Below are 57,671 nucleotides of genomic sequence, written 5' to 3'. Positions count from 1 at the left end.
CCCATGCGGCGAATGACTCAGCTGGCGCTCAATCGATTTCCAGTCATCATTGACGTTGATGCCGACGATCTCATTGCGCGGCACCATGATGTCATCCACGCTGACTTTCTCCAGATCGAGCACTGACAGCAGCATGTCCTGATTACGCCGCGACATCAGCGAGCGCGACTCATGCACAATGGTGCGCAACTCTTCTTTGCTTAACGCCGAACTGATGGAACCGTCGGTTTTAATGCCCACCATGCGCATCAGAATGCGGGTTATGGTATTCAGCAGCCACACCAGCGGCAGCATCACATACTGCAGCGGAGCCAGTAACACGCTGCTGGGATAGGCCACTTTTTCTGGATAGAGCGCCGCGACCGTTTTCGGCAGCACCTCGGCAAAAACCAGCACGACAAAAGTCAGAATGCCGGTAGCAATCGCTACGCCAGCATCGCCATACAGGCGCATACCGACAATGGTGCCGAGTGCGGAGGCGAGAATATTAACGAGGTTGTTGCCGATTAAAACCAGGCTGATCAGGCGGTCGGGACGACGCAGAAGTTTTTCTACCCGACGCGCGCCGCGATTGCCGCTTTTGGCTTTATGGCGCAGTTTGTAGCGATTAAGCGTCATCATGCCGGTCTCTGAACCGGAGAAATAGGCAGAGACCAGCACCATGATGACCAGCGTAATGATCAGCGTGGTGGTTGAAACGTGTTCCAACACAAAATCCTTAGTGAGAGGTGAGCAGGTGCTGAAGCACGCGGCTGCCGAAGTAGGCCATGGTTAGCAGCAATGCGCCGCCACAGTTAAACCACACGACGCGGCGTCCGCGCCAGCCTTCACGATAGTGTCCCCAAAGCAGAACGATGTAGACAAACCAGGCAATGATGGAGAGAACCGCTTTATCCACATTCTCAGCGCTAAACAGGTTATGCATGAAGAGCAAACCGGTGCACAGCACCAGCGTCAACAGCACAACGCCAATCTGCGTGATGTGGAACATTTTGCGCTCAATGCTGAGCAGCGGCGGCATATCCTGAGTGAAAGCCAGTTTCTTATTTTTCAACTGGTAATCGATCCACGCCAGCTGCAGCGCATACAGTGCCGCGATGATCAGCGTGGCATAGGCAAACAGCGACAGACCGATGTGAACCATCATGCCCGGCGTGGTTTCCAGATGCGTAATAAAGGCATTGGGCACAAAGGTGGCAAAGGCCAGATTAATCAATGCAAAGCTGTAAACAATCGGCAGCAGCAGCCAGCCACGATTGCGCGAGGCGACAATTGTCATGATGGCGCAGATCAGCAGGCTAACCAGCGAGCCGATATTAAGCAGGCTGAGGTTTTGCCCGTTATCAACAGCAAAAATGCGCTGCTGCAGAGCAACGGCGTGCGCAATCAGCGCCACGCAGGCAGAAAGCACAGCAAAACGACGCCAGCCACCGTTGCGTTTAAGCAGGCTGGGAATGATCAATGCAAGGCTGAGGGAGTAGGCGAACAGCGCCACGATCGCGAAAACGAACATAGATCCTTTCATGTATCGGTCAGATAAGGAAAAAAGCAGTATAGCGCCAGCAGCAGCAGGCTCCAAACGATCTGACGGTCAATTGCAGAGATCGCTTCGTCTTCGTGTTATAATCCGCCGCATTGTGTCGCCTATGGCGGCCTCGCTACGGTTCTAAGTGAGAGAGCATGTTTGATAATTTAACCGATCGTTTGTCGCAAACCCTGCGCAATATCAGCGGCCGCGGAAGGCTGACTGAAGACAACATCAAAGACACGCTGCGTGAAGTCCGCATGGCGCTGCTGGAAGCTGACGTTGCGCTGCCGGTAGTGCGTGAATTTATTAATCGCGTGAAAGAGGCCGCCGTTGGCCACGATGTGAACAAAAGCCTGACGCCAGGCCAGGAGTTCATCAAAATCGTGCGCAACGAACTGGTTGCGGCGATGGGCGCTGAAAATAATGCGCTCAATCTGAATGCTCAGCCGCCAGCCGTGGTGCTGATGGCAGGTTTGCAAGGTGCCGGTAAAACCACTAGCGTGGCGAAACTGGGTAAATTCTTGCGCGAGAAGCATAAGAAAAAAGTGCTGGTAGTTTCTGCTGACGTTTATCGCCCTGCGGCGATCAAACAGCTGGAAACCCTGGCTGGCCAGGTCGGCGTGGATTTCTGTCCGTCCGATCTGAGTCAAAAGCCGGTCGATATTGTTCAGAACGCGCTGAAACAAGCCAAAGTGCAATTCTACGATGTGCTGCTGGTGGATACCGCCGGTCGTTTACACGTCGATGAAGCGATGATGGACGAAATCAAACAGGTACACGCCGCGATAAATCCGGTGGAAACCCTGTTTGTGGTCGATGCCATGACCGGTCAGGATGCCGCCAACACTGCGAAAGCCTTCAACGAAGCGCTGCCGCTGACCGGTGTGATCCTGACTAAAGTCGATGGTGATGCGCGCGGTGGTGCGGCGCTGTCGATTCGTCATATTACCGGCAAGCCAATCAAATTTATGGGGATGGGCGAAAAGACCGAAGCGCTGGAAGCTTTCTATCCAGAGCGTATCGCGTCGCGCATTCTTGGCATGGGCGATGTTCTGTCGCTGATCGAAGATATCGAAAGCAAAGTTGACCGCGATCAGGCGGAGAAACTGGCGAAGAAACTGAAAACCGGCGACGGTTTTGATCTCAACGACTTCCTTGAGCAGTTGAAGCAGATGCGCAACATGGGCGGCATGGCGAGCCTGATGGGCAAACTGCCGGGCATGGGGCAACTGCCTGACAACGTGAAATCGCAGATGGATGATAAAGTGCTGGTCCGCATGGAAGCCATCATCAATTCGATGACGCGTAAAGAGCGTGAGAAGCCAGAAATTATCAAGGGGTCGCGCAAACGTCGTATTGCGTTGGGCTCAGGCATGCAGGTGCAAGATGTCAATCGACTGCTGAAACAGTTCGATGATATGCAGCGCATGATGAAGAAAATGAAGAAAGGCGGCATGGCCAAAATGATGCGTGGCATGAAAGGTATGATGCCGCCTGGATTCCCTGGTCGCTAAGGCGGCCGTCATAAAGCCGGAAATTTGGCACGCTTAGGTTGCTTTTTGCGCCAAAATGAGTAAAATTTTCGGGCTTTTTATATCGCGCTCGGGCCCCGTTCCTCGATGGGGCCCGAGCGCTTTATTAACTAATGAGGATGTTATGGTAACAATTCGTTTGGCACGTCACGGCGCTAAAAAGCGTCCGTTCTATCAGGTCGTCGTCACTGACAGCCGCAATGCTCGTAACGGTCGTTTCATCGAGCGCGTAGGTTTCTTCAACCCGATCGCTTCTGGTCAGGCTGAAGGTCTGCGTCTGGATCTGGACCGTATTGAGCACTGGGTTGGCCAGGGCGCAACGCTTTCTGATCGCGTTAACGCGCTGATCAAAGAAGCAAAGAAAGCAGCTTAATCTGTCACGGTGGTGAGCATGAGCATTAAACCTGCCGGGCAGCCTCCCGTTAACCCGATTGTATTGGGAAAAATGGGCGCGGCTTACGGAATTCGGGGTTGGCTCAAAGTGTTTTCCTCCACTGAAGACGCTGAAAGCATCTTCGACTACCAACCTTGGTTCATCCAGCGCGCCGGTAAATGGCAGCAGGTCGAACTCGAGGGCTGGAAGCACCACAATCAGGACCTGATCATCAAAGTCAAAGGCATTGACGATCGGGACGCTGCGGCACAGTTGACCAATTGCGAAATTACGGTCGACTCCACGCAGCTGCCAGCGCTGGAAGCAGGCGATTACTACTGGAAAGACCTTATGGGTATGAAAGTAGTGAACCTCGAAGGCTACGAAATGGGCAAAGTCATTGATTTGATGGAAACCGGATCGAACGACGTTCTCGTCGTTAAGGCAAACCTGAAGGATGCATTCGGTGCGCAAGAGCGGTTAATCCCGTTTCTTGATGAACAGGTTATCAAGAAAGTCGATCTCTCTACTGGCCTTATTGAAGTAGATTGGGATCCTGGTTTTTGATCTCCGGACAATCCGGTAACGTAACGGCGAACGCGATGTGGATTGGTGTTATTAGCCTGTTTCCAGAGATGTTTCGCGCTATTACCGAGTACGGGGTAACTGGCCGGGCAGTAAAAAATGGCCTGCTCGACATTCAAAGCTGGAGTCCTCGTGACTTCACGCATGACCGGCACCGTACCGTGGACGATCGTCCTTACGGCGGCGGACCGGGAATGTTGATGATGGTGCAACCCTTACGGGACGCCATCTCCGCAGCGAAAGCAGCGGCGGGAGAAGGTGCTAAGGTGATTTATCTTTCACCTCAGGGACGCAAACTGGACCAACAGGGCGTTTGCGAACTGGCGACCCATCAGAAGTTGATTCTGGTGTGTGGTCGCTATGAAGGGATAGATGAGCGCGTGATTCACACTGAGATTGATGAAGAGTGGTCAATCGGTGATTACGTGCTCAGTGGCGGTGAGCTGCCAGCCATGACGTTGATAGACTCGGTCGCGCGGTTTATTCCCGGCGTACTGGGAAAACAGGCGTCAGCCGATGAGGATTCGTTCTCGGATGGTTTGCTGGATTGCCCGCACTACACCCGACCTGAAGTGTTAGAAGGGATGGAAGTTCCGCCAGTTTTACTGTCGGGCAACCATGCCGATATTCGCCGCTGGCGCCTGAAACAGTCGTTAGGCCGTACCTGGCTAAGAAGACCTGAACTTCTGGAAAACCTGGCTCTGACTGAAGAGCAAGCACGGTTGCTAAATGAGTTCCAGCGTGAACATCAGCAGCAACAAAACGATGAGGCGGGAGAGTAATCTTCCCTCACTATCAGTTTACCCAGGATAAGAGATTTAATTATGAGCAATATTATCAAGCAACTTGAACAAGAGCAGATGAAGCAGGACGTACCTTCATTCCGTCCGGGTGATTCCGTGGAAGTGAAAGTATGGGTCGTAGAAGGTTCTAAGAAGCGTCTGCAGGCATTCGAGGGCGTGGTTATCGCTATTCGTAACCGCGGTCTGCATTCTGCATTCACTGTTCGTAAGATTTCTAACGGCGAAGGTGTTGAGCGTGTCTTCCAGACTCACTCTCCAGTAATTGACAGCATTGCTGTTAAACGTCGTGGTGCTGTGCGTAAAGCCAAACTGTATTACCTGCGTGAGCGTACCGGTAAGTCAGCTCGTATCAAAGAGCGTCTTGGCGCGTAAGCGACTTCTCAAAGTTAATAGCAAACAAGGGGTTGGCCATTTGGCCAGCCCCTTTTTTTATGGGCGTATAAGGGCGCAGGATCATCCCTAAGATGGAAAGTGTATGTTTCCTGAAAATAATGAAAATCAAAATGTTATACCAAACTTTTAGTTGAGAGCATCATCAGAACATAATTGTATGTAACCTTTAGTTTACACTTTCACTCTTCCGTCATTTCAATTATGTATATGATTTTAATGGTTTTTTTAATATTGCCTGTGTTTTTTATTTGATGTGGTAATAAATGTGTACATAGCTGGATTGCAACCTGTACAGGGTGTGATAAAGTAAGCGCCATCCTCAGAGAGGATCCCAAACCGCATAAACGAGTAAAAAGGATCGCAATCATGCAAAAAGACGCGCTGAACAATGTGCATATCGCCGACGAACAAATTTTGATTACCCCGCAAGAGCTGAAAGCCAAATTCCCGCTCACTGCGGCGCAGGAAGCGCAAATTGCGTCTTCTCGCCAAACCATTGCCGACATAATTGCGGGCCGCGATCCGCGTCTGTTGGTGGTTTGTGGTCCTTGTTCGATTCACGATACTGAAGCCGCACTTGCCTATGCCCGTCAGTTGCAATCTCTCTCTGCACAGTTGAAGGATCAGCTGTACATCGTTATGCGCGTTTATTTTGAAAAACCTCGAACCACCGTCGGCTGGAAGGGGTTAATCAACGATCCTTACATGAACAACTCGTTTGATATGGAAGCTGGCCTGCATATCGCGCGTCAACTGCTGGTTAATCTCGTTGAGATGGGTTTACCGCTGGCGACCGAAGCGCTGGATCCGAATAGCCCGCAATATCTTGGCGATCTGTTTAGCTGGTCAGCGATTGGTGCGCGTACCACTGAATCACAAACCCACCGTGAAATGGCTTCAGGCCTTTCCATGCCGGTTGGTTTTAAAAATGGTACGGATGGCAGCCTGGGCACCGCGATTAACGCCATGCGCGCCGCCGCAATGCCGCACCGTTTTGTTGGCATCAATCAGGCCGGCCAGGTTTGCTTGCTGCAAACGCAGGGCAACCCAGATGGGCATGTGATTCTGCGCGGCGGTAAAGCACCAAACTACGGTCCAGAAGATGTCGCTCAGTGTGAAAAAGAGATGCTGAAAGCGGGACTGCGTCCGGCCTTAATGATAGATTGCAGCCATGGTAATTCTAACAAAGACTATCGTCGCCAGCCTGGCGTAGCCGAATCGGCTATTGCGCAGATTAAAGATGGAAACCGTTCCATCATTGGCCTGATGTTGGAAAGCAACATTCATGAAGGCAACCAGTCTTCTGAACAGCCACGTAGCGAAATGAAATACGGTGTGTCCGTCACTGATGCCTGCATCAACTGGGAAACCACTGAAACGTTGCTGCGTGAAATCCATCAGGATCTGCAGGGAGTGCTGTCGGCGCGTCTGTCACACGAGGTGTAATGAGTCATGGTGGCTGAACTGACCGCGCTACGCGATCAAATCGATGAAGTAGATAAAGCACTGCTTGGGTTACTGGCAAAACGACTGGAGCTGGTAGCCGAAGTAGGGGAAGTTAAAAGCCGCTACGGTTTGCCGATCTATGTTCCTGAGCGTGAGGCCAGCATGCTGGCTTCACGCCGCCAGGAAGCTGAAGCGCTCGGCGTGTCGCCGGACTTAATTGAAGATGTATTGCGTCGTTTGATGCGTGAATCCTATGCGCATGAAAATGACAAAGGCTTCAAAACGCTGTGTCCGACATTGCGTCCGGTGGTGATTGTAGGTGGCCGCGGCCAGATGGGGCGTCTGTTTGAAAAGATGCTGACGCTTTCTGGCTATCAGGTCCGCATTCTGGATAAAGGCGATTGGGAACGCTCTGACGAGCTGCTGAAAGATGCGGGCATGGTGATCATCAGTGTGCCAATTCATCTGACCGAGCAAATCATCGGTGAGCTGCCGAAATTGCCAGAAGACTGCATTCTGGTCGATCTGGCTTCGGTGAAGAATCGCCCGCTGCAGGCGATGCTGGCCGCGCACACCGGACCGGTTCTGGGCTTGCATCCGATGTTTGGCCCGGACAGCGGCAGCCTGGCAAAGCAGGTTGTGGTTTGGTGTGATGGCCGTCAGCCGGAAGCTTATCAGTGGTTCCTTGAGCAGATTCAGGTGTGGGGCGCGCGGCTGCATCGTATTAGTGCCGTTGAGCACGACCAGAATATGGCGTTTATTCAGGCACTGCGTCACTTTGCGACTTTCGCTTACGGTCTGCATCTGGCGGAAGAGAACGTTAATCTGGATCAGCTGTTGGCGCTATCTTCACCGATATACCGCCTTGAACTGGCAATGGTTGGACGTCTGTTTGCGCAGGATCCGCAGCTTTACGCGGACATCATCATGTCCTCGGAGAGTAATCTGGCGCTGATTAAACGTTATTACCAGCGATTTGGCGATGCGATAAAACTGCTCGAGCAGGGCGATAAGCAAGCCTTTATCGATAGCTTTGAGCGCGTCGAACACTGGTTTGGTGATTACGCGAAACGCTTCCTGGTCGAAAGCAGAAGCATGCTGCGATCGGCGAACGATAGCCGGCAGTAAAAAACAAAAGGCATCCGTGAGGATGCCTTTTTGCTTAGAGGCGCGGCTCAACCGGCACCACATTCTCGCCGGGGTAGCAGCCAAGAACTTTTAATGAACGGGTTAAGCCGCTCAACTCGGTTAACGCCAGCTGCATATTTTCTGACTGCAGATTGCCCTGCACATCAATATAAAACATCTCTTCCCACGGATTGCCGTTGATGGGGCGGTTTTCCAGTTTGCTCATGATGAGGCCGTGGTTACGTAATACCATCAGCGCTTCAACCAATGCGCCTGCTTGTTGACCCGTCGCCATGATCAGCGTTGTTTTCGCCGGAACCTGACCAGACACTTCAATCGCTTTACGTGCCAGCACGATGAAGCGCGTGTGGTTCTGCTGTTGATTGGCCAGATTGCGCTCCAGCACCTGCAATCCATACAGCTCACCACCCGCTTCGCTACCCAATGCGGCAACCTTTGTTGAATTCATCGCTGCCACTTTCTCCATCGCTGCAGCGGTGCTTTCGGTGTATTCGATTTTCCACTGCGGGAAACGATTAATGAACTGGCTGCACTGCTGGAATGGCTGTGGATGGCTATATACCGTTTCGATCTGCTGCAAATCGGTGCTGCCGTTGACCAGCACACAATGCTCAATTGGAATGGTCAGTTCACCCACAATCGATAGCGTGGTTTGCTGAAGCAGATCGTAAACGTCGTTGATCGAACCAGAGCTGGTATTTTCAATCGGCATCACCGCGTAGTCCGCTTGTCCACTTTCCACCTGATGGATGATGTCATGGAATTTCAGGCAGCCAATCTCAACCATTGAATCAAAATGTCGGGTGGCGTATTTGCGCGCCGCAAGATGTGAGTAGGAACCTTTCGGACCGAGGAATGCAATGCGCGGTGCGTGAGCATGTGGATGGTTGAGATTCTTTTGCAACAAGGCTTGCTGAGTTAGAACCGAATCTTCAATCACCAACTGAAACAGGCGAGTGATGTAATGCGCATCAAGCTGATGCTTTTTACCCAGTGAAATTAAGTTTTCCAGCAGAGCGCGCTCACGCTCAACATCGCGGATAGGGCGATGCGTTGCCAGTTTAGCCTGCGCAACTTCAACGGCCAGTATGCGACGCTCTGACAAAAGCGCTAAGAGTTTTTCATCAACGGCGCTGATTTTATCGCGTAATGCCAGCAGCGGATTTTCGGGATTCATAGGGCTCACCTGTAAAATGTCCAATAAAAAAGCCTCCCATTTGGGAGGCTTTGTTGTTCGTCTTCGCATTCATTTTCACATGACGAATCGCCTCCCAATCAGGGGAAGGTAAAAAAGAATGCGAAGAAGAACGGCAGATGTTTCATGATTGTTTCCATAAATAAAGTGGCTTGAGAGTAACCGCAGTGATTTAAAGCTGTCAATAAAAAACGCGCCCGGAGGCGCGTTACTAAAGATGTTTGCTTATTCCGTAGGAAGAAAATCTTTCACACTGCTGTTGGCGCGACGGGCTTCGGGTTTGTGTTGCGCTTTATTGAGTTGTCGCTCCAGCTTGGCAATCAAGTCATTGATGGCCGTATACATATCATCATGTTTCGCGCTGGCAACCAGCGTACCGTTAGGCGTATTAATGGTGGCATCAGCCACAAACTCCTTCGGCTCTTTTGATAACACAATGTGAGGGTTTATCAGATGTGTTTGCCATTTTTCCAGCTTGGCGAGACGCTCTTCAACGTGGTTACGGATGGCCTCGGTGATTTCCATTTGTTTGCTGGTAATGTTCAGAATCATAGTTAAACCTCTCTGTCATTTCCGTGTGGGTAGGTCCAGCATACCGAGGAAATTAAGAAAATGTGTGATCTAAATCACATTGAAATGTCACTTTTTGTCAATGCCGCTTAATTGTGAGAAAGGCCGGGAAAGTGGCGGGAAATACTTGAAGACGACTGGGGAAGGGCGCATGATTGACTGGATAACTGCAGCGATAAATCTGTAAAACTGCTGGATTATCCACAAAGTGACATAAAAAAAGCAGCCTCATGGGCTGCTTTTTTGTGGATGTAATAATCAGGACTGATTATTTGCCGCAATGATTTTTGCCACTTTGTCGGCTTCAGCCGTCAACTGCAGTTGGCGGTAAGCATTCTCCATCAACGGTAACGCTTCATGAGTCGCCTCAGTATCCGGATAATCCTTCATCATTGTTTCCACGCGGTTAACAACAGCGACATAGGCACCGCGCTTGGTATAGAATTGCGCCACCGAGAGTTCATACTTCGCCAGGCGCTCTTTCAGGAATGCCAAACGTTTCTGCGCATCCGCAGCATATTGGCTGTTTGGATAACCGCGCAGTAATTGCGAGAAGTCACGGAAAGCATCACGAGCGTGCGTCGGATCACGATCGGAACGATCGATACCGAAGAAGCCCTGCAGTGCAGAATCATCCAGCGCCATATCCGTCAGACCTTTCATATAGATGACATAGTCGATATTCGGATGGGTTGGATTCAGACGCATAAAGCGAGAAATAGCGGCTTGCGCCAGTGGCAGATCGGCATTTTTGTAATACGCGTAGATCAAATCCAGCTGTACTTGCTGCGAGTAAGGACCAAACGGATAGCGGTTATCCAGTGCTTCCAGTTGCTTAATCGCCGCTTTAAAGTTACCGTCCTGCAGCTTTTGCTGGGCCGTGGCGTAAATTTCAGACGGCGGGCTGTCCGGGACTGGATCTGATGAGCCAGAACAACCCACAAGCGCCAGGCTCAGGCTCAGTGTGGCAGCAGCCACCAGATGTTTCATACGCGTCATGACGAAATGATTATCCTCAAAGTGTTGTAGCAGAAGCTGTCCGTATAGCTCCCAGTTATGACCAGGTACGATAGCACATTATATTAAACGGCATCGCCGTGAAAACCCAACGTTAACGAAGAAGCTGTATATGGCACAACAAGTTCAACTCACCGCAACGGTGTCCGAAGCACAGCTTGGACAACGCTTAGATCAGACTTTGGCAGAATTGTTCCCTGATTATTCACGTTCTCGCATAAAAGAATGGATTCTTGAGCGCCGAGTCAGCGTCAACGGCACTATCATCGATAAACCAAAAGAAAAAGTTTTTGGCGGTGAGCATGTCTCCATTGATGCTGAGATCGAAGAAGAGCAACGCTGGGAAGCGCAAAATATCCCACTGAATATCGTCTATGAAGATGACGACATTCTGGTCATCAACAAACCTCGCGGTTTGGTGGTACATCCCGGCGCCGGTAATCCTGATGGCACAGTGCTTAACGCACTGCTTTATCACTATCCACCGATCGTTGATGTGCCTCGTGCAGGTATTGTTCATCGTCTGGATAAAGATACCACCGGTTTGATGGTGGTCGCGAAAACCGTTCCTGCGCAAACGCACCTGGTTGAAACGCTGCAGCTGCGCGAAATCACGCGTGAGTATGAAGCGGTGGCTATTGGCACCATGACTGCGGGCGGTACGGTGGATCAGCCCATGGCGCGCCACTCAACCAAACGTACGCACATGGCGGTGCACCCGATGGGTAAACCGGCAACCACGCACTATCGCATCATGGAGCACTTCCGTGCCCATACGCGTTTGCGTTTGCGTCTCGAAACCGGTCGTACCCATCAGATCCGTGTGCATATGGCGCATATTAACCATCCGCTGGTGGGCGATCCGCTGTACGGTGGCCGTCCACGCCCGCCAAAAGGGGCATCTGAAGCTTTCATCACTACGCTACGGGGTTTTGATCGCCAGGCGCTGCATGCCACGATGTTACGTCTCTATCACCCAATCACCGGTATTGAGATGGAATGGCATGCGCCGTTGCCGCAGGATATGGTCGATTTAATTGATGCGCTGAAAGCCGATACCCTTGAATTCCGCGATCAGATGGATTGGCTATGAGTGAATGGATCATCCCGGATTGGCCTGCGCCGCAGCATGTTCGGGCATGTTCCACCACGCGTTACGGCGGCGTCAGCGCTGCTCCATGGGATTCGTTGAATCTTGGTGGGCATGTTGGCGACGCTGAGGCGCAGGTTGCTCAGAATCGTCAGCGCCTGGTTGAGCAACTGACGTTACCTGCAATGCCGCAATGGCTGGATCAGATCCATGGTCAATTGGTTGCGCGTTTACCCGCCAGCGATCCGCTGCCGCGTGCTGATGCCGCAATCACGCGTGAAAGCGGGGTTGTTTGCGCAGTGATGACGGCGGATTGTTTGCCGGTGCTGTTCTGCAGCAAGGATGGTAGTGAAGTCGCGGCAGCACATGCCGGTTGGCGTGGACTCTGTAATGGTGTGCTGGAACAGACGTTGTCGCAGTTTCACTGCGCGCCAAATGACATTCATGCATGGCTTGGTCCGGCAATTGGGCCGCTGGCATTTGAAGTTGGCTCGGAAGTCAGAACGGCATTTATGGCCCATGATTCACAAGCGGAAGAGGCTTTCCGCCCGGCGGGTAACAAATACTTTGCCGATATTTGGCTGCTGGCGCGTCATCGTCTACAGGCCGCTGGCGTGCATTCCATCAGCGGTTCAACGCGATGTACCTTCCATGAGCGCGATGATTTTTTCTCCTACCGACGCGACGGAATCACCGGGCGTATGGCAACTTTGATTTGGCTGAGATAACCTTACGCCACAAGACGGTCCAGTTAGCGTATTTTTTGCTCACAACTCAGGTCATTAACCTTGAAAAATTTGAGGGATGACCTCATTTAATCTCCAGTAGCATTTTGACCTGTAATGGGAGGAATTATGCGTCTGGATCGTCTTACTAATAAATTTCAACTGGCACTTGCCGATGCACAGTCCCTTGCTCTGGGACATGACAATCAATTCATTGAACCCCTTCATTTGATGAGCGCATTGCTCAACCAGGAAGGCGGATCGGTGCGTCCGTTGCTCAGCGCAGCGGGTGCCGACGTGGCTGGCCTGCGTACCAGCATTGAACAAGCGATTAATCGACTACCTCAGGTTGAAGGCACGGACGGCGATGTGCAGCCATCCGCCGATCTGATTCGGGTACTCAATCTGTGCGACAAGCTGGCGCAAAAGCGCGGCGACAACTTTATATCATCTGAATTATTTGTATTGGCGGCCCTCGATTCACGTGGTTCGCTGGCTGATCTTTTGAAATCAGCCGGCGCAACGTCGGAAAAACTCTCTGCGGCCATCGAGCAAATACGGGGAGGAGACAGCGTGAACGATCAAGGGGCTGAAGATCAGCGTCAGGCATTAAAAAAATACACCATCGACCTTACAGAGCGTGCCGAACTCGGCAAGCTTGATCCGGTTATCGGTCGTGATGAAGAAATTCGCCGCACCATTCAGGTGTTGCAGCGTCGTACCAAAAATAACCCGGTGCTGATTGGTGAACCCGGCGTCGGTAAAACGGCTATTGCCGAAGGTTTAGCGCAGCGCATCATCAATGGCGAAGTACCGGAAGGGCTGAAAGGCCGTCGCGTGCTGGCTCTGGATATGGGTTCGCTGGTGGCGGGCGCCAAATATCGCGGTGAATTTGAAGAGCGCCTCAAAGGCGTGCTTAGCGATTTGGCGAAGCAGGAAGGCAACGTCATTCTGTTTATCGACGAACTGCATACCATGGTGGGCGCAGGTAAAGCCGATGGCGCCATGGATGCCGGCAACATGTTGAAACCCGCATTGGCGCGTGGTGAGTTGCACTGTGTCGGCGCAACTACGTTGAATGAGTATCGTCAGTTCATTGAGAAAGATGCGGCGCTGGAACGTCGTTTCCAGAAAGTCTTCGTTGCTGAGCCGAGTGTCGAAGATACCATTGCCATTCTGCGCGGACTGAAAGAACGCTATGAGCTGCACCATCACGTGCAGATCACCGATCCGGCGATTGTGGCTGCGGCGACGTTGTCGCATCGTTACATCTCCGATCGTCAGCTGCCGGATAAGGCCATCGACCTGATAGACGAAGCGGCCTCAAGCATTCGTTTACAGATGGATTCGAAGCCTGAGTCCCTTGATCGCCTTGAGCGCCGCATCATCCAGTTGAAACTTGAGCAGCAAGCGCTGAAGAAAGAGTCTGATGACGCCAGCGTGAAGCGTCTGGAAATGCTGGAAAGTGAACTTGACCAGAAAGAGCGTGAATATGCTGAGCTGGAAGAGGAGTGGAAAGCGGAAAAAGCCTCATTAACCGGCACGCAGAACATTAAAGCAGAGCTGGAACAAGCGCGCCTGACGATGGAGCAAGCGCGTCGCGTTGGTGACCTGGGTCAGATGTCTGAGCTGCAGTACGGTAAAATTCCGGAGCTGGAGAAACAGTTAGCCATCGCTACGCAGTCTGAAGGTAAAACCATGAAGCTGTTACGTAATCGCGTAACGGATGTGGAGATTGCCGATGTACTGGCGCGTTGGACCGGAATTCCTGTCGCACGCATGATGGAAGGCGAGCGCGACAAGTTGCTGCGTATGGAGCAGGATTTGCATTCACGCGTCATCGGCCAGAACGAAGCGGTAGAAGCGGTTTCGAATGCGATTCGTCGTAGTCGTGCCGGCTTGTCCGATCCGAATCGTCCAATTGGTTCCTTCCTGTTCCTCGGACCAACGGGGGTAGGGAAAACCGAGTTGTGTAAAGCGCTGGCTAGCTTCCTGTTCGATAGCGATGACGCGATGGTGCGTATTGATATGTCCGAGTTTATGGAAAAACACTCGGTGTCGCGGCTGGTGGGTGCACCTCCGGGATATGTCGGCTATGAAGAGGGCGGTTATCTGACCGAAGCGGTACGTCGTCGGCCTTATTCGGTGATTCTGCTGGATGAAGTGGAGAAGGCGCATCCTGATGTGTTCAACATTCTGTTGCAGGTGCTGGATGATGGTCGCTTAACCGACGGACAGGGCCGTACGGTCGATTTCCGCAATACCGTGGTGATCATGACCTCGAACCTTGGCTCCGATCTTATTCAGGAACGTTTCGGTTCTCTGGATTATGCGGAGATGAAACAGGTGGTGATGACGGTTGTGGGGCAGCATTTCCGCCCAGAGTTTATCAACCGTATCGATGACATGGTGGTGTTCCACCCATTGGGCGAAAAACACATTGCTTCAATTGCGCAGATTCAGCTGCAACGTTTGTATAAACGTCTTGAGGAGCGTGGCTATCAGCTGCATATCTCCGATGAGGCGCTCAAACTGCTCGGCGAGAATGGCTACGATCCGGTTTATGGTGCGCGTCCATTGAAACGTGCTATTCAGCAGCAGATTGAAAACCCGCTGGCTCAGCAGATTCTTTCTGGTGCCTTGGTTCCGGGAAGAACCATCGAAATGGATGTAAAAGACGATGTGATTGTTGCTCATCAGTAATCACTTCTGATTAAAACGGGCCTGCAGGCCCGTTTTTTTTGGCCTTTTGCAAGAATTAGCTGCTTTTTGCAACGTATAGCCTGGAAAGTGAGCGGTCGCGCGAAAACTTCAAATTAGCACTTGTCAGCTGAAATGAACTCCCTATAATGCGCCACCACTGAGACGGCAAAGCGGCAACGCAGACGACTCGGCAGGGAGTGAAGAAATTCATCCCGCCGGATGAAAACGCTGAAAAAAGTGTTTGACTCCGAAGGAGAGTAGCGTAGTATACGCCACCTCGCGACAGACGGTTCAGCCGCTGTTCGCAACGCTCTTTAACAATTTATCAGACAATCTGTGTGGGCACTCGCAGGATTGATATCCGCGTCTCCGGACGCAAAAAAATATCAAAGCCTCACGAGTGAACACATAATGAAATTCATTATGACGTTTTACAGATGAGCATCGCTGAACTCGTTTCAGCAAATCAAACTTAAATTGAAGAGTTTGATCATGGCTCAGATTGAACGCTGGCGGCAGGCCTAACACATGCAAGTCGAACGGTAGCACAGAGAGCTTGCTCTCGGGTGACGAGTGGCGGACGGGTGAGTAATGTCTGGGAAACTGCCCGATGGAGGGGGATAACTACTGGAAACGGTAGCTAATACCGCATAACGTCGCAAGACCAAAGTGGGGGACCTTCGGGCCTCACACCATCGGATGTGCCCAGATGGGATTAGCTAGTAGGTGGGGTAATGGCTCACCTAGGCGACGATCCCTAGCTGGTCTGAGAGGATGACCAGCCACACTGGAACTGAGACACGGTCCAGACTCCTACGGGAGGCAGCAGTGGGGAATATTGCACAATGGGCGCAAGCCTGATGCAGCCATGCCGCGTGTATGAAGAAGGCCTTCGGGTTGTAAAGTACTTTCAGCGGGGAGGAAGGCGGTGAAGTTAATAGCTTCACCGATTGACGTTACCCGCAGAAGAAGCACCGGCTAACTCCGTGCCAGCAGCCGCGGTAATACGGAGGGTGCAAGCGTTAATCGGAATTACTGGGCGTAAAGCGCACGCAGGCGGTCTGTCAAGTCGGATGTGAAATCCCCGGGCTTAACCTGGGAACTGCATTCGAAACTGGCAGGCTGGAGTCTTGTAGAGGGGGGTAGAATTCCAGGTGTAGCGGTGAAATGCGTAGAGATCTGGAGGAATACCGGTGGCGAAGGCGGCCCCCTGGACAAAGACTGACGCTCAGGTGCGAAAGCGTGGGGAGCAAACAGGATTAGATACCCTGGTAGTCCACGCCGTAAACGATGTCGACTTGGAGGTTGTTCCCTTGAGGAGTGGCTTCCGGAGCTAACGCGTTAAGTCGACCGCCTGGGGAGTACGGCCGCAAGGTTAAAACTCAAATGAATTGACGGGGGCCCGCACAAGCGGTGGAGCATGTGGTTTAATTCGATGCAACGCGAAGAACCTTACCTACTCTTGACATCCAGAGAACTTAGCAGAGATGCTTTGGTGCCTTCGGGAACTCTGAGACAGGTGCTGCATGGCTGTCGTCAGCTCGTGTTGTGAAATGTTGGGTTAAGTCCCGCAACGAGCGCAACCCTTATCCTTTGTTGCCAGCGGTTCGGCCGGGAACTCAAAGGAGACTGCCAGTGATAAACTGGAGGAAGGTGGGGATGACGTCAAGTCATCATGGCCCTTACGAGTAGGGCTACACACGTGCTACAATGGCGCATACAAAGAGAAGCGACCTCGCGAGAGCAAGCGGACCTCATAAAGTGCGTCGTAGTCCGGATCGGAGTCTGCAACTCGACTCCGTGAAGTCGGAATCGCTAGTAATCGTAGATCAGAATGCTACGGTGAATACGTTCCCGGGCCTTGTACACACCGCCCGTCACACCATGGGAGTGGGTTGCAAAAGAAGTAGGTAGCTTAACCTTCGGGAGGGCGCTTACCACTTTGTGATTCATGACTGGGGTGAAGTCGTAACAAGGTAACCGTAGGGGAACCTGCGGTTGGATCACCTCCTTACCTGAAGATACCTTCCCGCGAAGTGCTCACACAGATTGTCTGATAGAAAGTAACGAGCAGAAAAAACCTCTACAGGCTTGTAGCTCAGGTGGTTAGAGCGCACCCCTGATAAGGGTGAGGTCGGTGGTTCAAGTCCACTCAGGCCTACCAAATTTCTTCTCATGCTGCGTTAAAGCGCCGCTCGTATAGTGAACTATACGTCGCGCCACTTTGCCTTGCCTGAAAAGAAATTACCGTTTGTCAAAAACGGAACTCCTGGTGAGTGGTAGTAGTGGTCTCTGCAGTAACTGTATGGGGCTATAGCTCAGCTGGGAGAGCGCCTGCCTTGCACGCAGGAGGTCAGCGGTTCGATCCCGCTTAGCTCCACCATTACAGTGACTCAAAACAATACTTCAGAGCAAACCGGAAACGGTGTGCTGCGAAGTATTATGCTCTTTAACAATCCGGAACAAGCTGAAAATTGAAACGACGCGTTGGTTCATTTCTCCGTAATAAGAAATGAATAACAGCGCGTTCGAGTCTCTCAAATGCTTGCAGTCTGCGCGCGTTGCAAAACGCCTGTGGGTTGTGAGGTTAAGCGACTAAGCGTACACGGTGGATGCCCTGGCAGTCAGAGGCGATGAAGGACGTGCTAATCTGCGTAAAGCGTCGGTAAGGTGATATGAACCGCTACAGCCGACGATGTCCGAATGGGGAAACCCGGTGCACCCAGTGCATCATCGCAACATGAATACATAGTGTTGCGAGGCGAACCCGGGGAACTGAAACATCTAAGTACCCGGAGGAAAAGAAATCAACCGAGATTCCCCCAGTAGCGGCGAGCGAACGGGGAACAGCCCAGAACCTGAATCAGTTTGTGCGTTAGTGGAAGCGTCTGGAAAGTCGCACGATACCGGGTGATAGTCCCGTACACGAAAGTGCACAGATTGTGAGTTCGAAGAGTAGGGCGGGACACGTGGTATCCTGTCTGAATATGGGGGGACCATCCTCCAAGGCTAAATACTCCTGACTGACCGATAGTGAACCAGTACCGTGAGGGAAAGGCGAAAAGAACCCCGGCGAGGGGAGTGAAACAGAACCTGAAACCGTGTACGTACAAGCAGTGGGAGCCTCTTTAATGGGGTGACTGCGTACCTTTTGTATAATGGGTCAGCGACTTATATTCTGTAGCAAGGTTAACCGTATAGGGGAGCCGCAGGGAAACCGAGTCTTAACTGGGCGTTAAGTTGCAGGGTATAGACCCGAAACCCGGTGATCTAGCCATGGGCAGGTTGAAGGTTGGGTAACACTAACTGGAGGACCGAACCGACTAATGTTGAAAAATTAGCGGATGACTTGTGGCTGGGGGTGAAAGGCCAATCAAACCGGGAGATAGCTGGTTCTCCCCGAAAGCTATTTAGGTAGCGCCTCGTGAACTCATCTCCGGGGGTAGAGCACTGTTTCGGCTAGGGGGCCATCCCGGCTTACCAACCCGATGCAAACTGCGAATACCGGAGAATGTTATCACGGGAGACACACGGCGGGTGCTAACGTCCGTCGTGAAGAGGGAAACAACCCAGACCGCCAGCTAAGGTCCCAAAGTCATGGTTAAGTGGGAAACGATGTGGGAAGGCACAGACAGCCAGGATGTTGGCTTAGAAGCAGCCATCATTTAAAGAAAGCGTAATAGCTCACTGGTCGAGTCGGCCTGCGCGGAAGATGTAACGGGGCTAAACCATGCACCGAAGCTGCGGCAGCGACACTATGTGTTGTTGGGTAGGGGAGCGTTCTGTAAGCCGTTGAAGGTGTGCTGTGAGGCATGCTGGAGGTATCAGAAGTGCGAATGCTGACATAAGTAACGATAAAGCGGGTGAAAAGCCCGCTCGCCGGAAGACCAAGGGTTCCTGTTCAACGTTAATCGGAGCAGGGTGAGTCGACCCCTAAGGCGAGGCTGAAAAGCGTAGTCGATGGGAAGCAGGTTAATATTCCTGCACTTGGTGTTACTGCGAAGGGGGGACGGAGAAGGCTAGGTTATCCGGGCGACGGTTGTCCCGGTTTAAGCGTGTAGGCTGATACCTTTGGTAAATCCGGGGTATCTTAAGGCTGAGGCGTGACGACGAGCCACCACGGTGGTGAAGTAACTGATGCCCTGCTTCCAGGAAAAGCCTCTAAGCTCCAGGTAACACGAAATCGTACCCCAAACCGACACAGGTGGTCAGGTAGAGAATACCAAGGCGCTTGAGAGAACTCGGGTGAAGGAACTAGGCAAAATGGTGCCGTAACTTCGGGAGAAGGCACGCTGTCGGTAGGTGAAGTCCCTCGCGGATGGAGCTGAAGGCAGTCGAAGATACCAGCTGGCTGCAACTGTTTATTAAAAACACAGCACTGTGCAAACACGAAAGTGGACGTATACGGTGTGACGCCTGCCCGGTGCCGGAAGGTTAATTGATGGGGTTATCCGCAAGGAGAAGCTCTTGATCGAAGCCCCGGTAAACGGCGGCCGTAACTATAACGGTCCTAAGGTAGCGAAATTCCTTGTCGGGTAAGTTCCGACCTGCACGAATGGCGTAATGATGGCCAGGCTGTCTCCACCCGAGACTCAGTGAAATTGAAATCGCTGTGAAGATGCAGTGTACCCGCGGCAAGACGGAAAGACCCCGTGAACCTTTACTATAGCTTGACACTGAACATTGAGCCTTGATGTGTAGGATAGGTGGGAGGCTTTGAAGCGTGGACGCCAGTCTGCGTGGAGCCAACCTTGAAATACCACCCTTTAATGTTTGATGTTCTAACGTAGGCCCGTAATCCGGGCTGCGGACAGTGTCTGGTGGGTAGTTTGACTGGGGCGGTCTCCTCCCAAAGAGTAACGGAGGAGCACGAAGGTTGGCTAATCCTGGTCGGACATCAGGAGGTTAGTGCAATGGCATAAGCCAGCTTGACTGCGAGAGTGACGGCTCGAGCAGGTGCGAAAGCAGGTCATAGTGATCCGGTGGTTCTGAATGGAAGGGCCATCGCTCAACGGATAAAAGGTACTCCGGGGATAACAGGCTGATACCGCCCAAGAGTTCATATCGACGGCGGTGTTTGGCACCTCGATGTCGGCTCATCACATCCTGGGGCTGAAGTAGGTCCCAAGGGTACGGCTGTTCGCCGTTTAAAGTGGTACGCGAGCTGGGTTTAGAACGTCGTGAGACAGTTCGGTCCCTATCTGCCGTGGGCGCTGGAGAATTGAGGGGGGTTGCTCCTAGTACGAGAGGACCGGAGTGAACGCACCACTGGTGTTCGGGTTGTCATGCCAATGGCACTGCCCGGTAGCTAAGTGCGGAAAAGATAAGTGCTGAAAGCATCTAAGCACGAAACTTGCCCCGAGATGAGTTCTCCCTGACCCCTTGAGGGTCCTGAAGGGACGTTGAAGACTACGACGTTGATAGGCCGGATGTGTAAGCGCAGCGATGCGTTGAGCTAACCGGTACTAATGACCCGTGAGGCTTAACCTTACAACGCCAGAGGCGTTTTGGTCTGAGAGACCGGATATTTTCAGCTTGTTTACGGACTGGTCTGCGGCGCCTGAGAGGGGGCAGCGGACGAAACAGAATTTGCCTGGCGGCTTTAGCGCGGTGGTCCCACCTGACCCCATGCCGAACTCAGAAGTGAAACGCCGTAGCGCCGATGGTAGTGTGGGGCCTCCCCATGCGAGAGTAGGGAACTGCCAGGCATCAAATAGTGAAGAAGCCCCGGACGAAAGTCCGGGGCTTTTTTACGTCTGCATATAGCGAATTAAAGCCGGCAGATGGCTGAATTTGCATGAAAATCAGCAATAAATTGCACTAAAAACTTCGCGGCAATCACATTTTGTAATCCAGGAACAGAGACAATTCCCGCAACCAGTTAATAGATGCTTTACTCAATCCTTTGGCGCTAATTATTCGCAAGGAAAAGAGGTAAGCATGACTGATTCACAACAACAAAAAGTGGCTCTAACTGCAACGGCAGCTGACAGTAAAAAGCGCATCTGGTCGATTGTCGGCGCATCGTCTGGCAATTTAGTCGAATGGTTCGATTTCTACGTCTACTCCTTCTTCTCACTCTATTTTGCCCATGTATTCTTTCCAAGCGGTGATACCACCACTCAGTTGCTGCAAACAGCAGGCGTCTTCGCAGCTGGTTTTCTGATGCGCCCGATCGGCGGATGGTTATTTGGCTATATTGCCGATCGCCACGGTCGCAAAGCCTCAATGCTGATCTCAGTGTGCATGATGTGTTTGGGATCATTAGTGATCGCCTGTCTACCGGGCTACGGAGAAATTGGCCTTGCCGCGCCTGTCATTCTTCTGCTGGCACGTATGTTTCAGGGATTATCGGTTGGTGGGGAATACGGTACCAGCGCCACTTATATGAGCGAAGTAGCACTGGAAGGACGAAAAGGATTTTATGCCTCTTTCCAATATGTGACGCTCATCGGCGGCCAACTGTTAGCGGTGCTTACCGTTGTAGTCTTACAGCAAATTCTCAGCGATGAAGAACTTCGCAGCTGGGGCTGGCGTATTCCGTTCTTCCTCGGGGCGGCGCTCGCGGTGGTGGCATTGTGGTTGCGTCGTTCTCTCAACGAAACTTCAGAGAAAAAACACCGTGAACATCGTGACGCCGGCAGCATTACGGGATTACTGCGCAATCACACCCGTGCATTTCTGATGGTGCTGGGCTTTACCGCAGGCGGTTCGCTAAGCTTCTATACCTTCACCACCTACATGCAAAAATATCTGGTAAATACTGCCGGGATGGATGCGCGCAGTGCCAGTGGATTAATGACCGGTTGCTTATTGGTATTCATGTTGATTCAGCCGATAGTTGGCGCGCTGTCAGACAAGATTGGTCGTCGTGCCTCAATGATGATTTTTGGTGCCGGGGCAGCTATCTGTACGGTACCTATTCTGCTATTGCTGCAAAATGTGCAAAGCAGTTGGCTGGCATTTGCCTTGATCATGCTGGCGCTAATCATCACCAGTTTCTACACCGCTATCAGTGGCATTTTGAAAGCAGAGATGTTCCCGCCGGAAGTCCGCGCGCTGGGCGTTGGGCTTTCCTATGCGGTGGCGAATGCTATTTTTGGTGGTTCAGCAGAGTACGTAGCCTTACTGCTGAAAAGGGAAGGTATTGAAACCAGCTTCTTCTGGTATGTTTCGGCAATGGGCGCTTTAGCATTCCTGGTATCGCTGATGCTGCATCGCAAAGGGAAGGGGATTGCACTGTAGTTACTGACTGAGATTCCACAGTGCGATACCGCTGGCGGCGCCGGCGACATCCCAGCTAAGATCTTTCCAACTCCAGCCGCTCCCCGCTGAGCGGCTGTCATATAACTCTTTCCCCACACCGAAACTCAACGAAAACAGAAAGCCGAAACGCAAATTCTGCCCGCGGCTGTGATTTTGATGCTGAGAAATCTCACTACCTGCGGCTGCCAGCACAGCAGAAGAGAAGTAGTGTTGCGCTTTGTCTTTGCCGGTCCAGTTATCCTGGGCGACATGCGCACATCCACTACACAGCAAAACCACGCAGAGGATAGGCGCACGCATCGGCTAAAGCAGACGGCTAATCAAGCGATCGATGCGAATACGGCGCAGGCGACGAATCAGCTTGCGCACCTTTGCCGGATAATCGGAGATACTTTCCAGCTCGCGATAATGCTGCACCACGGAAGTATGCTCACGAATCAGCGCCAGCTCTTTTTCACGCTGCTCGGCCAATTGATTGAGAGGATCGTGAATCAGCACCGCATTTTCCAGATCCAGTCGCCACGCGCGTGGATTGAGGTTATTACCGGTGATCATCATCCATTCGTCATCCACCCAAATGCCTTTCAGGTGATAACTGTTTTCGCCATCTTTCCACAAGCGTACCGTCAGCTGACCATTATTGACGTAATACTGCAAACGGCTCAGGAAGCGACGCAGGTTAATCTCATATAGATAAGGCAGCGCCCCGATAATCTTGAACGGCTGTTCTGGCGGGATGTAGAAGTCATTGGCCGTTTTGTCGCCAATGATGATTTCAACTTCTTTACCCTGACGCAGTAAATGAATCAGGTTACGCACCAGAATGGCCGGCAGGTTAAAATAGGGCGTACACAGCGTCAGCTTGCGCTCAGCGCAGGGCATCAAATGGAAAATGGTTTTGTTCAGCAGGCTACGTTTGCCCAAGCCAACCAACGGCGTGACGGCAAGGCAATCATTATCTGCATTGCCGGTAAACTGATAGTTAAAGCTGCGCAGCTCCTGACGGAACTGACGTGTTTCGTTTTTGATTTCCGGGCTGGAAGGGCGCTCAGTTTTATCGAGCCGGTTAACCGCATCGGAATCCTTGAGATTTTCGCAGATCCACGCATACATGGTATCGGTAAGCTGTGGATTGCGGATCAGCTGATAACGGTCATAACGGTATTTATCATGCTGATGCAAATAGACATCGTTCAAGCTCGCGCCGCTGTAGAGCAGCGTATCATCAATGATAAACCCTTTCAGATGCAGTACACCGAGCGCTTCGCGGGTGTTAACCGGAATGCCATAAACCGGAATAGCGATATCCGGGTGCTGAGTCGCCATTTCGCAATACCAGTCAGCGTTGGTCACGCCGCGAGCAGCGCCAATACGACCACGCTGCGCACGATGCCAGTCAACCAGAATACAGACATCCAGCTCCGGACGTGCCTGACGCGCTGCGTACAGCGCCTGCATTATTCCGCGACCGCCGTCATCATTCTCCAGATACAGCGCGGTGATACAGATACGCTTTTCTGCTGCGGCAATTTTCGTCAGCAGGGTTTCGCGAAACTCGGCAGGCGAGTAAAGCGTCGTCAGATCCGACACGGATTGTGACAGTTTAGGCAGCTGTGCGAGGTGTTGTTGGTGTTTATTACGTTTAAATTTAGACAACATCACAGTGCACTTCTTCTCTGTTCATTGCATGGCCTTTTGCCATCAAATCATGATCCTAACGGTAAATAATACCATCAACCGGCCTGTAGAGGAGGAATTTTACCTTTCTGTACAGGTTAGCTGATGACATCACCGAGCGGCAAATTCAGGCTGACAATGCCATCATCCAGTTGAATATTCACGCGAAAATTGAGCTTTCGCGCCAGCGTGATCATGCCGCTATTGTTTGGCATGGTGATACCGTTCAATTGTTGCAGGCCATGATCGCGCGTATAGCGAATCATCTTCTCCAGTAAGCGCCTGCCCATGCCCAAGCCTTTCAGGTCAGACCGCACCAGCACGGAGAATTCAGCATCGATATTATCGGCATCGGAGATCGCACGTGTTACGCCAATGATCTCGTCGACGCCGTTGTGCTGCCGTATAGCGACAATCGCCATTTCGCGGTCATAATCAATTTGCGTCATATTCGCCAAATCTTCATGGGTGAATTCATTGATTTCACTGAAGTAACGATAGTAGAGATCTTCTTTCGTTACCTGGGCGATAAAGGCGCGCAGCTGCGGTTCATCTTCCGGCAGGATCGGGCGGAACAGGCAATATTGCCCATTTTTCAGCTGCACCTGCTCTTCAAGATGATGCGGGTAAGGACGAATCGCCAGCCGTGTTTCGTTATCACCATTAAAAGGCGCCAGCTGCAGCGTGACATCCAGCAGCGTGAATTCGTCAGCTGATGCCAGCAGCGGATGAATATCCAGGCGCTGAATCTCCGGACAATCGACCACCAGGTTTGAAACCTGCACTAACAGCTGGCTAAGCCCGGTGATATCCAGTGGTCGCAACGCACTACGGCTGCGAACTTTGCCGCTTTTCATCGCCTGAATCACCAGATAGCGCGCCAGCGTCATATTCAGCGGCGGCAAAGCCACGGCGGCTTGCTTGTCGGGCTGCCACTCCACGCCGCCTTCGCCCAGCAGGATGATAGGACCAAACAGCGGATCCTGTTCGACCACCACACGCAACTCCTGCGCTCCGGCGCGATTCGCCATACTCTGCACCAGCAAACCATCAATATGCGCCTGTGGATGGGTTTCACGCACGCGATCAAAAATGGCTTCAGCCGCTTGTTCCACCTCTGCGGCGCTGCGCAGATACAGCATTACGCCTTGTACCTCCGACTTATGCGGAATATCCGGCGAACGCAGCTTGAGCGCGACCGGATAGCCAATCTGATCGGCGATGCTGGCAGCCGCGGCGCTGTCGCTGGCAATCCAGGTGGGCAGCGTCGCCAGGCCATAAGCTTGCAACACCGGCTGCACTTCGTGGGTGTCCAGCGTAGTGATGCCTTTATCCAGCGCTTGCTGAATCAGCTGATGCGCCTGCGAGCTGTTCTGCGTCAAACCAATCGGCAGCGCGGGCGTCTCACGCAGTTGCTTCTGGTTGCGGCGATATTCCACCTGATGCATGAAAGCGGTAACGGTACCTTCCGGTGTGCGCCAGGTGGGAATGCCAGCCTGAGTAAACGCGCGTCGTGCGCTCTGCGAAGAGTATTCGCCGCACCAGTTCGTCAGCAAAGTGACCTGCTTGCCTCGCGGATGTTTGGCAACCGCAGCGATAATCTGCTCGGCGGTTTCGCTCGAAGGTGAAACGGCGCTTGGCGCATGAATGATCATCAGTGCATCAAGTTCATGGCTATCAAGCAGCCGTTCAATGCAGGCGACATAGCGCGCTGGTGTCGCGTCATCTTTCAAATCCAGCGGATTGCCGCGGCCAACGCCTTCTGGCAGCAGGGTGGCCAGCGCCTGCAAGGTTTCGTCACTTAACGTCGCCAGCTTACCGTTGCGCGCATACAGTTCATCCAGGGCCAGCGCCGCCGGGGCCGCGCCGTTGCTGATGATCATCAGTCGATCGCCGCGTAATGGACGCATATGGCTCAGCGACTCAACCGCCGTAAACAGTTCATGCGTATCTTGTACGCGCAGTAAACCGGCGCGCTGAATCGCCGCATCCCAGGCAGCGTCCAGTCCGCTGTGGGTACCGATCATCGCCTGCGCTTGATGACTGCGACCACTTTTTATCACCAGAATCGGTTTATTACGCGAGGCGCTGCGCGAAGCGGAAACAAAGCGACGCGCATCGCTGAGGTGTTCGAGGTAGAGCAGAATGGCGCTGGTTTTACCGTCGCGAGCGAGGAAATCCAGCAGATCATCAACGTCGATATCCAGGCTATCACCCAAGGCGATAAACCAGGAGAAACCGAGGTTACGCTGCTGCGCCCAGTCGAGAATGGTGTTAGAGACCGCAGCAGATTGCGAAATAAAAGCAATGCGGCCTTTAGCAATCGGCACTGGCGAGAAGCTGGCATTCAACTCTTGCCACGGCGCCAGCAAACCTAAGCTGTTGGGCCCAAGCAGGCGAATTTGCCACTGACTGGCGCAGGCTTTCAGCTCTTCCAACTGGCTGGACGGCGCCGAGAGAATAATACAGGCCTTACAGCCTTTTTCGCCCAGTTGCTGCAGCAGTTCGAGATTACGTTTGGCGTGGGTACAGATGATGGCGAGATCGGGCGTGAAGGGCAGGCTGGCGATATCCGGCCATGCCAGCACGCCGCTCACCGCTTTATACTTCGGCGTCACCGGCAATACCGGACCGCTAAATCCACCGGCCAGCAGGTTACGCATCATAAAGTAGCCGGCGCGCCCCGGTGTAATTGACGCACCGATTACCGCGATTGATTTAGGTCGTAACAGCGCTTCCAGTCCGCGTTGGCTCATCATCCGCTCCTGCTATCAAGATTGGCATGATTGTAAACGCTTTTTAGCGCGCGTGCCGATTCACCGATCGCAGGCTGAGAGCCAGCTTCAGATTCCGCTACTCAATGCTTCTTCCAGAGCATGAATCGGATGATGCGGTTTCCCCGCCAGATAAGCATGACGGAAGCGGGCGAAATAGTGCTGCAATTCTGCGGCGGCGGCGAGATCCCCGGCCTGTTCCAGCAGCGCGGCAGCAACTTCGGCGGTGCAGTGCTGGCCTTCGCCGTGGGCCTCGCGCAGCGTGTAGCGCGAGGGCGCAGACACGTTGAGCGACATCACCGGCAACGCATCCAGCCACGGACTTTTGCGGAACATCTTGCGCGCTTCCGTCCAGGTGCCGTCGAGCATAATAAACAGCGGCGGTTTGCCGGTGAGCGGCGGGCTGGTGAGCACTTCGCGATCGGCATCTGCGTAAGACGCCGGGAAAACCACCAGCGGCTGATAATGCGCGTTCTTCACCACCGCCAGCAGCGCGGCATCCGGCTCGGTGCGTGACCAGCCAAACGCCTCGGTGTCCGGCAGCACATCGGCAATTAACCTTCCGGTATTGCTCGGCTTCATCGGCTCGGTATCGAACATCACCAGACAGAAGCGACTGCGCGCTTGCTGAGGCTGGATGGTGGCGCACAGACAGTTTTTCTGCGGCAGCAGGCAGCGTTGGCAACGAATGACACGATTACCGCGCGCAAGAAACGGGCGCGTGGCGCGCGCTAAACGTTGCGCACGTAAGCGCAGAACGGCATTTTCAAACATAAATTCGCAGGCAGGAGAAAAAACGCCAGTGTAATGGAATTAGCCGGGAAAGGTAATAAGGAAGGCCAGCACGCGGCTGGCCATCAGCGGTTTACAGCGATTCGTCGAGCCACTCGTTGAAGGGCGCTTTCGGCATTGCGCCGTTCAGCATGTCGACCATCTCGCCGTTCTTGAACAGCATAATAGTAGGAATGCTGCGAATGCGGAAACGCGAACTAAGCGCGGGTTCGGCTTCGGTATTCACTTTCACGAAGCGCACCTTGCCGCGCCGCTCGTCGGCGACATCTTTAAACACCGGTGCGAAGTTAACGCACGGGCCGCACCACGGCGCCCAGAAGTCGATCACCACCGGCAGATCGTCTTGCAGATACTTATCCAGCGTGGCTGCGGTCGCGTTGGCGACTTCACCGTTGAATAGCTCGCCGCCGCAACGACCACATTTTGCTCCATCAGCCATGCGCGACTCGGGCACGCGGTTGGTTGCCTGACAGGAGGCACAAACTGTATTCATATTTACCTCAACCCGGACCTGTAAATCTGATGATTGCCGGACATTATGAAAAGGTTGAGTGCTATGCTCAATCTGGATTGCCCAATAGGTTCAATAGTTGATAGCTAAGCACCGACACATCAGGTAATCTTCGCGCTCTCAATGGTGGAGGAACAGATGAACGACGAATTTAAAGGCAAAAGCGGCAAGGTAAAAGTGATGTACGTACGTGATGAGGAGAGTGGTCAAAAGCCGAATCCCCGTACCGGCAAAGGCGGCCGTCCTGCTGCGCGCCAGGAAGATAATCGTCGTTCTGGTCCTCGCAGCGGTGCACGTAATAATGAAGAAGGTGGCCGTAGCGGCGCACGCAGCCCGGCACCGCGCGGTGCGAGTAATACCGAACGCGGTCGCAGCTTTGGTCGTCGTGACGATCGTGGTGACGACAACCGCAGCTTCGGTGATTCGCCGTGGCGCACCGTTTCTCGTCCGCCGGTCGCGGATGATAGTCAACTGGATGATGCCGCGAACAAGCCGGTCATCGATCCCGAGCAGATTCGCCGTCAGCGTCAGGAAGAGACGCGCGTCTACGGTGAAAATGCCTGTCAGGCGCTGTTCCTGAGCCGTCCGGAAAGCATCGTGCGCGCCTGGTTTATTCAGAGCGTAACACCGCGTTTCCGTGAAACCCTGCGCTGGCTGGCTGCCAACCGCAAAGCCTATCATGTGGTTGAAGATGCTGAGCTGACCAAAGCTTCAGGTACTGAACACCACGGTGGCGTGTGCTTCATCATCAAAAAACGCATGGGCATGCCGGTTACCGAGTGGCTGACCAAGGCTCCCACCAAAGATTGCGTGCTGGCGCTGGAAGATGTCAGCAACCCGCACAACCTTGGCGGCATTATGCGTAGCTGCGCGCACTTCGGTGTGAAAGGTTTGCTGGTGAATGATGCTTCGCTGCTGGAGTCAGGTGCGGCAGTACGTACCGCCGAAGGTGGCGCTGAACACGTACAGGCAATCAGCGGCGAAAGCTTTGCCGATGGCCTGGAAGCGTTCCGTAAAGCGGGTTACACCATCGTTACCACCTCAAGCCACGAAGGCACACCGCTGGCGAAAGCTGAGCTGCCTGCCAAAATGGTGCTGGTGTTGGGTCAGGAGAGCGAAGGTCTGTCAGACAGCGCTTTCCAGCAGGGCGATCTCAGCCTGTCGATTGGTGGCACCGGCAACGTTGAAAGCCTCAACGTGTCAGTGGCGACCGGTATTCTGCTCGCCGAATGGTGGCGTCAGAACGCATAAAAAAACGGGCCGCAAGGCCCGTTTTTGTTTGTCTCGCTTAGTGAGCACCACCGCCGCCACTGCCCGCACCAAATGGTGGACGCGCAAACCACACCAGCACCAGCAAGATCAAGAACACGCCCGCCGATGCCCAGAAGATCTCATTCGCCGAAATAATCAGACCCTGATTGGTAATTTGCTGCGCGATATATGCCGAGGCCTGCTGCTGGGTCATGCCCATGCTTTGCAACTGGTCATACATCTGCTGTGAATTGACGTTGTACGGATTCACCGACTCCGACAGATAGCTATGATGCATCGATTCACGGTTACTCCACATGGTGGTAGTAATTGAGGTACCGATGGAACCCGCCAGCGTACGCACGAAGTTCGACAGGCTTGATGCCGCCGCCATACGTTCTGGCGGTAAGCCTGACAGCGTAATGGTGGTGAGCGGCATAAAGAAGCACGCCACCGCAAAGCCCTGAATAAACTGCGGCCACGCTGATGCACCAAAATCCATCCCCGGCTCAAATGTGTAGGCGCGCCAGTAAAAACAGACGGCATACATGATGAAGCTAAAGGTCACCAGCTTACGCATATCCAGCTTGTGGGCGAAGCGGCCAATGATCGGCGACAGGATCACCGGCAGAATCCCCACCGGTGCCGACGCCAATCCGGCCCAGGTGGCGGTGTAGCCATATACCTCCTGTAACAGCTGCGGCAGCAACACTATCGAGCCGAAGTAAAGCATATAGGCCAGGCTAATCGACAAACAGCCGATGGTGAAGTTGCGCATCTTGAACAACGACAAATCGACTATCGGATGGTCGTCGGTGAGCTCCCACACCAGCAACACCAGCAGCGCCACCACGGCGACCACCATCAGCACAATGATCTCGGTTGAGCTAAACCAGTCGAGCTCTTTTCCGCGATCCAGCATCACCTGCAGCGAGCCAATGCCCACCACCAGCAGTACCAACCCCACCATATCGATCCGGCGGATTTCGGTTTTGGTTTCACGTCCACGCAGCGTTTGCAGCGTCAGTAACACCACCACCAAACCAATCGGCACGTTGATGAAGAAGATCCAGCCCCAGTGATAGTTATCGCTGATCCAGCCGCCGAGAATCGGACCGCAGATCGGTGCCACAATCACCGTCATCGCCCACAGCGAAAGCGCCACGCTGCGTTTCGCTGGCGGATAGTTGTTCAGCAGCAAACTCTGCGACAGCGGAATCAGCGGACCGGCAACCACGCCCTGAATGACGCGGAAGAAGATCAGCATCTCCAGGCTTTCGGACATGCCGCAAGCCCAGGACGCCAATACAAACAGGATGGTCGACCAGGTAAACAGCTTCACTTCACCGATGCGCTTGGCCAGCCAACCGGTTATCGGAATCGAGATGGCGTTTGCCACCCCGAAAGAGGTAATCACCCAGGTGCCCTGCGAGTTCGAGGCACCGAGGTTACCGGCGATGGTCGGAATCGCCACGTTAGCGATGGTGGAGTCGAGTACCTGCATGAACGTCGCCAGCGACAGGGCGATGGTCATCAGGACTAACGGCGCACCTTCAAGCGGTTTTTGTGCCATAACAGCCTCCCGCGGCGTTAGTCAGCGTTGGCACGAACGATGTCAGTAATCAGCTGGTTAACCGGCGCGAGGTCGATTGCCAACGCATTACTTTCATACGCGGCTTGCGAACGCACGGTGCTGGCCAGCGTGGCACCCTCTTTGTTTTGGGTATCCACTTTCACCAGCGTGGAGAGGCCGATACGCAGCGGATGTTCCGCCACTTGTTTCGGATCCAGCTCGATACGCACCGGCAGACGCTGGACCACTTTGATCCAGTTACCGGTGGCGTTCTGCGCAGGCAGCAGCGAGAAGGCGCTGCCGGTACCCATATCCAGACCCACCACTTTGCCGTGATACTCGACGTCATCGCCGTAGATATCACTGATCACCGTGGCTGATTGGCCGATACGGACACCTGCAAGCTGGGTCTCTTTGAAGTTTGCATCGATCCACAGATTTGTGGACGGCACCACCGCCAACAGCGGGGTGGTGGTGGAGATTTGCGAGCCAACCTGTACGCTGCGACGTGAAATGAAGCCATCAATCGGGCTACGAATTTCAGTACGCTGCAGCGCCAGCCAGGCATCGCGCAGCTCAGCCGCACTCTGCTGTACCGCGGGCTGATTTTCCAGCGAGGTATTCAGAATCATCGCCTGGTTAGCGTTGTATTGCTGCACTGCCACATCCAGCTGCGCTTTGGCTGTCGCCACGGCATCACGCGAGTGTTGCAGCTCTTCGCGGCCAATCAGATTAGACGCGCCCAGCGGCTCGCGGCGTTTCAGGTCAGCTTCGGCCTGTTCCAGCGCAGTTTGCTGCAGTTTGATGGTAGCTTGATACTGCTTGCCATTGATCATCAGCTGGTGGGTTTGACGCACGCTGGTAGCTAGCGCGGTCTGCGCTTTTTCAAACGCCTGCTCGGCATCAGTTTTATCCAGCGACACCAGGACGTCGCCTTTCTTCACCACGTCGGTGTTATCAAACCACACTTTGTTTACGCTGCCAGAAACCTGCGCCATCACCTGCACCTGGTTACCTGCCACGTACGCATCATCGGTTTCCTGGAAGTGACGCAGCACCAAATACCAGTAAGCCAGATACGAAACACCAATAATTACAAACACGATAGCCAGCAGGATCAGCACACCTTTGCGCTTCTTCTTTTTATTCGCTGGCTGTTGCGGGCTTTGAGCTTCCGCTGTCGCACTCATGTCGTTCTCCACGTTTTCCATTTAGTCGGGATGTGCCGATCCTTCAACACGGTTGCCCGAGTCAAAAAAGCCAGCACTTAAGCGCTGGCCGGACAAAAGGGGATTAAAATAGCGATTTCGGAAGGTGATTGTGTCGCACTTCTTGCTATTAGCGCGACAGGGAAGCGATAACCTGATCTTCGTCCATTTTATCGAGACGGTTAAGTAACTTACGGGTAATCGATTCCAGCTGATCCTGCTCGTTAGTAGAGAGCGAAGACCACAGGTATTGCAGGCTCTGATGCTGCGGTGGCAGCAGCTGACGCAGGAATTCATTGCCTTTTTCGGTCAAATGCAGATGCAGGCAGCGACGGTCGTTCTCGCTTTCACGACGTTCGATCCAGCCGCGCTTCTCCAGCTCATCAGCGATACGCGTGGCATTGGTGCGTGAAGAGCCGAGGGCAGAACTCAGTTCTGAAGGCTGAATGCTCTGATTTTCCTGTGCATCAAGGGTAATCAGCGCCATGAATAAGGTCTCGTTAATTCCCTGCGCCTTCAACATTTTGTTGCGATTATCCAGCAGTTTACCCTGCATGTGCATGCACAAGCGGGTCAGAATGATCTCCTGCAGCGGAAAATCTTTATGGCGGTTAGCACGGATGTTAAGCATCTGTTCAATGGGAGTAAACGAACTTTCCATTTTAAAAAAACCTCTTAGTTGCAACTGGTATAGTAATGATGGTGACAGATTAAGCGTAGTCACAATTTCCGCAGGTGATTGTTAGCACGATCACATAGTCAACATCTGACATTCCAGGTTGTTCCTTAACCCTGGGCATTTTGCCCTGACATCCCACCTGAACATACAGGCAGCCGATGCCATCAATTCATCTCGGGAAACCTTTTTACAGATAAATAATTTCGCGAGAAAAAATAACTCTGGTGAATAACTGCGCTGCTAACCATAACAAACCCAATCATTAATGAATAGTATTGCTCAGCGGTTTAGAACCATCTTTACGATTTCTAAACACTTTTCGCGCGCCGCTTATCCACGTAAATCAAGGCGTTGATTAACATACTCTTAACAACGCCCGCGCGAATGCGACACCAGCCTAAGTGATGGAATTTGATCGCTAAACGGGAAGCAGTCATAGCGTGCGGATAAGAGAGATAATCATTTGTAGGTAATAGTAACCGAAAAAATTATTTCAATGGTGTGTTAATTAACAGGACGTACCAGTGCGCTATAGCGCACGCTTCGCTTATCGGGGGAAAGGAAAAGGGGAGAGGCAGCCATTTGCCGTAGCGGCGCAATTTATTGCGCTGAGTTCCTGAAGTGGAATTATTCCATGAAAAACGGCGCGATAAATCGCGCCGCTACAATACCAACGCTAATGTAAATGCGTTACTTCGCTGCCGCCAGTGCGTCCTGAATCCACTTATCGAATTCCGCCTGGTGACCTTTGATCCAGCCATCAACGTGGCCATTGATATCGGCTTCAGAAGCATGGCCCGCATGCATCGCCGCATTCTCGGCGTTGATGTCGCCAATCGGCAGCTTCATCTCAGCAAACAGCTTTGCCGCGGCCGGATTTTTCTCGGTCCAGGCTTTGTTGGCGACGATATGCATGGTGTTCACCGGGAAACCGTAGTTAGCCCCGTTCGCCAGCTTGGTATCGACTTTGCTCTGCTCGCCCGGCAGTGAAGAGAACGGCACCTGCAGCCATACCACATCTTTACCCGGCTTCAGCACGTCGCTGACCCAATACGGCGTCCAGGTGTAATAGAACACCGGTTTGCCCTGTTTAAAGCGCGTGATGGTATCGGCGATCATCGCCGAGTAGTTGCCCTGATTGTGCTCCACGGTGTTGCTCAGCTTGTAGGCATCAATCTGGTGATTAATCACCGCTTCACAGCCCCAGCCTGGCGTACAGCCGGTCAAATCCGCTTTGCCATCGCCATTGGTATCAAACAGTTTGGCGATCTTGGGATCTTTCAACTGTTCAATATTGGTGATGTGATACTGCTCGGCGGTTTTCTTATCGATCAGGTAACCCTGAGCCGCGCCACCGACGTAAGTGCCCTGGCGATAAAACTTCGCATCGCCGCCCGCGGCTTTATACATATCGTCGTGCAGCGGTTTCCAGTTGGTGGCAATAAAGGTGGCATCACCGGCTGCGATGGTGGTGTACGCCACGTTGTAATCAATCTCGCTTGGCTTCTCAACGGTATAACCGAGTTTCTCCAGCGCGCGGCTCACCAACAGCGTCTGGAAGGTCTCTTCAGAGATGGTGCTCTGCGTCGGTTTAACGGTGATGCCTTTACCGGGCAGGTCGGCGGCGGACACGTGCGTCGCGGCGAACGTCGTCAGGACGGCGGCGATGAGAGCTGTCTTGCGCATAGTCATTCCTTATTTTACGTGTTACGTCGAAGACGGGCGGCCGCAGCGGACCGCCCATTGAAATCAGGCTTTTTTACTGAAAGGGCGCATCAGCAGACCGAGCGGGCCAGTGCTGTACCAGTGACGGCTGCCACGGCTGCGGCTGTCGCGGCCCATCGACTGCGTCAAGCGATCGAGGATAATGGCGAGGATCACGATGCCCACGCCGCCGACGGTGGCGAGGCCCATATCCAGGCGACCAATGCCGCGCAGCACCATCTGACCGAGACCGCCAACCGCGATCATCGAGGCGATCACCACCATCGACAGCGCCAGCATCAGCGTCTGGTTTACGCCAGCCATGATGGTCGGCATCGCCAGCGGCAGCTGCACTTTGAACAGCATCTGACGCGGGCTGGCACCGAAGGATTCACTCGCTTCAATCAGGTCGGCTGGTACCTGCTTAATCCCAAGAATGGTGAGGCGCACAATCGGCGGCAGCGCAAAGATAATGGTCACCACTACGCCCGGCACGTTGCCGATACCAAACAGCATGACGATCGGCACCAGATAGACGAAGGCTGGCGTGGTCTGCATCGCATCCAGCAGCGGACGAATAATGCGCGCGGCACGTTCACTGCGCGCCAGCCAGATGCCGAGCGGCAAGCCGATGATGATGCAGAACAGCAGGGCGGTTAGCACCAGCGCCAGCGTCACCATCGCCTGCGACCAGGCACCAATCGCGCCAATGGCAATCAGCGAGACCAGCGTAGCAATCCCCATCGCCGGGCTGGCAATCTGCCAGGCGATCAGTGCGAACACCACAATCGCTACCGGCGCGGGCATGCCGAGCAGTAACTGCTGGAACGCGCTGAGGATGTAATCCACCGGCACGCGAATGCCCTGAAACACCGGGCGGAAATGGCTGACCACCCAATCAATGCCTTCAGTCACCCAGCTATCAAGCGGAATCCAGGTTTTATGGAACGGGTCCATGAGGTTGAAATGTTCCGGCGCGGGAGCGGGTGCGCTGCTCAGCCAGTCGCTGCTGCTGGCAGCATTGCTGGCGGCATCGTGGCCACCGCTGCTGGCGGCGGAGGGATCACCCCATGCATCGGCGCTGCCGGAGCTGCTATCTGCAGGCGCGGCACCGTCACTCGCCCAGGGATCGCTGCTGCTGGCGGCGGCGCTGGTATCAGTGGTGGCAGGTTGCTGGGTGGTTTGGCTGGCGCTTTCCCACGGATTCGCTGTTTGTTCGCTCATGATTAGGCTCCTTCACGGTCTAAAGCACGCAACAGCATGCTTTTCGAAATGATACCGACGTACTGATTCTCTTCGCTGACTACCGGCACGGCGCAGGGCGCTTGTGCCACATGCGACAGCAGATCGTTCAGGGAGGTATCGGCAGGAACCGCTAAGGGCGTGTCGAGCAGCGCGCTATCCAGCCCTTCACCGGCCGCCAGCGCGGCTTTCAATGAATCGGTGGACACCACGCCAACAAACTTCTGTTTCTCCAGCACGTAGCCATATTCGCGATCTTCATCCTGCAGCAGCTTGATGGCGGATCGCGGACCAAAACCGGCGGCTTTGCGGATCAGTGAACCCGCACTGCGACGCGCAATATCTTTGGCGCTAAACACGTGACTAATATCGACGCCGCGGAAGAAGGTGCGCACATAATCATTGGCAGGATTATTGAGGATTTCATCCGGCGTGCCGACCTGTACCACTTCGCCGCCCTGCATAATGGCAATGCGGTCGCCAATACGCATCGCTTCATCGAGGTCGTGAGAAATAAATACAATGGTACGCTGATGTTTGGCCTGCAGTTTTACCAGTTCATCCTGCATTTCGGTACGAATCAACGGATCAAGTGCTGAGAAAGCTTCATCCATTAATAAAATATCAGGATTAATCGCCAATGCGCGGGCTAATCCAACGCGTTGACGCATGCCGCCAGAAAGTTCATCGGGATAAGAGTGGGCGTAATTATCCAGGCCAACCTGACGCAATGCTTCCAGCGCTTTTTCCTGACGTTCGGCTAAGGGAATGCCGGATAATTCCATGCCAAAGGCGGCATTATTTAGCACCGTCATGTGTGGCATCAGCGCGAAGGATTGAAATACCATACTGATCTTATTTCTGCGGACTTCACGCAGTTCCGATTCCGATATTTTGGCAATATCGACACCGTCTATGATTACCTGGCCGCGAGTGGGCTCGATCAGACGATTGAGAAGGCGAACCATGGTGGACTTACCTGAACCTGAAAGCCCCATGATGACGAAGATCTCGCCTTCTTCAATGGCCAGACTGGCATTTTTGACGCCAACAGAGAGGCCGGTTTTTGCCAGAATACTCTCTTTGCTTTCGCCTTTATCGATCAGCTTAAATGCCTTTTCGGGATTATCCCCAAATACCTTATATAAATTCTTTACTTCGAGTTTAATTGCCATGCAGTAATTAATTTCCCGGTTAAATGTTTAACTATTTCTTGTTGTGGTCCTGAGTAAAATTAAGCGCCCTATACCCTAGCATAGTGAAATTATCTGACAACCCTGAATGGCGATATTCGGCGGCGCGCGTAGCGGTCAATCGCTAAAATCGCCAGTGCTCACAAGGGATGCGCGCGGATTAATTTTTTGCATTTGAGAAGTGAATTTATGTGCGTTTCAGACTGTTTCTGGTGCAGAGCGGCCGAAAATCAATCCAAAAAGAAGAAATATAAGTGAAATAAATGGGTGAGAAGAGCGGAAATAAGATTGGTTTAAAAATTAATTATCACTGAATCAATACGCTAAATAATTCGCGTCACAGCAAGGCGACAAGCCCGCTCTTCCCTGGAGGATAGTGAACTATGTGACTGGGAAGAGTGGGCGCAGTCAACGCTGCTGTGCCAAAAGTAGGTGCCTCCGGGCAACGCGAAGTATGACGCGTATTAGAAATTCCAGTCTTCGTCTTCGGTTTCTACGGCTTTCCCCATTACGTAAGAGGAGCCAGAACCTGAGAAGAAGTCGTGGTTTTCATCGGCGTTGGGCGACAGCGCGGACAAAATCGCCGGGTTCACGGCGGTCAGTTCGGCCGGGAACAGCGCTTCGTAGCCGAGGTTCATTAGCGCTTTATTGGCGTTGTAGTGCAGGAAGGTTTTCACCTCTTCCGCCCAACCGACTTCACCGTACAACGCTTCGGTATACACCACTTCGTTTTCGTACAGCGCCAGCAGCAAATCAATCGCAAACTGCTGCAACTCCTCGCGGCGGCCAGCATCGACGTTTTCCAGCGCCTTTTGGTACTTATAGCCGATGTAGTAGCCGTGTACCGCTTCGTCGCGAATGATCAGGCGAATCAGATCTGCGGTGTTGGTCAGCTTGCCACGGCTCGACCAGTACATTGGCAGCCAGAAACCGGAGTAGAACAGGAACGATTCAAGGAACACGCTGGCGATTTTCTTCTTGAGCGGATCCTCGGCGCGATAGTGCTCCAGCACAATCTTCGCCTTGTTCTGCAACGCTTCATTCTCTTCACTCCAGCGATACGCCGCATCGACATCTGCGGTATTACACAGCGTGGAGAAAATCGAACTGTACGAACGCGCATGCACCGCTTCCATAAAGGAGATGTTCGACAGCACAGCTTCCTCGTGTGGCGTAATCGCATCTTCCATCAGGCCCGGCGCACCAATCACGTTCTGGATGGTGTCGAGCAGCGTCAATCCGGTAAACACGCGAATAGTCAGCTGTTGCTGCTGGTGGTCCAGCGACTGCCACGCTGGCAAATCGTTGGAGAGCGGCACTTTTTCCGGCAGCCAGAAGTTACTGGTCAGTCGGTTCCACACTTCGAGGTCTTTTTCGTCCTGGATGCGGTTCCAGTTAATCGCTTGAATTTGTTTTAGTTGCATAGTTTTCATCACAGTGAGCAGGAGACGCAGCCCTGCACCTCGGTGCCTTGAAGCGCCATCTGGCGCAGACGGATGTAATAGAGCGTTTTGATGCCTTTTTTCCACGCGTAGATCTGCGCTTTGTTGATATCGCGCGTGGTGACGTCGTCGCGGAAGAACAGCGTCAGCGACAGGCCTTGATCGACGTGCTGCGTGGCTTCGACGTAGGTATCAATAATCGCTTCCGGCCCAATGGAGTACGCATCCTGATAGAGGTCGAGATTGTCGTTGGTCATAAACGGTGCAGGATAGTAGACGCGGCCAGTTTTGCCCTCTTTACGGATCTCAATGCGCGACACAATCGGGTGAATGCTGGAGGTCGCATGGTTGATGTACGAGATCGAACCGGTGGGCGGAATCGCCTGCAGGTTCTGGTTGTACAGCCCATGTTGCATCACCGCTGCGCGCAGCGCTTGCCAGTCGGCCTGCGTTGGCAGAGTCAGTCCGGCATCGGCGAACAGTTTTGCCACGCGCGCGGTGCGCGGCAGCCAGCGCTGTTCGACATATTTATCGAAGTAACTGCCGCTGGCGTATTTCGACTCGGCGAAACCGTCGAAACTCTTCTGATGCTCCTGCGCCAGCAGATTCGAGGTGCGCACGGCGTGATAGGTGACGCAATAGAAATAGAGATTGGTGAAATCCAGCGCCTCTTCTGAACCGTACGCCATGCCTTCGCGCGCCAGATAACCATGCAGGTTCATCTGACCGAGGCCAATCGCGTGCGAGCGGCGATTGCCTTCCGCCACCGAAGGCACCGAATTGATCTCACTCATCTCGGAAACGGCGGTCAGTGCACGCACGGCGGTTTCCACGGTTTGCGCCAGATTGCGCGAATCCATGGCATGCGCAATGTTGAGCGAGCCGAGGTTGCAGGAGATATCTTTGCCGACGCGACGATAGCTGAGATCGTCATTGAACTCGCTGGCGCTGTTAACCTGCAAAATCTCGGAACAGAGATTACTCATGTTGATGCGCCCGGCAATCGGGTTGCTGCGGTTCACGCTGTCTTCAAACATGATGTACGGGTAGCCGGATTCAAACTGAATCTCCGCCAGCGTCTGGAAGAAATCGCGCGGCTTGATGTAGGTTTTGGTGATGCGATCGTCCGCCAGCATCTCGTCATAATGCTCGCTGATGCTGATATCACCAAAGGCTTTGCCGTAGATGCGCTCGACATCGTACGGCGAGAACAGCGCCATATCGCGATTCTCTTTCGCCAGCTGGAAGGTGATATCCGGGATCACCACGCCGAGCGACAGCGTTTTGATGCGGATCTTCTCGTCGGCGTTTTCACGTTTGGTATCGAGAAAGCGGAAAATATCCGGGTGATGCGCATTCAGCCACACCGCACCTGCGCCCTGACGTGCACCCAGCTGGTTGGCGTAAGAGAACGCATCTTCCAGCATCTTCATCACCGGAATCACGCCCGATGACTGGTTCTCAATGCGCTTAATCGGCGCGCCCGATTCACGCAGGTTGGAAAGCAGGAACGCTACGCCACCGCCGCGTTTCGACAGTTGCAGCGCCGAGTTCACCGCGCGACCAATCGATTCCATGTTGTCTTCGATGCGCAGCAGGAAGCAGGAAACCAGCTCGCCGCGCTGCTGCTTACCGCAGTTAAGGAAAGTTGGCGTAGCCGGCTGGAAGCGACCGCTCAGCATTTCCGCCAGCAGCTCGCGCGCTAAGGTTTCATTGCCGCGTGCCAGCGTCAACGCCACCATGCAGGCGCGCTGTTCGAAGGTTTCCAGATAGCGTTTGCCGTCGAAGGTTTTCAGCGTGTAGCTGGTGTAAAACTTCCACGCCCCGAGGAAGGTGTGAAAGGCGAAACCTGCCGCATCAGTTTCATCGTGCAGCTGACACAGGAAATCGAAAGCGTACTGATTCAGCACCTCGGCTTCGTAGTAGCCTTCGGCCACCAGATAGCGCAGGCGCTCGCCTGCCGAGGCAAACTGCACGGTATTGGGTTGTACATGCTGCAGGAAGAACTGGCGCGTCGCTTCGTGATCTTTACTGAACTGGATGCGGCCATCGGCGTCATACAGGTTCAGCATCGCGTTAAGCGCGTGGTAATCAGTCAGCGAGCTGTTTAGGGTGTCTGTCGTTGCCAAAATTGGGTCACTCCCGCTTTTACATTAGCGATATCGTCGGGGGTTCCCATCAGCTCAAAGCGGTAGAGATAGGGAACCTGACATTTCTGCGCAATGATGTCGCCCGCCAGGCAATAGCCTTCACCGAAGTTGCGGTTACCGGCAGCGATCACCCCGCGAATGCCGCGTCGGTTGGCATCATCATTGAGGAATTGAATCACTTGTCTCGGCACCGCACCGCGCGAACTGCCGCCGCCGTAGCTCGGCACCACTAAAATGTAGGGCTGTTCGATATGCAGGCGCTGCTTGCCGTCAACCGGAATGCGGCGGGCAGGCAGCCCAAGACGCGTGATGAATCGGTGCGTGTTTTCCGACTGGCTAGAGAAATAGACCAGTGGAAACATGGCTTATCCCCCGACGGCCGCGAGCTGGCTCAGGCTGGCAATTTTGTCGGGACGGAAGCCACTCCAGTGATCGTCTTGCGTCATCACCACTGGCACCTGGCGATAGCCGAGAGATTTGAGGTTGTCGATGGCTTCAGGTTGGGTATCAAGGTTGATCAGCTGATAGTCGATACCTTTGCGGTCCATGGCATTTTTTGTCGCATTGCACTGGACACAGTTGTCTTTGGTGTAAATAATAATGCGCATGATTCGTATTTCCCTTTGATTGCGGTCAGATTGCGAGATACGAAGCAAATTCCTGTTTGCATCGAACTTCGTCCTTGACGACATTTGGTAGTTAGTTGATGGGTTGAATACTAGATGTAGTGGGTAAAAGGGTCAAGCCCACCAGATATAGGGTTTTGTGATTATGATCTTCGGATATTCGCTAAGGCCAGAGATCATGCGCCTTCCAGGCCGGAAAAATTTTTTGTAAAGGGAATGGAGTGGGAAGGTTGGTTGGATTTTGTGCGATTTGGCCCTCATCCCAGCCTTCTCCCGCAAGCGGGAGAAGGCGCCGATCCAGCATAGGTGTTTACAGTTGAACGCCACCTAATCATTCCCTCTCCCGCCTGCGGGAGAGGGTTAGGGTGAGGGAAAGCACGCACTATCTCGCGCCCACAAAAAAGCCCCGCATCAGCGAGGCTCATTGCATCAACGAACACAGGCTTATCGGCGTGAAGATACCAGCAGCGCGCCAAGCACTAAACCTATCGCCGCACCGACGCCCACGCCGTGCCACGGCTTGTCGTGGACATAGGCGTCAACCTGCGTACCCGCATCACGTGCCGCTTGCGATACGCGACTCTGTCCGCCGCTCAGTTTGGCACGCGTCTGCTTTAACAGCGCCTGCGCCTGGCTACGGGCATTATCAACTTCGTCTTTAGCTTCACTGCCATAAGATTTAAGTAACGCCTCTAGCGAATCGGCCAGTTCGTTTACATCCTGATTGATATCAATGTCATCGTTTTTTGCGCTTCGATTAAACATTTTTTAGCTCCCTTTGATTTAACACGTAATACTTAGTGTAGACGAAGCGTGATTAAACGCAGGGATGTGCCAGGCTTTAGGGAAAATTCCGAATGCCCATGCCATCTTGCTGCTGTAAGGTTGCGGGGCTGTGAGAAGAGAGGAGCAAGCATGTATTTACGACCAGATGAGGTAGCGCGCGTACTTGAGAAAGTGGGCTTCGAAATGGATACCCAAACGCCAAAAATTTACGGTTATCGTCGCGGCGAAAACTATGTGTACGTCAATCGCGAAGCGCGTATGGGACGGACCGCCTTAATCATTCACCCGACGCTGAAAGAGAAAAGCCAGAGCTTTGCTGAACCGGCTTCAGAGATGAAAACCTGCGATCACTACACGCAATTCCCACTCTACTTAATGGGCGATTCGCAGGAGCATTACGGCATTCCGCACGGCTTCAGCTCGCGCGTTGCGCTTGAGCGTTATCTGCAGGGCGTATTTGGCGCCTGAACTTGCGCCCCGTTTCATGCGGGGCCGCAAACCCTGACTCAATCCTCTCCTTCTGCCCCGTTGCAAATCCGCACGCTGACGCGTATAACCTTGTGTCCATATAGATGTTCAGACGTCCATACGGATAAATATCATGCAAACTCAGGATACGCCTCCACAGCAAAACTTTAAGCGCACCATGAAAGTGCGGCATCTGGTGATGCTGTCGCTGGGCGGTGTGATCGGAACCGGGCTGTTCTTCAATACCGGCTACATCATCTCAACCACCGGTGCAGCCGGCACTTTGCTGGCCTATCTGATTGGTGCGCTGGTGGTGTGGCTGGTGATGGTCTGTCTTGGCGAACTGGCCGTGGCGATGCCGGAAACCGGCGCGTTCCACGTATATGCCGCGCGCTATCTTAGTCCGGCCACCGGTTATACCGTCGCCTGGCTTTACTGGCTCACCTGGACGGTGGCGCTGGGTTCCAGCCTGACCGCCGCCGGGTTCTGTATGCAGTATTGGTTCCCAAGCGTGCCGGTGTGGACGTGGTGTCTGGTGTTCTGCATCGCTATTTATCTGCTGAATATCGTCTCAACGCGCTTTTTTGCCGAAGGTGAATTCTGGTTCTCCATCATTAAAGTGATCACCATCATCGCCTTTATCATTCTCGGTGCGGGTGCGATCTTTGGTTTTATCCCGATGAAAGACGGCAGCGCTGCGCCGGGATTACACAATCTCACCGCTTCCGGCTGGCTGCCGCATGGCACGCTGCCGATTCTGATGACCATGGTAGCGGTCAACTTCGCTTTCTCGGGCACGGAATTGATCGGTATCGCTGCCGGTGAAACCGAGCAGCCACAAAAAGCGCTGCCGCTGGCGATCCGCACCACCGTCGCACGGTTGATCATCTTCTTTATCGGCACGGTATTTGTGCTGGCGGCGCTGATCCCGATGGATCAGGCCGGGATCGTTAAAAGCCCGTTTGTGCTGGTGTTTGAAAAGATCGGCATCCCGTACGCGGCGGATATTTTCAACTTCGTGATCCTCACCGCCATTCTCTCCGCCGCCAACTCCGGCCTGTATGCTTCTGGCCGCATGTTGTGGTCGCTGGCTAATGAGAAGACGCTGCCGCGCTGTTTTGCGCGCGTCAACCGTCGTGGCATTCCGGTGCTGGCGCTGACCGTGAGCATGATTGGCGGCTTGCTGGCGCTGTTCTCCAGTGTGATTGCGCCGGACACAGTGTTTGTGGCGCTGTCGGCGATTTCCGGTTTTGCCGTGGTGGCGGTGTGGCTCAGCATCTGCGCCTCGCACTATGTGTTCCGTCGTCGCCATCTGCAGGCGGGCGGCAGCTTACAACAGCTGGCGTATCGCGCGCCGCTCTATCCGCTGACGCCGATTCTGGGCTTCCTGTTATGCCTGCTGGCGTGCGTCGGACTGGCATTCGATCCATCGCAGCGTATTGCGCTGTGGTGCGGCATTCCGTTTGTGCTGTTCTGCTATGCCGCATACCATGTCACGCAACGACGCAAGTCATCCCTTAAGGCTGAGGAGGCCAACGATGTCGCGTAATCCTATCGCGCAGGCTCTAACCCAAACTGACACGTTGATTCTGGATGGCGCGCTGGCGACCGAGCTGGAGGCGCGCGGCTGCAATCTGGCCGATGCGCTGTGGTCGGCCAAAGTGCTGATGGAAAATCCTGAGCTGATTTATCAGGTGCATCACGACTACTTTGCTGCCGGCGCGCATGTGGCGATCACCGCCAGCTACCAGGCCACGCCGCAGGGTTTTGCCGCGCGCGGCTTAGATGAAGCGCAGGCGCTGGCACTGATCACCCAGAGCGTACAGCTGGCGCAGCGCGCGCGTGATGACTATCGCGCATCTTCCGCCAGCACCGCGCCCTTGCTGGTGGCCGGTTCGGTCGGGCCGTATGGCGCTTTTCTGGCCAATGGTGCGGAGTATCGCGGTGATTACGCGCTGCCGGAAGAGGAGATGAAAGCGTTCCACCGTCCGCGCGTGAAGGCGTTGCTGCAAGCGGGTGTCGATCTGCTGGCCTGTGAGACGTTACCGTCCTTCGCCGAAGCGCAGGCGCTGGTGAGTTTACTGGCTGAATTCCCTGCTAGTAGCGCGTGGTTCTCCTTTACCCTGCGCGATGCCGAACACATCAGCGACGGTACGCCGTTGAGCAAAGTGGCTGAGCTGGTGCATGCGGCACCGCAGGTGGTGGCGGTTGGCATCAACTGCGTGGCGCTGGAGAGCGTAACGCCCGCTCTGCGCCGCTTCCAGGCGCTGTGTGATAAGCCGCTGCTGGTCTATCCGAACTCCGGCGAGCAGTACGATGCCAGCAGCAAAACCTGGCACTCCGCGCCGTCGGGCTGCACGCTGCATGACAAATTCGCTGAATGGCAGCAGGCGGGCGCACGTCTGATTGGCGGCTGCTGCCGTACCACGCCGCAGGATATCGCGGCGATTGCTGCCTGTTGTCAACCGCAATAAAGCGCAGAAAATCATCAGTGATAGCGCGATTAAGCACAGAAGGGCAGTTTACACTGTCCTATCTGATGCTGAAGCGGACCTGCTATGAACCTGCGACCTCTTTTTCCTGCCTGTGCGCTGCTGCTGAGCGGCTGCGCCACCATTGTCGGCACTGAAACGCAACCGGTGAAAATCGACTCCCTGCCGCAAGGCGCGCGTTTCACCGTGCAGGATGAGACCGGCCGCGCAGTGGCGCAGGGCTATACGCCGCAAACCGTCGAGCTGGCGAAATCGACCGGGAATTACTTTGGTAAGAAGCACTATCAGGTGATGCTGGAGAGTCCGGGCTACGTGCCGCTAACCTTGCCGATCGAGGCCAATGCCAATCTGTGGTATTTGCTCGGCAATATTCCGCTGTTGGGCTTCCCCGGCTGGCTGCTGGTCGATCCCTTCTACGGCGGCATGTACGATCTCAAACCAGAACATCCACAGCCGAAGCTGAACGTCGTCGGCGCGCGGGGTTAATAAGCCCGCACCGATCGTAGCGGCGCAATTTATTGCGCAATCTTACCGCGAAAAAAAACAGCGCAATTAATTGCGCCGCTACAAATCATTCAACAGTTTGAGTTACTGCGCGGTAGGCTTCACCATCGCATTGGCGCTTTTATGCTGCGCCAGATGTTGCTGCTGGAAAATGCACATGCGGATGGTGTTGCGGTATTCGCCGTTGATGAAAAATTCGTGCTTCAGTACGCCTTCCACCTCAAATCCCAGCTTGGTGTAGATATGCACCGCCTTCTTATTCTCTTCATCGACAATCAGATAGAGTTTGTAGAGATTCAGCACCGAAAAGCCGTAATCCATCGCCAGCTTTGCCGCTTTGGTGGCTAAGCCTTTGCCCTGATGGGAAGGATCGATAATGATTTGAAACTCAGCGCGGCGATGCACGTGATTAATCTCGACCAACTCCACCAACCCGGCTTTGTGTCCATCATGCTCCACCACAAAGCGACGCTCGGTTTGGTCATGGATATGTTTGTCATACAGGTCTGAAAGCTCGACAAACGCTTCGTACGGTTCTTCAAACCAGTAACGCATCACGCTGGCGTTGTTATCTAATTGGTGCACAAAGCGTAAATCTTCCCGCTCCAGCGGACGTAACTTAACCGTCATACGGTGTTCCTTGTTGTTGAATGTTGCTCCACGATGCGGCCCTGCGCCATACGCGCCGCGCGATCGCACATGTGATCGATCACATCCGGATCGTGGCTGACCAGCACCATGGTTAAACCATCTTTTTGCTTTAGATCGTTGAGCAGGTTGAGGATCTCAGCCTGCACCGACATGTCCAGCGCCGAGGTCGGCTCATCCAGCAGCAGGATCTTGGGTTCCAGCAGCAGGGCGCGCACAATCGCTACGCGCTGACGCTGACCGCCTGAAAGCTGATGCGGATAGCGATCCGCCAGCGCCGGATCGAGCCCGACATGGCGGAACCCGGCATTAATGCGGTCGTCGATGTTATCACGTTTGAGCATTTTCAGCGGTTCCGCCAGCGTGCGACGCAGGCGATGGCGCGGATGCAGCGAAGCGTAGGGATCCTGAAACACCATCTGCACATCGCGGCGCAGCTGGCCGGTAAACGCTTTGCCGGGCTGCACGGCGGTGCCCGCCAGCGACATGCTGCCGCTCCAGTGCGGATTCAATCCCGCCAGCACCCACAGCAGCGACGACTTGCCGCAGCCGGACGGACCAACCAGACCAAAACACTCACCGGCCGCGACCTGCAGCGACACATCGTGCACCACGGTGCGCAGCTCGTAACCTTGCTTGTGCGAAACGCTGAGGTTCGCTAACTCAATCATAATTCTTCTCCAGCGCGGCACGATCCAGCACCGGCAAACGCTCGCCGTGCGTGGCTTTACTCGGGCGACAGGCCCACAAGGTGCTGGTGTAAGGATGGCTGGCGTTGGAGAGTTCGGACGCCGGCAAGGTATCCAGCACGCGGCCCTGATACATCACCATCACACGTTCGCAGTGCTCGGAAACCTGTTGCAGATCGTGGCTGATCAGCAGCAAACCCATGTTGCGCTGCTCAACCAGACGACGAATTAGCGCCAGCACCTGATCGCGCATCGCGTGATCGAGTGCCGACGTAGGTTCATCGGCGATCAGCAGTTCAGGATCGGTGATCAGGGCGATCGCCAGCATCACGCGTTGCCCCATGCCGCCAGAAAGTTGATGCGGATAGCGTTTCATCAGCTGACGCGGGTCGGGCAAGCCCACCGCATCCAGCATCTCGCACACTTTCTCTTTACGTTCAGCGCGGCTCAATTTGTGGTGCAGCACCAGCGGTTCTTCCACCTGCCAGCCAATGGTGCGCGTGGGATTGAGCGCATATTTCGGATCCTGCATCACCATTGCCACTTTACTGCCGCGTAGCTGGATCCAGTCACGCTCGCGTAGGCTCAGCGCATCGGTGTCGACAATCTGCAAACGATCGGCCTGCAAGTGCAGCGAAGGTGACAGCAAGCCCATCAGCGTACGTGCGGTGAGTGATTTACCGGAACCGGATTCACCCACCAGCGCCACGCGCTCGCGGCCAATTTGGAAGCCAATGTTATCGACCAGCAGCGCATCATCGCTGCGAATCGTCAGGCCTTGTACATCAATTAACAGATCATTTGGCATGACGAGTATCCAGTCGGTCACGCAGGCCATCGCCTGTCAGGTTAAACGCCAGGCTGGCGAACAGAATCGCGCCGCCGGGTGCGGCGGCAACCCACCATTGGTCGAAGATCACTTTACTGCCTTCTGCCACCATCGAACCCCATTCGGCGGTAGGCGGTTGCACGCCCATGCCAAGGAAGCCGAGGCCCGCCGCTGAAAGAATGATTCCGCCGAGGCTCAGCGCGGCACGCACCACCGCCGTTGGCATACACAGCGGCAGAATGTGGCCAAACATCAGGCGTAAACCGGTGATGCCCTGCATGCGCGCGGCGGCGAGATAATCACTGCGGCGCAGCGCCAGCGTTTCCGCGCGCGCCTGACGGGCAAACGGCGGCCAGCTGGTGAGCGCCAGCGCCAGTGCGCCATTCATCAAGCCGGGGCCGAGCATGGCGACCAGCGCCAGCGCGATCACCAGATTCGGCAGCGACAGGAAGATATCGGTTATGCGCATCAACACGCGCTCGGTCCAGCCGCCCACGTAACCGGCGGTGATGCCGACCAGCAGGCCAACCGGAATGGTCAGCACCAGAATCAGTGACACCAACAGCAGCGTGGGGCGCGCGCCATAAATCACGCGTGACAGCAGATCGCGGCCAAAGCCATCGGTGCCAAACCAGTGCAGCGCCGACGGCGCCTGCAAACGCTGGGAGATGATCTGCGCATTGGGATCGAAAGGCGCCAGCAATGGCGCGAACAACGCCATCGCCACCACAATCAGCACCAGCGTCAGGCCGATGGAAAGCGAGGTCACGCGCGCGCGGCGGCGGCGCGGACGCAGCGTTTCCAGTTCAGAGAGTTGTTGAGTCATCGGGTTCTCGGATCGGTTAACCAGGTCAGGGCATCGGCCAGCGCGTTGAGCAGAATAAAGCAGCTGCCAATTAGCAAGGTCGAGCCGAGAATCGCCGGTACATCGGAGGAAAACAGCGCGTTAGTCATGTAGCGACCAACGCCCGGCCAGGCAAATACCGTTTCGGTCAGTACCGAACCTTCCAGCAGCGTGGCGTAGGAGAGGGCGATAACGGTAATCAGCGTGCCCAGCACGTTGGGGAAAATATGACGCAGCAAAATGCGGCCACGGCTGGCACCTTTCGCACGCGCCAGCACCACATACTCTTTGCTGCTCTCTTCCAGCAGCGCCGCGCGCAGCAGGCGCGTGATACCCGCCATCGCCAGCAGGCCGAGAATCACCACCGGCAGCCACAAGTGGGCAATCGCATTGCGGAACATCTCGGGATCACCGGACATCCAGCTATCAATTAGCACAAAGCCGGTTTTTGGCTCCAGCGTGTAGATCCAGATGTCGTCAAGCTGGCCCGGTCCGGCGGACCAGTGCAGCACGGCATAAAACAGCAGCAAACCCAGCAAGCCGAGCCAGAACACCGGCACCGAGTAGCCGAGTAGCGAAACAAAACGCGCCACGTTATCGATGATGCTACCCGGCTTCCACGCCGCCAGCAGCGCTAAGGCAATGCCGAACACCGCGGCAAAAATCATCGCGCAGGTGGCCAGCTCAATGGTGGCCGGGAAGGTGCGTATCAGGTCGGCGCTGACCGGTTGATTGGTCAGATGCGATAAGCCGAGATCGCCGCGCGCCAAATGGCTGATATAGCGCCAGAACTGCACCAGCACCGGCTGATCAAGACCGAGATCGTGTCGCACCTGCGCGTAGGTGGCTTCGCTGGCGTGATCGCCTGCGATCTGTTGCACCGGATCGACTGGCGAAAGGTGCGACAGCATAAAAGTGAACGCTAACAAACCGACCAACGTCACCAGCAGCGAGAGCAGGCTGGTGACGATGTGGCTAACGCGTTGCCAAAGTGGCCGGGCGAACCCGGCCTGTGAAGCTGACACTGCCATTACTTAGAAACCTGCGAGTAATACACCATGTCCGGGTTGATGCCCTGCACATAGCCTTGCAGATTGTCGCGCAGCGCAATCAGGTTTTTCGCCTGCAAGCCAATCACGTACGGCGAGTTCTTCAGCACTTCACGCTGCATCGCCTGATAGAGTTCGACGCGCTTGTTGTTATCGCTCTCGGCGGTGGCGGCCAGCGTTTGCTTGTTCAGCTCCGGGATGTGCCAGTCAGAACGGTAAGCCACGGTTTTGCTGCCATCTTCCGGGTTGTAAGCGAAGGACGCGGCGTTGGTGTTGGGATCGAAATAGTCTGCGCCCCAGGCGTTCAGGGTGGCTTCATATTTGTGCGCCTTCACGCGGGTCGAGACTTCAGAGCTCAGGCCAGGTTGCACTTCCACTTTCACGCCGCCTTTGGCAAAGCTACCCTGCAGCGCCTGCGCGATATCGAGGTAAGGCGGCTGGTTGCTGGTGGAAAGCGTGAAGCTGACGTTGGTCAGACCGGCTTTCTTCAGAATCGCTTTGGCTTTTTCAGGATCGTAAGTGTATGGCGTGTCGTTGATTGCGCCGAGGAAGCCTTTCGGCAGGAAGGTTTGATGCACGTCGAACTGGCCTTTCAGCAGGTCGTTAGCGATACCTTTATAGTCGAATAGGTATCGAGCTGCTTCCCACAGCGCCGGGTTCTTCAGCACCGGGTTTTCACCGATGTTGAACTGAATGTAGTAGAGCGACGCCATCGGAATCGCTTCGGTCTTCACGCCCGCTTTGCCTTTCAACGAGGCGATTTGATCCGCACCGAGGTTACGCGCGATATCCACATCGCCCTGCTCCAGCAGCAGACGACGTGCAGCCGGTTCCGGAACGTTTTTGATCAGGATATTTTTCAGCTTCGGAGCACCCGCAGGCGAAGTTGGATTCGCGCTCAGCAGAATCGCTTCGTGCAGCACCACTTTACGAATCTGATACGGGCCACTACCGGCAGAGTGAGTACCGAGCCACGCGTGGCCGAAGTCACCGTTCTTCGCGTTGGCCTGCGCGGTTTTCTCATCAACAATCGAAGAGACCGGCGCGGAGAGCAGGCTGAGCACATACGCCGGGCTGACGTTGGCGCTCCAGCTGATCTGTACGTGGTTGTCATCAACCTTTTTCAGGAAGGTATCGACGTTGTCTTTATTCCAGCCAAGTTGGGTAAGAATAAAGGAGGGATCGAGGTTGAGTTTCACCACGCGACCCAGCGAGAAGATCACATCCTCCGGACGCAGCGGATTGCCGCTGGCGAACTGAGCGCCTTTGCGCAGTTCAAACGTCAGGCTGCGATTATCGCTGCCCGCTTGCCAGGACGTGGCCAGCGTTGGCTGCAAATCGGTTGGATTGGTGGGATCGGACTGAACCAGGCGCTGATAAATGTTAGTGAACGCTTGCACCGTGGTGAGCTCGAAGCCCTGCGCGGGATCGAAGCTGTCGGCATCATCGGTAGACTGGGCAATCACCAGCGTATCTTTCGGCGTCGCTGCCTGAACCGAGAAGGCGGCTACCAGCGATAACGCCAGCAGTGATGGAATAATTTTTTTCATGTTGTTTCCTTGCCTAAAAAAAGTAACGCGAGTTTACGAGAGCGCAGCAGTGAAGAATAGTCAATTTCAGGCTATGCATATGCATTAATGATCTAAGACGCATGGTTCAGTTATAAGGGAAAACCGCACAATCCGTAGCGGCGCAATTCATTGCGCAATGTGTGGACGGGCTTTGGGTGCAGGATCGTTAACGCAAAATCGCGCGATTAATCACGCCGCTACGGAATGTGCATGTGAGGTAATATCAACTCAACTGCAACGGAATATAAATGATGGGTGACTAACCGATAATTAACTTTACTTCGTTACTTGCCAGAATATAATGGCCGCAATTTCAAAGCAGGAGAGTTCAGTTGGACAGTCACCCTTTTAGTTGGCATCACAAGGCAAGCTGACGCGCGAACTTTTTTGTCGCTGCTTGCCAACACGGCGGGCAGCAATCCTCTCTTTTCTGATGATTGTTCCCTTTAAACGACATTGTAATGGGCCAAAGCCCGTGGGGATATCATCATGCACATGATTTTTAACACACTTTTCCCTCCGCCTCGATACGCGCGCTGAACCTCAGCGTGCTGATTAGCGCTGCACATTAGACGGCTTTTCGCTGTTCGATTGCGTGGTGTTTACCTTCGTCTTTATTTATTACTCGTTATTTTGCGAGCGACTCTTTTCGTCTTTAATTTCCGGGAGGTGATATGGAAATTCCCGACAGGTTATTTTTAATTTAACAAACGCATTGCCGTTAATTTAATTTGTGTGCCTCGCACGCAGGGATTTTTATTGCCGTAATAAAGAGGAATGTCACTATGACTGACATGAAACTCAACCAGGACAAAAAAGCCTGGAACACCACGCGCCAGCCGCGTCAAAAAACACCGCGTTACCTGATTGAAGATGAAGCCGGTTTTACTGCCGACGAAACGCTGGTGCGTCTGCGCAGCGATGCGCTTGGCCTGAGTGAACGTGAAGCCGAGGCGCGCCTGAATGTATATGGCCGCAATCAGGTCGAACACGACAAAGCGCCACCGGCGTTGTTGCAGTTGCTGCAGGCATTCAACAATCCGTTTATCTATGTCCTGATGGCGCTGGCGCTGGTGAGCTTTTTCACTGATTTCTGGCTGCCGCTGCGCAACGGCGAGGAGACCGATCTGACCGGTGTCATCATCATTGTGACGATGGTAACGCTCAGCGGTTTGCTGCGCTTCTGGCAGGAGTTCCGTACCAATAAAGCGGCGCAGGCGCTGAAATCGATGGTGCGCACCACCGCCACGGTGCTGCGTCGTGAGTCAGCGCAGCAAGCGCCGCTCAAACAGGAAGTCGATATCGCCACGCTGGTGCCGGGTGACATCATCTATCTGTCGGCGGGGGATTTGGTGCCAGCCGATGTGCGGCTGCTGGATTCACGCGATCTGTTTATCAGCCAGGCGATTTTGACCGGCGAATCGTTACCGGTTGAGAAGTATGACGTCACCGGCCACGTCACCAGCAAAAGCAGCGGTGCCAGCGAACAGGGCACATCGCTGCTGGAACTGGGCAGCGTCTGCCTGATGGGCACCAACGTGTCCAGCGGCAGCGCCAAAGCGGTGGTAGTGGCAACCGGCAGCGAAACTTACTTCGGTAGCCTGGCGAAATCGATTGTGGGTAATCGCTCACAAACCGCCTTTGACCGCGGCGTCAACAGCGTGAGCTGGCTGCTGATCCGCTTCATGTTGGTGATGGTACCGGTGGTGTTGCTGATTAATGGCCTAACCAAAGGCGACTGGCTGGATGCTTCACTGTTTGCGCTGGCGGTAGCGGTAGGTTTAACACCGGAAATGTTGCCGATGATCGTCAGCTCCAACCTGGCGAAAGGCGCCATCGCCATGTCGCGGCGTAAAGTGATCGTCAAACGTCTGAATGCGATTCAAAACCTCGGCGCGATGGATATTCTCTGCACCGACAAAACCGGCACGCTGACGCAGGACAACATCATTCTGGAGCATCATCTGGATTGTGCTGGCGTGGAGAACTCACGCGTGCTGATGCTGAGCTGGCTTAACAGCCACTATCAAAGCGGCACGCTGAATCTGATGGATCGCGCCATTTTGCAGTACGGCAAAAACCGCGTCAGCGAAGCGGTGAGCGATACCTATATCAAAGTGGATGAACTGCCGTTTGATTTCATTCGCCGTCGCGTCTCGGTGGTGGTGCGCGATCGTCGTCTCAATCAACAGATGCTGATCTGCAAAGGGGCGGTAGAAGAGATGCTTAGCATCGCGACTGCCGAGCGTGAAGGCAAACTGGTGCAGCCGCTGAACGAAACGCGTCGTGCAGAACTGCTGGCGCTGGCACATCAATACAATGAGCAGGGTTTCCGCGTGCTGCTGGTGGCGAGCCGCGTGCTGGCGGAGCCGGGTTTACAGCAGCCGCTGAGCGTGGCGGATGAGCAAGGCTTAACGGTAGAAGGGCTGCTGACCTTCCTCGATCCACCGAAAGAGAGCGCCGCCAAAGCCATCGGCGCGCTGCGCGACAATGGCGTTAGCGTCAAAGTCTTGACCGGTGATAATCCGGTGGTGACCGCGCGCATTTGCCAGCAGGTTGGCATCGACAGCGGCGCGATCGTCACCGGCGACCAAATTGCCCTGATGAGCGACGAGCAGTTGGCAGACGCCGCCGCACAGAGTGCGGTATTCGCTAAACTCACGCCGCTGCAGAAATCACGCATCCTGCGCGCGCTACAGCAGCAGGGCCACACCGTTGGCTTCCTTGGCGACGGGATTAATGATGCGCCGGCGCTGCGTGATGCTGATGTCGGGATTTCCGTTGATAGCGCGGCGGACATCGCTAAAGAGTCCTCCGATATCATCCTGCTGGAAAAAGATTTGATGGTGCTGGAAGAGGGCGTAATGAAGGGACGCGAAACCTTCGGCAACATCATTAAGTACCTGAACATGACCGCCAGCTCGAACTTCGGCAACGTGTTCTCGGTGTTGGTGGCGAGCGCCTTTATTCCGTTCCTGCCGATGCTGGCGATTCATCTGCTGATTCAGAACCTGATGTACGATCTGTCCCAGCTGGCACTGCCGTGGGACAAAATGGACCGCGAGTTCCTGCGTAAGCCGCGTAAATGGGACGCGCGTAATATCAAACGCTTTATGTTGTGGATTGGGCCAACGTCGTCGATTTTCGATATCACCACCTTTGCGCTGATGTGGTATGTGTTCGCGGCGAATACGCCAGAAATGCAGTCGCTGTTCCAGTCCGGCTGGTTTATTGAAGGCTTGCTGTCGCAAACGCTGGTGGTGCACATGCTGCGCACGCAAAAGATTCCGTTTATCCAGAGCCGTGCGGCGCTGCCGGTGCTGCTGACCACTGCGTGTGTGATGATCGCCGGCATTCTGCTGCCGTTCTCACCGCTGGGCGCGATGGTGGGATTGGTGCCGCTGCCATGGTCTTACTTCCCATGGCTGGTGGCAACGCTGCTCGGTTATTGCGTGGTCGCGCAGGGCATGAAAATGCTCTACATCAAGCGCTTTGGTCAGTGGTTTTAAACACATGGAGGTGAAATGCGTAACCGCAATCTCAATAAGGTGGTGTTTCACCTGATAATGATGATGGTTGTCATGGTGGTGTTAACGCTGGTGTTTCGTTAATGAAAAAAGGGCAGGATTTCCTGCCCTTTTCTTTACTCTTCGTCGGGCTGATAATACTGCACGCCGATCTCAATGCGCTCGCGGCCGCTAGCTACACGATGGCGATTGCTGTCGCGCAGCGAATAGATGCAGCCGCAATACTCCTGCTGATAGAAACGTTCGCGCTTGCTGATCTCAATCATGCGTGACGAGCCGCCACCTTTCCGCCAGTTAAATTCCCAGTAGAGCATATCGGGATAGTGCGCCGCCGCGCGCACGCCGCAATCGTTAATCTGCTGCATATTCTTCCAGCGCGAAATGCCGAGTGAACTGGTGATCACCGGGAAACCGTTTTCATGTGCATACAGCGCGGTGCGTTCAAAGCGCATGTCGAAACACATGGTGCAGCGCACGCCACGTTCCGGTTCCCACTCCATGCCACGCGCCCGCTCAAACCAATTGTCTTTGTCGTAATCGGCATCAACAAAGGGCACGCCAAACTGCTCGGCAAAGCGGATATTCTCCTCTTTACGCAGCTCATACTCTTTCAGCGGATGAATGTTTGGGTTGTAGAAGAAGATGGTGTAATCGATGCCGGAAGCCAGCATTGCTTCCATCACTTCGCCCGAGCAGGGCGCACAGCAGGAGTGCAACAGGACTTTGTTATGACCGTTGGGCAAGGGCAGCGGCTGGCGGGTAAAGGTGTCAGACATGAGCATAATTGGTTAATGGAGTGTTGGGTAAAGTCTAAGGGGATAGCGTTAAAGATGCAAAGTTGAGGAAAACAGACAATAAAAAAGGCCGCAAACGCGGCCTCTGGATTGAGCGACGAACCTTATTCAGTCACTTTCTTTTTCAGATCGCTGGCACCTTCTTTGGTTTTATTCCAGCCTTTCTGCGTGCCTTCTTTGGTGGCATCCCAACCTTTCTCAGAACCTTCTTTGGTTTTGTTCCAGGCTTTCTGCGTACCTTCGCTGGCTTTGCTGGTCAGGTTATCGCTTTTGCCTTCTGCCGCATGCTTCGCTTTCAGCTGCTGCTCTTTACCTTCGTTCTGCGCCTGATGCAGTTTTTCTTTAGCGGTATTCGCACCGGCCTGCGCGTTAGCGACAGTTTCATCAGTTGCATGTGTGGTCGCGGCAAAAGCCGAAGATGCCATCAGAATGGCTGACAGTGCAATAATGGTCTTTTTCATAATTCCCTCTTTCATGAAATATGTCGTCTCAGGTAATCATCCTGGCACAGGCCGGGATGGAAAGATTTAAGAATAAACCAGGAATGAAAAAGGTCTAGTTTCGCTGGCAAAATCACCAGTAGATAGCATTTTAGGTTGTTGCAGGAAGGGATAAGAGCCACCTGAGCTGTGGCTCTGCAATATTAATCTGCTATCTGTCTGGCGCAGCATAGCAGTGGCGCAACGTGCAACGGTTGCGTACCGAGGTTGGCAATCAGGGATTGAACGTTACGCTGGTAACGTTGTGGAATCCGGGTGGCAATAAACACGCGATAGTCGAGGCGTTTATCGCCAGCCTGCCTGAGCTGTGGAGCCGCCTCTACTCTTCGTCGCGCTCTTTAGCGGCGCGCTGACGATCATAGAACTCATCTTCGGCGGCGATGATCTCATCCATCAATGAGTTCATATCCACTTCATGCACCTCTTCTACGAAGAGACCGGTGAGCGGCGTTTCTGGCGTCAGCTTTCCATCTTCATATAACTGCCAGATCTCTTTCGCATAGCGCGTTTGCAAAATCTGCGGAGCATATTGCCCGTAATAGGCGGTGATGTTGTTCACATCGCGCTCAAACATCGATTCAGCGTGGTTGTTTGCCGCGGCATCAACCGCTTGTGGCAAGTCGATAATCACCGGTCCGTTGGCATCCTGCAGCACGTTGAATTCCGACAGGTCGCCATGAACAATGCCGGCGCACAGCATGCGCACGATATTGCGGATCATGGTATCGAAATCCTTCAGGGCGTTCTCTTCAGTCAGGAACACATCGCTCAGGCGTGGCGCAACCAGACCTTCTGCGTCTGTGACCAGCTCCATCAACAAAACGCCGTCGATGCAAATGTAGGGCTGCGGGACGCGTACGCCAGCATGCGCCAGGCGGAATAACGCATCAACTTCCGCGCTTTGCCAGGTCTCTTCTTGCTGCTTGCGCCCGAATTTCGACCCTTTTTGCATCGCACGTGAATTACGGCTGTTGCGCACTTTGCGCCCTTCCTGATAATGCACAGCCTGCTTGAAACTTCGTTGTGTGGCGTCCTTGTACACTTTGGCACACTGGATTTTGCCGCCCGTTAACACGGTATAAACGTCAGCTTCTTTGCCGCTTCTTAGTCTTTGTAGTACTTCATCTACCAGGCCATCATCAACGAGAGGCTGGAGTCGGTTTGGGATTTTCATGCGAGTCGCCTTGAAAGAGTCCAGATACAAAAAAGCCCGTAAGGCTTGCGCCATACGGGCTCTTAGGACTTCATCGAATGACTCTGGTGATCATCGATGGAGAATTTTGGTGGAGCTGGCGGGAGTTGAACCCGCGTCCGAAATTACTACACCGTCGGCACTACATGCTTAGTCAGTCTTTACATTCGCCGGCCAGCTGCGGACAGACACGCCACTGACAAACTAGCCTGATTAGATTTAGTGCTTCAACCCCAGGCAAGGCATCCACACGATCTCTTTTGGGTTTGACCTCTCTTGATCCCCGTCTTAAGAGCGGAAGCTAGGGAGAGAGGGCTTCAAAGCAGGTTATTAAGCTGCTAAAGCGTAGTTTTCGTCGTTTGCGACTATTTTTTTGCGGCTTTTTACGAGGCAAACCGCCCCTCGGCATGCTCCTAAGGCTTCACAATCCCGTCGAGTCCAGAATCAGCCCCAAGAAATTTCAATACTACAGACAAGCGACGCCAAAATCCAGCGCTTAACGCTTTGAATTCTTCATAATGCGCGCTTTGTCCATCTTCCATTCGCGCTCTTTCACGTCGTCACGCTTGTCGTGCTCTTTC

The 57,671-nt window shown here is 54.0% G+C and carries 50 protein-coding genes, 2 tRNA genes, 3 rRNA genes, 1 other RNA gene and 1 other annotated feature (2 of these 57 only partly in view); of the genes, 23 read left to right on the top strand and 33 right to left on the bottom strand.

Annotated elements, in window-relative coordinates; all coding sequences use genetic code 11:
• Positions 1-708 carry the 5' portion of an HlyC/CorC family transporter gene (locus AAF463_RS14910; protein ID WP_101762622.1) on the bottom strand. The gene continues 579 nt to the left of window position 1, outside the view, so the window shows 708 of its 1,287 coding nt (coding positions 1-708); its start codon is at positions 706-708; its stop codon lies beyond the left edge, outside the window.
• Between the two features lie 10 nt (positions 709-718).
• On the bottom strand, positions 719-1,513 hold the full coding sequence (locus AAF463_RS14905) for an inner membrane protein YpjD (RefSeq protein ID WP_008108993.1): 795 nt from the start codon (positions 1,511-1,513) through the stop codon (positions 719-721).
• Between the two features lie 167 nt (positions 1,514-1,680).
• Here AAF463_RS14905 and ffh point away from each other — a divergent pair, with 167 nt between their 5' ends.
• From ffh to tyrA, 7 genes are all read left to right on the top strand, one after another.
• Positions 1,681-3,042, top strand: coding sequence for a signal recognition particle protein (gene ffh, locus AAF463_RS14900; RefSeq protein ID WP_101762624.1), 1,362 nt, complete (start codon positions 1,681-1,683; stop codon positions 3,040-3,042).
• A 142-nt stretch (positions 3,043-3,184) separates the two neighbouring features.
• Entirely contained in the window at positions 3,185-3,433 is a 249-nt protein-coding gene (gene rpsP, locus AAF463_RS14895) for a 30S ribosomal protein S16 (RefSeq protein ID WP_007893313.1), read from the top strand.
• 18 nt (positions 3,434-3,451) lie between these two features.
• Entirely contained in the window at positions 3,452-4,000 is a 549-nt protein-coding gene (rimM, locus tag AAF463_RS14890) for a ribosome maturation factor RimM (protein ID WP_008108998.1), read from the top strand.
• Between the two features lie 35 nt (positions 4,001-4,035).
• Positions 4,036-4,800: a tRNA (guanosine(37)-N1)-methyltransferase TrmD gene (gene trmD, locus AAF463_RS14885; RefSeq protein WP_192236546.1), complete on the top strand. Its 765-nt coding sequence runs from the start codon at positions 4,036-4,038 to the stop codon at positions 4,798-4,800.
• Between the two features lie 42 nt (positions 4,801-4,842).
• Positions 4,843-5,193: a 50S ribosomal protein L19 gene (rplS, locus tag AAF463_RS14880; protein WP_007893316.1), complete on the top strand. Its 351-nt coding sequence runs from the start codon at positions 4,843-4,845 to the stop codon at positions 5,191-5,193.
• Positions 5,194-5,580: 387 nt separating this feature from the next.
• A complete protein-coding gene (locus tag AAF463_RS14875) occupies positions 5,581-6,660 on the top strand; it encodes a 3-deoxy-7-phosphoheptulonate synthase (protein ID WP_101762625.1) in 1,080 nt (359 codons plus the stop codon).
• 6 nt (positions 6,661-6,666) lie between these two features.
• The gene (tyrA, locus tag AAF463_RS14870) at positions 6,667-7,788 is read left to right on the top strand and encodes a bifunctional chorismate mutase/prephenate dehydrogenase (RefSeq protein ID WP_061719956.1); all 1,122 of its coding nucleotides are present in this window, start codon (positions 6,667-6,669) and stop codon (positions 7,786-7,788) included.
• 34 nt (positions 7,789-7,822) lie between these two features.
• On the opposite strand, the gene pheA is transcribed toward tyrA, so the two are convergent.
• From pheA to bamD, 4 genes are all read right to left on the bottom strand, one after another.
• On the bottom strand, positions 7,823-8,986 hold the full coding sequence (pheA, locus tag AAF463_RS14865; protein ID WP_192236526.1) for a bifunctional chorismate mutase/prephenate dehydratase: 1,164 nt from the start codon (positions 8,984-8,986) through the stop codon (positions 7,823-7,825).
• 22 nt (positions 8,987-9,008) lie between these two features.
• Positions 9,009-9,133: a sequence feature (Phe leader region), on the bottom strand.
• Positions 9,085-9,132 carry a pheA operon leader peptide PheL gene (gene pheL / locus AAF463_RS14860; RefSeq protein ID WP_100703679.1) on the bottom strand — a complete coding sequence of 16 codons (48 nt, stop codon included), beginning with the start codon at positions 9,130-9,132 and terminating at the stop codon, positions 9,085-9,087. It overlaps the preceding feature by 48 nt.
• Before the next feature lie 96 nt (positions 9,134-9,229).
• Entirely contained in the window at positions 9,230-9,556 is a 327-nt protein-coding gene (gene raiA, locus AAF463_RS14855; RefSeq protein WP_008109009.1) for a ribosome-associated translation inhibitor RaiA, read from the bottom strand.
• Between the two features lie 276 nt (positions 9,557-9,832).
• Entirely contained in the window at positions 9,833-10,573 is a 741-nt protein-coding gene (bamD, locus tag AAF463_RS14850) for an outer membrane protein assembly factor BamD (RefSeq protein WP_008109011.1), read from the bottom strand.
• Between the two features lie 130 nt (positions 10,574-10,703).
• Between bamD and rluD the strand changes: the two genes are divergently transcribed.
• The 9 genes from rluD to AAF463_RS14805 all read left to right on the top strand — a co-directional run bounded on the left by rluD (position 10,704) and on the right by AAF463_RS14805 (position 22,354).
• Positions 10,704-11,684 (top strand): 23S rRNA pseudouridine(1911/1915/1917) synthase RluD, encoded by a 981-nt coding sequence (rluD, locus tag AAF463_RS14845; protein ID WP_110868333.1) that lies wholly within the window; start codon positions 10,704-10,706, stop codon positions 11,682-11,684.
• Complete coding sequence (gene yfiH, locus AAF463_RS14840; RefSeq protein WP_350261009.1) at positions 11,681-12,409, top strand: purine nucleoside phosphorylase YfiH; 729 nt, start codon at positions 11,681-11,683, stop codon at positions 12,407-12,409. The genes rluD and yfiH overlap by 4 nt, the downstream gene beginning before the upstream one ends.
• 126 nt (positions 12,410-12,535) lie before the next feature.
• Positions 12,536-15,109: an ATP-dependent chaperone ClpB gene (clpB, locus tag AAF463_RS14835; RefSeq protein ID WP_350261008.1), complete on the top strand. Its 2,574-nt coding sequence runs from the start codon at positions 12,536-12,538 to the stop codon at positions 15,107-15,109.
• 474 nt (positions 15,110-15,583) lie between these two features.
• Positions 15,584-17,123 (top strand): 16S ribosomal RNA (locus AAF463_RS14830).
• Between the two features lie 73 nt (positions 17,124-17,196).
• Positions 17,197-17,273, top strand: a tRNA-Ile gene (locus AAF463_RS14825).
• Between the two features lie 143 nt (positions 17,274-17,416).
• Positions 17,417-17,492 (top strand) — tRNA-Ala (locus AAF463_RS14820).
• A gap of 202 nt (positions 17,493-17,694) precedes the next feature.
• A 23S ribosomal RNA gene (locus tag AAF463_RS14815) occupies positions 17,695-20,599 on the top strand.
• A gap of 102 nt (positions 20,600-20,701) precedes the next feature.
• Positions 20,702-20,817, top strand: a 5S ribosomal RNA gene (rrf, locus tag AAF463_RS14810).
• Together the 16S, 23S and 5S rRNA genes with 2 tRNA genes alongside form the textbook arrangement of a ribosomal RNA operon.
• A 232-nt stretch (positions 20,818-21,049) precedes the next feature.
• Entirely contained in the window at positions 21,050-22,354 is a 1,305-nt protein-coding gene (locus AAF463_RS14805; protein WP_101763427.1) for an MFS family transporter, read from the top strand.
• Here AAF463_RS14805 and AAF463_RS14800 read toward each other — a convergent pair whose 3' ends face one another.
• From AAF463_RS14800 to trxC, 5 genes are all read right to left on the bottom strand, one after another.
• Positions 22,355-22,675, bottom strand: a complete 321-nt coding sequence (locus AAF463_RS14800; protein ID WP_101763428.1) for a YfiM family lipoprotein — start codon at positions 22,673-22,675, stop codon at positions 22,355-22,357.
• Between the two features lie 3 nt (positions 22,676-22,678).
• Positions 22,679-24,034 (bottom strand): CDP-diacylglycerol--serine O-phosphatidyltransferase, encoded by a 1,356-nt coding sequence (gene pssA / locus AAF463_RS14795; protein ID WP_101763429.1) that lies wholly within the window; start codon positions 24,032-24,034, stop codon positions 22,679-22,681.
• A 116-nt stretch (positions 24,035-24,150) separates the two neighbouring features.
• Positions 24,151-26,808 carry a bifunctional acetate--CoA ligase family protein/GNAT family N-acetyltransferase gene (locus AAF463_RS14790; protein WP_350261007.1) on the bottom strand — a complete coding sequence of 886 codons (2,658 nt, stop codon included), beginning with the start codon at positions 26,806-26,808 and terminating at the stop codon, positions 24,151-24,153.
• Positions 26,809-26,895: 87 nt separating this feature from the next.
• Positions 26,896-27,600, bottom strand: coding sequence for a tRNA-uridine aminocarboxypropyltransferase (locus AAF463_RS14785; protein WP_222184354.1), 705 nt, complete (start codon positions 27,598-27,600; stop codon positions 26,896-26,898).
• Positions 27,601-27,691: 91 nt separating this feature from the next.
• Positions 27,692-28,111 carry a thioredoxin TrxC gene (gene trxC / locus AAF463_RS14780; RefSeq protein ID WP_110868290.1) on the bottom strand — a complete coding sequence of 140 codons (420 nt, stop codon included), beginning with the start codon at positions 28,109-28,111 and terminating at the stop codon, positions 27,692-27,694.
• 156 nt (positions 28,112-28,267) lie between these two features.
• Between trxC and AAF463_RS14775 the strand changes: the two genes are divergently transcribed.
• Positions 28,268-29,380 (top strand): tRNA/rRNA methyltransferase, encoded by a 1,113-nt coding sequence (locus AAF463_RS14775; RefSeq protein WP_222233828.1) that lies wholly within the window; start codon positions 28,268-28,270, stop codon positions 29,378-29,380.
• 37 nt (positions 29,381-29,417) lie between these two features.
• On the opposite strand, the gene emrB is transcribed toward AAF463_RS14775, so the two are convergent.
• The 11 genes from emrB to AAF463_RS14720 all read right to left on the bottom strand — a co-directional run bounded on the left by emrB (position 29,418) and on the right by AAF463_RS14720 (position 41,962).
• Positions 29,418-30,953: a multidrug efflux MFS transporter permease subunit EmrB gene (gene emrB, locus AAF463_RS14770; RefSeq protein WP_101763434.1), complete on the bottom strand. Its 1,536-nt coding sequence runs from the start codon at positions 30,951-30,953 to the stop codon at positions 29,418-29,420.
• 17 nt (positions 30,954-30,970) lie between these two features.
• Positions 30,971-32,143, bottom strand: a complete 1,173-nt coding sequence (gene emrA / locus AAF463_RS14765; RefSeq protein ID WP_110868299.1) for a multidrug efflux MFS transporter periplasmic adaptor subunit EmrA — start codon at positions 32,141-32,143, stop codon at positions 30,971-30,973.
• Positions 32,144-32,291: 148 nt separating this feature from the next.
• Positions 32,292-32,822 (bottom strand): transcriptional repressor MprA, encoded by a 531-nt coding sequence (gene mprA, locus AAF463_RS14760; RefSeq protein ID WP_008101638.1) that lies wholly within the window; start codon positions 32,820-32,822, stop codon positions 32,292-32,294.
• A 708-nt stretch (positions 32,823-33,530) separates the two neighbouring features.
• Entirely contained in the window at positions 33,531-34,526 is a 996-nt protein-coding gene (gene proX / locus AAF463_RS14755) for a glycine betaine/L-proline ABC transporter substrate-binding protein ProX (RefSeq protein ID WP_008101636.1), read from the bottom strand.
• Positions 34,527-34,589: 63 nt separating this feature from the next.
• Positions 34,590-35,768: a glycine betaine/L-proline ABC transporter permease ProW gene (gene proW / locus AAF463_RS14750; protein ID WP_350261006.1), complete on the bottom strand. Its 1,179-nt coding sequence runs from the start codon at positions 35,766-35,768 to the stop codon at positions 34,590-34,592.
• A gap of 2 nt (positions 35,769-35,770) precedes the next feature.
• Positions 35,771-36,961: a glycine betaine/L-proline ABC transporter ATP-binding protein ProV gene (gene proV, locus AAF463_RS14745; protein ID WP_350261005.1), complete on the bottom strand. Its 1,191-nt coding sequence runs from the start codon at positions 36,959-36,961 to the stop codon at positions 35,771-35,773.
• A gap of 482 nt (positions 36,962-37,443) precedes the next feature.
• Complete coding sequence (gene nrdF, locus AAF463_RS14740) at positions 37,444-38,403, bottom strand: class 1b ribonucleoside-diphosphate reductase subunit beta (protein ID WP_350261004.1); 960 nt, start codon at positions 38,401-38,403, stop codon at positions 37,444-37,446.
• Positions 38,404-38,411: 8 nt separating this feature from the next.
• A complete protein-coding gene (nrdE, locus tag AAF463_RS14735) occupies positions 38,412-40,550 on the bottom strand; it encodes a class 1b ribonucleoside-diphosphate reductase subunit alpha (RefSeq protein ID WP_350261003.1) in 2,139 nt (712 codons plus the stop codon).
• Positions 40,529-40,933, bottom strand: coding sequence for a class Ib ribonucleoside-diphosphate reductase assembly flavoprotein NrdI (gene nrdI, locus AAF463_RS14730; RefSeq protein WP_061718050.1), 405 nt, complete (start codon positions 40,931-40,933; stop codon positions 40,529-40,531). The genes nrdE and nrdI overlap by 22 nt, the downstream gene beginning before the upstream one ends.
• 3 nt (positions 40,934-40,936) lie before the next feature.
• Positions 40,937-41,179 carry a glutaredoxin-like protein NrdH gene (nrdH, locus tag AAF463_RS14725; RefSeq protein ID WP_101763439.1) on the bottom strand — a complete coding sequence of 81 codons (243 nt, stop codon included), beginning with the start codon at positions 41,177-41,179 and terminating at the stop codon, positions 40,937-40,939.
• 462 nt (positions 41,180-41,641) lie between these two features.
• Positions 41,642-41,962, bottom strand: coding sequence for a DUF883 family protein (locus tag AAF463_RS14720; protein ID WP_008101623.1), 321 nt, complete (start codon positions 41,960-41,962; stop codon positions 41,642-41,644).
• 150 nt (positions 41,963-42,112) lie between these two features.
• Between AAF463_RS14720 and AAF463_RS14715 the strand changes: the two genes are divergently transcribed.
• The 4 genes from AAF463_RS14715 (at position 42,113) to AAF463_RS14700 (ending at position 45,429) form a co-directional block, all read left to right on the top strand.
• Positions 42,113-42,451: a DUF2002 family protein gene (locus AAF463_RS14715; protein WP_008101622.1), complete on the top strand. Its 339-nt coding sequence runs from the start codon at positions 42,113-42,115 to the stop codon at positions 42,449-42,451.
• Between the two features lie 133 nt (positions 42,452-42,584).
• The gene (mmuP, locus tag AAF463_RS14710; protein ID WP_350261002.1) at positions 42,585-44,000 is read left to right on the top strand and encodes an S-methylmethionine permease; all 1,416 of its coding nucleotides are present in this window, start codon (positions 42,585-42,587) and stop codon (positions 43,998-44,000) included.
• A complete protein-coding gene (gene mmuM, locus AAF463_RS14705; protein WP_350261001.1) occupies positions 43,990-44,925 on the top strand; it encodes a homocysteine S-methyltransferase in 936 nt (311 codons plus the stop codon). The genes mmuP and mmuM overlap by 11 nt, the downstream gene beginning before the upstream one ends.
• Positions 44,926-45,009: 84 nt before the next feature.
• Complete coding sequence (locus tag AAF463_RS14700) at positions 45,010-45,429, top strand: hypothetical protein (protein WP_008101619.1); 420 nt, start codon at positions 45,010-45,012, stop codon at positions 45,427-45,429.
• A gap of 102 nt (positions 45,430-45,531) precedes the next feature.
• Here AAF463_RS14700 and speG read toward each other — a convergent pair whose 3' ends face one another.
• The 6 genes from speG to AAF463_RS14670 are packed head-to-tail and all read right to left on the bottom strand — an operon-like array spanning position 45,532 to position 51,056.
• Positions 45,532-46,077 carry a spermidine N1-acetyltransferase gene (speG, locus tag AAF463_RS14695; protein WP_008101618.1) on the bottom strand — a complete coding sequence of 182 codons (546 nt, stop codon included), beginning with the start codon at positions 46,075-46,077 and terminating at the stop codon, positions 45,532-45,534.
• Positions 46,074-46,766 (bottom strand): ABC transporter ATP-binding protein, encoded by a 693-nt coding sequence (locus AAF463_RS14690; protein ID WP_137386313.1) that lies wholly within the window; start codon positions 46,764-46,766, stop codon positions 46,074-46,076. Before AAF463_RS14690 ends, speG begins: the two co-directional genes overlap by 4 nt.
• Entirely contained in the window at positions 46,759-47,592 is an 834-nt protein-coding gene (locus tag AAF463_RS14685; RefSeq protein ID WP_350261000.1) for an ABC transporter ATP-binding protein, read from the bottom strand. Before AAF463_RS14685 ends, AAF463_RS14690 begins: the two co-directional genes overlap by 8 nt.
• Complete coding sequence (locus tag AAF463_RS14680; protein WP_101763443.1) at positions 47,582-48,439, bottom strand: ABC transporter permease; 858 nt, start codon at positions 48,437-48,439, stop codon at positions 47,582-47,584. Before AAF463_RS14680 ends, AAF463_RS14685 begins: the two co-directional genes overlap by 11 nt.
• Positions 48,436-49,488: an ABC transporter permease gene (locus tag AAF463_RS14675; RefSeq protein ID WP_280171995.1), complete on the bottom strand. Its 1,053-nt coding sequence runs from the start codon at positions 49,486-49,488 to the stop codon at positions 48,436-48,438. Before AAF463_RS14675 ends, AAF463_RS14680 begins: the two co-directional genes overlap by 4 nt.
• Entirely contained in the window at positions 49,488-51,056 is a 1,569-nt protein-coding gene (locus AAF463_RS14670; protein ID WP_101763445.1) for an ABC transporter substrate-binding protein, read from the bottom strand. The genes AAF463_RS14675 and AAF463_RS14670 overlap by 1 nt, the downstream gene beginning before the upstream one ends.
• Positions 51,057-51,862: 806 nt before the next feature.
• Here AAF463_RS14670 and mgtA point away from each other — a divergent pair.
• Positions 51,863-54,586: a magnesium-translocating P-type ATPase gene (gene mgtA / locus AAF463_RS14665; protein WP_110868283.1), complete on the top strand. Its 2,724-nt coding sequence runs from the start codon at positions 51,863-51,865 to the stop codon at positions 54,584-54,586.
• A 134-nt stretch (positions 54,587-54,720) separates the two neighbouring features.
• On the opposite strand, the gene AAF463_RS14660 is transcribed toward mgtA, so the two are convergent.
• Positions 54,721-55,380, bottom strand: coding sequence for an epoxyqueuosine reductase QueH (locus AAF463_RS14660; RefSeq protein WP_008101584.1), 660 nt, complete (start codon positions 55,378-55,380; stop codon positions 54,721-54,723).
• 122 nt (positions 55,381-55,502) lie between these two features.
• Positions 55,503-55,859, bottom strand: a complete 357-nt coding sequence (locus AAF463_RS14655; RefSeq protein ID WP_110868297.1) for a hypothetical protein — start codon at positions 55,857-55,859, stop codon at positions 55,503-55,505.
• Between the two features lie 224 nt (positions 55,860-56,083).
• Here AAF463_RS14655 and AAF463_RS14650 point away from each other — a divergent pair, with 224 nt between their 5' ends.
• Positions 56,084-56,251: a hypothetical protein gene (locus AAF463_RS14650; protein WP_192411362.1), complete on the top strand. Its 168-nt coding sequence runs from the start codon at positions 56,084-56,086 to the stop codon at positions 56,249-56,251.
• On the opposite strand, the gene AAF463_RS14645 is transcribed toward AAF463_RS14650, so the two are convergent.
• From AAF463_RS14645 to smpB, 3 genes are all read right to left on the bottom strand, one after another.
• Positions 56,218-57,072, bottom strand: coding sequence for a PA4780 family RIO1-like protein kinase (locus tag AAF463_RS14645; protein WP_309833593.1), 855 nt, complete (start codon positions 57,070-57,072; stop codon positions 56,218-56,220). The genes AAF463_RS14650 and AAF463_RS14645 overlap by 34 nt on opposite strands.
• Before the next feature lie 107 nt (positions 57,073-57,179).
• Positions 57,180-57,542, bottom strand: a transfer-messenger RNA (tmRNA) gene (gene ssrA, locus AAF463_RS14640).
• Between the two features lie 44 nt (positions 57,543-57,586).
• Positions 57,587-57,671: the 3' portion of an SsrA-binding protein SmpB gene (smpB, locus tag AAF463_RS14635; protein ID WP_007886141.1), read on the bottom strand. Its footprint extends 398 nt past the window's final position; 85 of the gene's 483 nt are visible here — the last part of the coding sequence; its start codon lies off the right edge, out of view; its stop codon occupies positions 57,587-57,589.

The sequence above is a fragment of the Pantoea sp. BJ2 genome, from assembly GCF_040255075.1.
In the GTDB taxonomy this organism is placed as follows: Bacteria; Pseudomonadota; Gammaproteobacteria; order Enterobacterales; family Enterobacteriaceae; genus Pantoea; species Pantoea leporis.
The sequence above is the reverse complement of the archived record's forward strand: the minus strand, read 5'-3'. Positions and strand labels throughout refer to the sequence as shown.

Coding starts and splice junctions, on each gene's coding strand:
- emrB (WP_101763434.1), bottom strand. CDS start 30,953: ATGGCACAAAAACCGCTTGAAGGTGCGCCGTTAGTCCTGATGACCATC.
- proV (WP_350261005.1), bottom strand. CDS start 36,961: ATGGCAATTAAACTCGAAGTAAAGAATTTATATAAGGTATTTGGGGAT.
- AAF463_RS14675 (WP_280171995.1), bottom strand. CDS start 49,488: ATGGCAGTGTCAGCTTCACAGGCCGGGTTCGCCCGGCCACTTTGGCAA.
- speG (WP_008101618.1), bottom strand. CDS start 46,077: ATGACGGTTAAGTTACGTCCGCTGGAGCGGGAAGATTTACGCTTTGTG.
- AAF463_RS14785 (WP_222184354.1), bottom strand. CDS start 27,600: ATGTTTGAAAATGCCGTTCTGCGCTTACGTGCGCAACGTTTAGCGCGC.
- nrdH (WP_101763439.1), bottom strand. CDS start 41,179: ATGCGCATTATTATTTACACCAAAGACAACTGTGTCCAGTGCAATGCG.
- proW (WP_350261006.1), bottom strand. CDS start 35,768: ATGAGCGAACAAACAGCGAATCCGTGGGAAAGCGCCAGCCAAACCACC.
- AAF463_RS14670 (WP_101763445.1), bottom strand. CDS start 51,056: ATGAAAAAAATTATTCCATCACTGCTGGCGTTATCGCTGGTAGCCGCC.
- emrA (WP_110868299.1), bottom strand. CDS start 32,143: ATGAGTGCGACAGCGGAAGCTCAAAGCCCGCAACAGCCAGCGAATAAA.
- AAF463_RS14905 (WP_008108993.1), bottom strand. CDS start 1,513: ATGTTCGTTTTCGCGATCGTGGCGCTGTTCGCCTACTCCCTCAGCCTT.
- AAF463_RS14680 (WP_101763443.1), bottom strand. CDS start 48,439: ATGACTCAACAACTCTCTGAACTGGAAACGCTGCGTCCGCGCCGCCGC.
- mmuP (WP_350261002.1), top strand. CDS start 42,585: ATGCAAACTCAGGATACGCCTCCACAGCAAAACTTTAAGCGCACCATG.
- AAF463_RS14805 (WP_101763427.1), top strand. CDS start 21,050: ATGACTGATTCACAACAACAAAAAGTGGCTCTAACTGCAACGGCAGCT.
- AAF463_RS14720 (WP_008101623.1), bottom strand. CDS start 41,962: ATGTTTAATCGAAGCGCAAAAAACGATGACATTGATATCAATCAGGAT.
- AAF463_RS14690 (WP_137386313.1), bottom strand. CDS start 46,766: ATGATTGAGTTAGCGAACCTCAGCGTTTCGCACAAGCAAGGTTACGAG.
- AAF463_RS14655 (WP_110868297.1), bottom strand. CDS start 55,859: ATGAAAAAGACCATTATTGCACTGTCAGCCATTCTGATGGCATCTTCG.
- rplS (WP_007893316.1), top strand. CDS start 4,843: ATGAGCAATATTATCAAGCAACTTGAACAAGAGCAGATGAAGCAGGAC.
- nrdI (WP_061718050.1), bottom strand. CDS start 40,933: ATGTTTCCACTGGTCTATTTCTCTAGCCAGTCGGAAAACACGCACCGA.
- mmuM (WP_350261001.1), top strand. CDS start 43,990: ATGTCGCGTAATCCTATCGCGCAGGCTCTAACCCAAACTGACACGTTG.
- rpsP (WP_007893313.1), top strand. CDS start 3,185: ATGGTAACAATTCGTTTGGCACGTCACGGCGCTAAAAAGCGTCCGTTC.
- AAF463_RS14645 (WP_309833593.1), bottom strand. CDS start 57,072: ATGAAAATCCCAAACCGACTCCAGCCTCTCGTTGATGATGGCCTGGTA.
- AAF463_RS14875 (WP_101762625.1), top strand. CDS start 5,581: ATGCAAAAAGACGCGCTGAACAATGTGCATATCGCCGACGAACAAATT.
- raiA (WP_008109009.1), bottom strand. CDS start 9,556: ATGATTCTGAACATTACCAGCAAACAAATGGAAATCACCGAGGCCATC.
- AAF463_RS14775 (WP_222233828.1), top strand. CDS start 28,268: ATGAACGACGAATTTAAAGGCAAAAGCGGCAAGGTAAAAGTGATGTAC.
- mgtA (WP_110868283.1), top strand. CDS start 51,863: ATGACTGACATGAAACTCAACCAGGACAAAAAAGCCTGGAACACCACG.
- AAF463_RS14800 (WP_101763428.1), bottom strand. CDS start 22,675: ATGCGTGCGCCTATCCTCTGCGTGGTTTTGCTGTGTAGTGGATGTGCG.
- AAF463_RS14660 (WP_008101584.1), bottom strand. CDS start 55,380: ATGTCTGACACCTTTACCCGCCAGCCGCTGCCCTTGCCCAACGGTCAT.
- trmD (WP_192236546.1), top strand. CDS start 4,036: ATGTGGATTGGTGTTATTAGCCTGTTTCCAGAGATGTTTCGCGCTATT.
- clpB (WP_350261008.1), top strand. CDS start 12,536: ATGCGTCTGGATCGTCTTACTAATAAATTTCAACTGGCACTTGCCGAT.
- tyrA (WP_061719956.1), top strand. CDS start 6,667: ATGGTGGCTGAACTGACCGCGCTACGCGATCAAATCGATGAAGTAGAT.
- nrdF (WP_350261004.1), bottom strand. CDS start 38,403: ATGCAACTAAAACAAATTCAAGCGATTAACTGGAACCGCATCCAGGAC.
- AAF463_RS14790 (WP_350261007.1), bottom strand. CDS start 26,808: ATGAGCCAACGCGGACTGGAAGCGCTGTTACGACCTAAATCAATCGCG.
- AAF463_RS14700 (WP_008101619.1), top strand. CDS start 45,010: ATGAACCTGCGACCTCTTTTTCCTGCCTGTGCGCTGCTGCTGAGCGGC.
- yfiH (WP_350261009.1), top strand. CDS start 11,681: ATGAGTGAATGGATCATCCCGGATTGGCCTGCGCCGCAGCATGTTCGG.
- rluD (WP_110868333.1), top strand. CDS start 10,704: ATGGCACAACAAGTTCAACTCACCGCAACGGTGTCCGAAGCACAGCTT.
- AAF463_RS14685 (WP_350261000.1), bottom strand. CDS start 47,592: ATGCCAAATGATCTGTTAATTGATGTACAAGGCCTGACGATTCGCAGC.
- pheA (WP_192236526.1), bottom strand. CDS start 8,986: ATGAATCCCGAAAATCCGCTGCTGGCATTACGCGATAAAATCAGCGCC.
- mprA (WP_008101638.1), bottom strand. CDS start 32,822: ATGGAAAGTTCGTTTACTCCCATTGAACAGATGCTTAACATCCGTGCT.
- bamD (WP_008109011.1), bottom strand. CDS start 10,573: ATGACGCGTATGAAACATCTGGTGGCTGCTGCCACACTGAGCCTGAGC.
- proX (WP_008101636.1), bottom strand. CDS start 34,526: ATGCGCAAGACAGCTCTCATCGCCGCCGTCCTGACGACGTTCGCCGCG.
- trxC (WP_110868290.1), bottom strand. CDS start 28,111: ATGAATACAGTTTGTGCCTCCTGTCAGGCAACCAACCGCGTGCCCGAG.
- rimM (WP_008108998.1), top strand. CDS start 3,452: ATGAGCATTAAACCTGCCGGGCAGCCTCCCGTTAACCCGATTGTATTG.
- pssA (WP_101763429.1), bottom strand. CDS start 24,034: ATGTTGTCTAAATTTAAACGTAATAAACACCAACAACACCTCGCACAG.
- AAF463_RS14715 (WP_008101622.1), top strand. CDS start 42,113: ATGTATTTACGACCAGATGAGGTAGCGCGCGTACTTGAGAAAGTGGGC.
- ffh (WP_101762624.1), top strand. CDS start 1,681: ATGTTTGATAATTTAACCGATCGTTTGTCGCAAACCCTGCGCAATATC.